This window comes from Streptomyces sp. NPDC058796 (assembly GCF_042745235.1).
Lineage (GTDB): Bacteria > Actinomycetota > Actinomycetes > Streptomycetales > Streptomycetaceae > Streptomyces.
This window is the reverse complement of record NZ_JBHYOP010000004.1, coordinates 392578-448257: the sequence shown is the minus strand read 5'-3', so window position 1 is coordinate 448257 and position 55680 is coordinate 392578. Positions and strand designations below refer to the sequence as shown.

General features: G+C 73.2%; 51 protein-coding genes, 2 tRNA genes and 1 pseudogene (1 of these 54 only partly in view). 25 read left to right on the top strand and 29 right to left on the bottom strand.

Going from position 1 to position 55680, the window contains the following annotated elements:
* From ACFW47_RS13905 to ACFW47_RS13895, 3 genes are all read left to right on the top strand, one after another.
* Nucleotides 1-1824, top strand: partial view of a phosphotransferase family protein gene (locus tag ACFW47_RS13905; RefSeq protein ID WP_386280511.1) — the 3' portion only. It extends 402 nt beyond the left edge of the window; the window shows 1824 of its 2226 coding nt (coding positions 403-2226); its start codon lies off the left edge, out of view; its stop codon occupies nt 1822-1824.
* Between the two features lie 95 nt (nt 1825-1919).
* Nucleotides 1920-2525 carry a TetR/AcrR family transcriptional regulator gene (locus ACFW47_RS13900; protein ID WP_386280513.1) on the top strand — a complete coding sequence of 202 codons (606 nt, stop codon included), beginning with the start codon at nt 1920-1922 and terminating at the stop codon, nt 2523-2525.
* 59 nt (nt 2526-2584) lie between these two features.
* Entirely contained in the window at nt 2585-4642 is a 2058-nt protein-coding gene (locus tag ACFW47_RS13895; protein ID WP_386305907.1) for a HelD family protein, read from the top strand.
* Nucleotides 4643-4657: 15 nt separating this feature from the next.
* Here the strand turns inward: ACFW47_RS13895 and ACFW47_RS13890 are convergent, their stop codons facing one another.
* Nucleotides 4658-5548 (bottom strand): NAD(P)-dependent oxidoreductase, encoded by an 891-nt coding sequence (locus tag ACFW47_RS13890; protein WP_386305905.1) that lies wholly within the window; start codon nt 5546-5548, stop codon nt 4658-4660.
* 51 nt (nt 5549-5599) lie between these two features.
* On the opposite strand from ACFW47_RS13890, the gene ACFW47_RS13885 reads away from it, so the two are divergent.
* The 4 genes from ACFW47_RS13885 (at nt 5600) to ACFW47_RS13870 (ending at nt 7671) form a co-directional block, all read left to right on the top strand.
* A complete protein-coding gene (locus ACFW47_RS13885) occupies nt 5600-5959 on the top strand; it encodes a helix-turn-helix domain-containing protein (protein WP_217245320.1) in 360 nt (119 codons plus the stop codon).
* Between the two features lie 130 nt (nt 5960-6089).
* Nucleotides 6090-6563 (top strand): helix-turn-helix domain-containing protein, encoded by a 474-nt coding sequence (locus ACFW47_RS13880; RefSeq protein ID WP_386280520.1) that lies wholly within the window; start codon nt 6090-6092, stop codon nt 6561-6563.
* 69 nt (nt 6564-6632) lie between these two features.
* Nucleotides 6633-7238: a hypothetical protein gene (locus ACFW47_RS13875; RefSeq protein ID WP_386280522.1), complete on the top strand. Its 606-nt coding sequence runs from the start codon at nt 6633-6635 to the stop codon at nt 7236-7238.
* Nucleotides 7239-7335: 97 nt separating this feature from the next.
* Nucleotides 7336-7671, top strand: a complete 336-nt coding sequence (locus ACFW47_RS13870) for a DUF2516 family protein (RefSeq protein WP_198941427.1) — start codon at nt 7336-7338, stop codon at nt 7669-7671.
* Between the two features lie 27 nt (nt 7672-7698).
* On the opposite strand, the gene ACFW47_RS13865 is transcribed toward ACFW47_RS13870, so the two are convergent.
* The 3 genes from ACFW47_RS13865 to ACFW47_RS13855 form a co-directional block, all read right to left on the bottom strand.
* On the bottom strand, nt 7699-9159 hold the full coding sequence (locus ACFW47_RS13865) for a PP2C family protein-serine/threonine phosphatase (RefSeq protein ID WP_386280525.1): 1461 nt from the start codon (nt 9157-9159) through the stop codon (nt 7699-7701).
* Between the two features lie 259 nt (nt 9160-9418).
* Nucleotides 9419-10528 (bottom strand): NlpC/P60 family protein, encoded by a 1110-nt coding sequence (locus ACFW47_RS13860; RefSeq protein ID WP_386280527.1) that lies wholly within the window; start codon nt 10526-10528, stop codon nt 9419-9421.
* A 438-nt stretch (nt 10529-10966) separates the two neighbouring features.
* Entirely contained in the window at nt 10967-11785 is an 819-nt protein-coding gene (locus tag ACFW47_RS13855) for a class I SAM-dependent methyltransferase (RefSeq protein WP_386280529.1), read from the bottom strand.
* Nucleotides 11786-11998: 213 nt separating this feature from the next.
* On the opposite strand from ACFW47_RS13855, the gene mshA reads away from it, so the two are divergent.
* Both mshA and ACFW47_RS13845 read left to right on the top strand, forming a co-directional pair.
* Nucleotides 11999-13372, top strand: coding sequence for a D-inositol-3-phosphate glycosyltransferase (mshA, locus tag ACFW47_RS13850; RefSeq protein ID WP_386280531.1), 1374 nt, complete (start codon nt 11999-12001; stop codon nt 13370-13372).
* On the top strand, nt 13365-13868 hold the full coding sequence (locus tag ACFW47_RS13845) for a YbjN domain-containing protein (RefSeq protein WP_100047561.1): 504 nt from the start codon (nt 13365-13367) through the stop codon (nt 13866-13868). Before mshA ends, ACFW47_RS13845 begins: the two co-directional genes overlap by 8 nt.
* A gap of 7 nt (nt 13869-13875) precedes the next feature.
* Here the strand turns inward: ACFW47_RS13845 and ACFW47_RS13840 are convergent, their stop codons facing one another.
* On the bottom strand, nt 13876-14688 hold the full coding sequence (locus ACFW47_RS13840) for an AraC family transcriptional regulator (RefSeq protein ID WP_386305904.1): 813 nt from the start codon (nt 14686-14688) through the stop codon (nt 13876-13878).
* Between ACFW47_RS13840 and ACFW47_RS13835 the strand changes: the two genes are divergently transcribed.
* On the top strand, nt 14687-15154 hold the full coding sequence (locus ACFW47_RS13835; RefSeq protein ID WP_386280538.1) for a DUF2000 family protein: 468 nt from the start codon (nt 14687-14689) through the stop codon (nt 15152-15154). The genes ACFW47_RS13840 and ACFW47_RS13835 overlap by 2 nt on opposite strands.
* A 15-nt stretch (nt 15155-15169) precedes the next feature.
* Here the strand turns inward: ACFW47_RS13835 and ACFW47_RS13830 are convergent, their stop codons facing one another.
* Nucleotides 15170-16453, bottom strand: a complete 1284-nt coding sequence (locus ACFW47_RS13830; protein WP_386305902.1) for an MDR family MFS transporter — start codon at nt 16451-16453, stop codon at nt 15170-15172.
* A gap of 188 nt (nt 16454-16641) precedes the next feature.
* Here ACFW47_RS13830 and ACFW47_RS13825 point away from each other — a divergent pair, with 188 nt between their 5' ends.
* Together ACFW47_RS13825 and ACFW47_RS13820 are read left to right on the top strand one after the other, a co-directional pair.
* Nucleotides 16642-17403 carry a phosphoglyceromutase gene (locus tag ACFW47_RS13825; protein ID WP_386280542.1) on the top strand — a complete coding sequence of 254 codons (762 nt, stop codon included), beginning with the start codon at nt 16642-16644 and terminating at the stop codon, nt 17401-17403.
* A 171-nt stretch (nt 17404-17574) separates the two neighbouring features.
* A complete protein-coding gene (locus ACFW47_RS13820) occupies nt 17575-17952 on the top strand; it encodes a nuclear transport factor 2 family protein (RefSeq protein ID WP_386280543.1) in 378 nt (125 codons plus the stop codon).
* A gap of 160 nt (nt 17953-18112) precedes the next feature.
* On the opposite strand, the gene ACFW47_RS13815 is transcribed toward ACFW47_RS13820, so the two are convergent.
* A complete protein-coding gene (locus ACFW47_RS13815) occupies nt 18113-18655 on the bottom strand; it encodes a DinB family protein (RefSeq protein ID WP_386280545.1) in 543 nt (180 codons plus the stop codon).
* 145 nt (nt 18656-18800) lie between these two features.
* Here ACFW47_RS13815 and ACFW47_RS13810 point away from each other — a divergent pair.
* Nucleotides 18801-18875: transfer RNA gene (locus ACFW47_RS13810), tRNA-Trp, on the top strand.
* A 14-nt stretch (nt 18876-18889) separates the two neighbouring features.
* On the opposite strand, the gene ACFW47_RS13805 is transcribed toward ACFW47_RS13810, so the two are convergent.
* The 5 genes from ACFW47_RS13805 to phoU form a co-directional block, all read right to left on the bottom strand.
* The gene (locus ACFW47_RS13805; RefSeq protein ID WP_386280546.1) at nt 18890-19759 is read right to left on the bottom strand and encodes a GyrI-like domain-containing protein; all 870 of its coding nucleotides are present in this window, start codon (nt 19757-19759) and stop codon (nt 18890-18892) included.
* Between the two features lie 120 nt (nt 19760-19879).
* Nucleotides 19880-20263, bottom strand: coding sequence for an SCO4225 family membrane protein (locus ACFW47_RS13800; protein ID WP_386305900.1), 384 nt, complete (start codon nt 20261-20263; stop codon nt 19880-19882).
* A gap of 124 nt (nt 20264-20387) precedes the next feature.
* Entirely contained in the window at nt 20388-20636 is a 249-nt protein-coding gene (locus tag ACFW47_RS13795; protein WP_386280550.1) for an SCO4226 family nickel-binding protein, read from the bottom strand.
* A 115-nt stretch (nt 20637-20751) separates the two neighbouring features.
* On the bottom strand, nt 20752-20928 hold the full coding sequence (locus ACFW47_RS13790; protein ID WP_386280552.1) for a hypothetical protein: 177 nt from the start codon (nt 20926-20928) through the stop codon (nt 20752-20754).
* Nucleotides 20929-21039: 111 nt separating this feature from the next.
* On the bottom strand, nt 21040-21729 hold the full coding sequence (gene phoU, locus ACFW47_RS13785; protein ID WP_386280554.1) for a phosphate signaling complex protein PhoU: 690 nt from the start codon (nt 21727-21729) through the stop codon (nt 21040-21042).
* Between the two features lie 222 nt (nt 21730-21951).
* Between phoU and ACFW47_RS13780 the strand changes: the two genes are divergently transcribed.
* Both ACFW47_RS13780 and ACFW47_RS13775 read left to right on the top strand, forming a co-directional pair.
* Nucleotides 21952-23223, top strand: coding sequence for a sensor histidine kinase (locus ACFW47_RS13780; RefSeq protein WP_386280556.1), 1272 nt, complete (start codon nt 21952-21954; stop codon nt 23221-23223).
* On the top strand, nt 23220-23900 hold the full coding sequence (locus tag ACFW47_RS13775) for a response regulator transcription factor (RefSeq protein WP_043381903.1): 681 nt from the start codon (nt 23220-23222) through the stop codon (nt 23898-23900). The genes ACFW47_RS13780 and ACFW47_RS13775 overlap by 4 nt, the downstream gene beginning before the upstream one ends.
* A 95-nt stretch (nt 23901-23995) precedes the next feature.
* Here ACFW47_RS13775 and ACFW47_RS13770 read toward each other — a convergent pair whose 3' ends face one another.
* Complete coding sequence (locus ACFW47_RS13770; RefSeq protein ID WP_386280559.1) at nt 23996-24700, bottom strand: DUF461 domain-containing protein; 705 nt, start codon at nt 24698-24700, stop codon at nt 23996-23998.
* Between the two features lie 642 nt (nt 24701-25342).
* Between ACFW47_RS13770 and ACFW47_RS13765 the strand changes: the two genes are divergently transcribed.
* The 6 genes from ACFW47_RS13765 (at nt 25343) to ACFW47_RS13740 (ending at nt 31984) form a co-directional block, all read left to right on the top strand.
* Nucleotides 25343-25825, top strand: coding sequence for a CarD family transcriptional regulator (locus ACFW47_RS13765; protein ID WP_003953493.1), 483 nt, complete (start codon nt 25343-25345; stop codon nt 25823-25825).
* 282 nt (nt 25826-26107) lie between these two features.
* On the top strand, nt 26108-26896 hold the full coding sequence (gene ispD / locus ACFW47_RS13760) for a 2-C-methyl-D-erythritol 4-phosphate cytidylyltransferase (RefSeq protein WP_386305898.1): 789 nt from the start codon (nt 26108-26110) through the stop codon (nt 26894-26896).
* A complete protein-coding gene (gene ispF, locus ACFW47_RS13755) occupies nt 26886-27407 on the top strand; it encodes a 2-C-methyl-D-erythritol 2,4-cyclodiphosphate synthase (protein ID WP_386305897.1) in 522 nt (173 codons plus the stop codon). The genes ispD and ispF overlap by 11 nt, the downstream gene beginning before the upstream one ends.
* Nucleotides 27408-27632: 225 nt before the next feature.
* Entirely contained in the window at nt 27633-29033 is a 1401-nt protein-coding gene (cysS, locus tag ACFW47_RS13750; protein WP_386280566.1) for a cysteine--tRNA ligase, read from the top strand.
* Between the two features lie 132 nt (nt 29034-29165).
* The gene (gene rlmB / locus ACFW47_RS13745; RefSeq protein ID WP_217251474.1) at nt 29166-30107 is read left to right on the top strand and encodes a 23S rRNA (guanosine(2251)-2'-O)-methyltransferase RlmB; all 942 of its coding nucleotides are present in this window, start codon (nt 29166-29168) and stop codon (nt 30105-30107) included.
* 125 nt (nt 30108-30232) lie between these two features.
* Nucleotides 30233-31984 carry a DoxX family protein gene (locus ACFW47_RS13740; RefSeq protein ID WP_386305896.1) on the top strand — a complete coding sequence of 584 codons (1752 nt, stop codon included), beginning with the start codon at nt 30233-30235 and terminating at the stop codon, nt 31982-31984.
* Between the two features lie 98 nt (nt 31985-32082).
* Here ACFW47_RS13740 and ACFW47_RS13735 read toward each other — a convergent pair whose 3' ends face one another.
* The 3 genes from ACFW47_RS13735 to msiK all read right to left on the bottom strand — a co-directional run bounded on the left by ACFW47_RS13735 (nt 32083) and on the right by msiK (nt 34707).
* Entirely contained in the window at nt 32083-32820 is a 738-nt protein-coding gene (locus ACFW47_RS13735; protein WP_386305894.1) for an NDP-sugar synthase, read from the bottom strand.
* 66 nt (nt 32821-32886) lie between these two features.
* The gene (locus tag ACFW47_RS13730) at nt 32887-33357 is read right to left on the bottom strand and encodes a hypothetical protein (RefSeq protein ID WP_386280573.1); all 471 of its coding nucleotides are present in this window, start codon (nt 33355-33357) and stop codon (nt 32887-32889) included.
* Nucleotides 33358-33570: 213 nt separating this feature from the next.
* Entirely contained in the window at nt 33571-34707 is a 1137-nt protein-coding gene (msiK, locus tag ACFW47_RS13725) for a diacetylchitobiose ABC transporter ATP-binding protein MsiK (protein WP_386280575.1), read from the bottom strand.
* A 217-nt stretch (nt 34708-34924) separates the two neighbouring features.
* On the opposite strand from msiK, the gene ACFW47_RS13720 reads away from it, so the two are divergent.
* Nucleotides 34925-34998: transfer RNA gene (locus ACFW47_RS13720), tRNA-Thr, on the top strand.
* 71 nt (nt 34999-35069) lie between these two features.
* Here the strand turns inward: ACFW47_RS13720 and ACFW47_RS13715 are convergent.
* The 13 genes from ACFW47_RS13715 to ACFW47_RS13655 form a co-directional block, all read right to left on the bottom strand.
* Nucleotides 35070-36719, bottom strand: a complete 1650-nt coding sequence (locus ACFW47_RS13715; RefSeq protein WP_386280577.1) for an alpha/beta hydrolase — start codon at nt 36717-36719, stop codon at nt 35070-35072.
* Nucleotides 36720-36822: 103 nt separating this feature from the next.
* The gene (locus tag ACFW47_RS13710; protein WP_386305892.1) at nt 36823-38772 is read right to left on the bottom strand and encodes an NADase-type glycan-binding domain-containing protein; all 1950 of its coding nucleotides are present in this window, start codon (nt 38770-38772) and stop codon (nt 36823-36825) included.
* Nucleotides 38769-39278 (bottom strand): phage tail protein, encoded by a 510-nt coding sequence (locus tag ACFW47_RS13705; protein WP_386281242.1) that lies wholly within the window; start codon nt 39276-39278, stop codon nt 38769-38771. The genes ACFW47_RS13710 and ACFW47_RS13705 overlap by 4 nt, the downstream gene beginning before the upstream one ends.
* A gap of 59 nt (nt 39279-39337) precedes the next feature.
* The gene (locus ACFW47_RS13700) at nt 39338-41296 is read right to left on the bottom strand and encodes a putative baseplate assembly protein (protein WP_386280579.1); all 1959 of its coding nucleotides are present in this window, start codon (nt 41294-41296) and stop codon (nt 39338-39340) included.
* Complete coding sequence (locus ACFW47_RS13695; RefSeq protein ID WP_272586278.1) at nt 41296-41784, bottom strand: GPW/gp25 family protein; 489 nt, start codon at nt 41782-41784, stop codon at nt 41296-41298. Before ACFW47_RS13695 ends, ACFW47_RS13700 begins: the two co-directional genes overlap by 1 nt.
* Before the next feature lie 46 nt (nt 41785-41830).
* Nucleotides 41831-43756 (bottom strand): VgrG-related protein, encoded by a 1926-nt coding sequence (locus ACFW47_RS13690; protein ID WP_386280583.1) that lies wholly within the window; start codon nt 43754-43756, stop codon nt 41831-41833.
* Complete coding sequence (locus tag ACFW47_RS13685) at nt 43756-44478, bottom strand: LysM peptidoglycan-binding domain-containing protein (protein ID WP_073729683.1); 723 nt, start codon at nt 44476-44478, stop codon at nt 43756-43758. Before ACFW47_RS13685 ends, ACFW47_RS13690 begins: the two co-directional genes overlap by 1 nt.
* A 39-nt stretch (nt 44479-44517) precedes the next feature.
* Complete coding sequence (locus ACFW47_RS13680) at nt 44518-44940, bottom strand: phage tail protein (protein WP_073729682.1); 423 nt, start codon at nt 44938-44940, stop codon at nt 44518-44520.
* A 54-nt stretch (nt 44941-44994) separates the two neighbouring features.
* Entirely contained in the window at nt 44995-46497 is a 1503-nt protein-coding gene (locus ACFW47_RS13675; RefSeq protein ID WP_386305890.1) for a hypothetical protein, read from the bottom strand.
* A 2106-nt stretch (nt 46498-48603) separates the two neighbouring features.
* Nucleotides 48604-48762 carry a DUF6760 family protein gene (locus ACFW47_RS13670; RefSeq protein ID WP_198941426.1) on the bottom strand — a complete coding sequence of 53 codons (159 nt, stop codon included), beginning with the start codon at nt 48760-48762 and terminating at the stop codon, nt 48604-48606.
* On the bottom strand, nt 48759-49256 hold the full coding sequence (locus ACFW47_RS13665) for a hypothetical protein (RefSeq protein ID WP_386280588.1): 498 nt from the start codon (nt 49254-49256) through the stop codon (nt 48759-48761). The genes ACFW47_RS13670 and ACFW47_RS13665 overlap by 4 nt, the downstream gene beginning before the upstream one ends.
* Complete coding sequence (locus ACFW47_RS13660) at nt 49256-49699, bottom strand: phage tail protein (protein WP_073729680.1); 444 nt, start codon at nt 49697-49699, stop codon at nt 49256-49258. Before ACFW47_RS13660 ends, ACFW47_RS13665 begins: the two co-directional genes overlap by 1 nt.
* Before the next feature lie 62 nt (nt 49700-49761).
* Entirely contained in the window at nt 49762-51369 is a 1608-nt protein-coding gene (locus ACFW47_RS13655) for a phage tail sheath subtilisin-like domain-containing protein (protein WP_386305889.1), read from the bottom strand.
* A 265-nt stretch (nt 51370-51634) separates the two neighbouring features.
* Between ACFW47_RS13655 and ACFW47_RS13650 the strand changes: the two genes are divergently transcribed.
* The 3 genes and pseudogenes from ACFW47_RS13650 to ACFW47_RS13640 all read left to right on the top strand — a co-directional run.
* Nucleotides 51635-53446: a hypothetical protein gene (locus tag ACFW47_RS13650; RefSeq protein WP_386305887.1), complete on the top strand. Its 1812-nt coding sequence runs from the start codon at nt 51635-51637 to the stop codon at nt 53444-53446.
* A 148-nt stretch (nt 53447-53594) separates the two neighbouring features.
* Nucleotides 53595-55043, top strand: coding sequence for a DUF4157 domain-containing protein (locus ACFW47_RS13645; RefSeq protein WP_386280595.1), 1449 nt, complete (start codon nt 53595-53597; stop codon nt 55041-55043).
* A gap of 88 nt (nt 55044-55131) precedes the next feature.
* Nucleotides 55132-55680 (top strand): annotated as a pseudogene (locus ACFW47_RS13640) (hydrogenase expression protein); the annotation flags it as partial.

Sequence of the window (55680 nt, the reverse complement as noted above, 5' to 3'; positions counted from 1 at the left end):
GCGCTCACGGGGCTGCTCGCCGACATGACGCAGGTACGCCGCCACCACCTGCCACCGCTGCCCGCCTCCTGGCCGCGTTCCAGCCGGGACAGCGGCGCCTTCCTGCGGGCCCTGGCCTTCGCCGCCGAGGAGCAGATCAGGCAGCGGAACTGGGGCGAGTTCGGCGGCCTGTTCGCGATGCTGGGCATCCCCGAGGACGCTCTGCTGAGGTTCGCCGAACGGGTGCCCACACTCGTCAGCCGTCCGTTCAGCCTGCTCCACACGGACCTGCACCGTGACAACGTCATCGTGTCCTACGGCGGGGACCCGCCGCTGGTCTGCGTCGACTGGGAGCTGGCGAGTTACGGCGACCCCGTGCACGATCTCGCCACCCACCTGGTGCGCATGCGCTACCCGGACCACCAGTGGCCGGAGGTCGTCGAGGCCTGGCGGAAGGTGATGGGGCGGCGGCGCGGCAAGGCCGTGAACGGGCTGGACCGGGACCTGAAGCACTACGTCGCCTTCGAGCACGCCCAGTCCGTCTACCCGGACGTCATGCGTGCCGCCAAGTCGCTCGGCGCCTCCTTCGAGCAGCGGGACCTGGACGCCGCGACGCGTCAGGTGCGCCGGGCGCTGGTGGCGGCGGAGGAACCGTTGCGCCTCCAGAGCGTGCCGGACGAGCGGGCCATCGAGCGGATTCTCTACCGCTGGAACGAGTCCAACGGCGGCCGGCCGAGCCGGGAGCGGGCCCTGTTCCGGATCGGGTGGCAGCGGGATCCACGGTTCCGCCTCCCCCGTGACTTCCCCGCGTGGGCGGTCGGCCGCGCCCTGCTGGAGGAGGGGGCGGCTTCGGCGGACCGGGTGCTCAAGGGGACGGCCCACCTGAACACGGTCGTGGAGGTCCCGGGCGTCGGCTTCCCCGTCATGGTGCGGCGCAAGGCGAGCACCACCGACGTCCGGGAGCGCCGGTTCCTGAGCGAGCACGCCGTGCTGACGGCGATCGAGCGGTCCGCGGTGCGTGTGCGGGCACCCAGGGTGCTGGCCCTGGGCACCAGCGGGCTCGGCGAACAGTTCACCGTCCACTCCTACGAAGGGCCGGCGGACGGGTTCCGGCCCCCGGAGCACCCCGCGTACGGACTGCGCCCGTACGAGGCCGACGACCTCGTGGACCAGCTGGGCGAGCTGACCGGCGTCGAGTGCGTCGCCCTCGACCCGCTGGGCGGGGAGGCCTTCCACCCCTGGCTGCGGGGCGAACTGGTCCGGCTGGTGAGCGAGCTGCCCAGGGCCACGATGGCCCTCGCCCGGGAACTGGGACTGCCGGACAGCGTCCGGCTGGCCGAGATCCTCGCCCGCCACACCCTGACACCCCGCCGTTCCGTCCTGCTGCACGGTGACCTGAATCCCTGGAACCTGGTGCGCCGTCCGGACGGGGGTCTGACGCTGATCGACTGGGAGATGGCCATGGTGGGCGATCCCCTGTACGACCTCGTCCGCCACATGCACCTCACACCGACGCGGCCGGAGATCCGCGACCGCATGTTCCGCCGGTGGGAACGCTCGCTCCCGCCCGACTGCACCAAGGACTGGCAGCGGGACTGGCGTGTGTACCGGTGGATCGAGACCGTCCGTTCCGCCTATGTCGACCTCGACCGCCTGGTGACCGGCGCCGGCCTCGACGCGCCCAACGTCAAGCGTGCCGTCCAGACCTACGCGATGACCCTGGCCGAGGCCACGGCGGCCCTGGGCCTGCCCGACAAGTCCATGGCCAACCCGTATCTCGCCCGGGCGCTGCCACAAGGGGACCGCGGTGGGCCACGGGGGGCGCGGCTGGTGGCGGACGTCTGAGCGGCCACCGGCGGCAACGGTATGGCGTCGCCGCCCCCCGGCGCGCGCTGCCCGCCGCCCGAGTCGCCGCCCGGCGCCCGGCGTAGGGTCGTCGCATGGTGGAGACCGGTCTGCGGGAGCGCAAGAGGCAGCGGACGATCCAGGTGCTGTCGGACACCGCCGTCCGGCTCTTCGTGGAGAAGGGCTTCGACGCGGTGTCCGTCGCGGAGGTCGCCGCCGCGGCCGAGGTGTCCAAGCCGACGCTCTTCCGGTACTTCCCGGCCAAGGAGGACCTGGTCCTGCACCGCATCGCCGACCACGAGGGCGAGGCGGCGCGGGTGGTGGCGCAGGGGCCCACACCGCTGGCGGCGCTGCGCCGGCACTTCCTTGCGGGGCTGGAGCGGTGCGACCCGGTGACCGGCCTCAACGACGATCCCGGCGTACTCGCCTTCCACACGCTGCTGTACGGGACGCCCGCGCTCGTCGCCCGGATGCACACGCACCTGGAGCGGTCGGAGGCGGCGCTGGGCCAGGCCCTGGGCGGGGACCTGGACGCCAGGCTCGCGGCCGGGCAGATCATCGCCGTACAGCGGGTGCTCGCGCTGGAGAACTGGCGGCGGATCGCGGCCGGGGAACGGGTGGCCGCAGTGCGCGGGGACGCGGTGGCGGCGGCGGAGCGGGCGTTCGGAGCGCTGGCGGCCGGGCTGCCGCGGATCGCCTGAGCCGCGTGAGTCAGAGTAAATTATTTAACTGAGTCTCGATTTTGGGTACGCTCGATGGAATGAGCTCACCCGACCCCGCCCTGCGGCACACCCTCGCCCGCGAACGCGCCCACCACGATCACTGCCGCACCGCCCTCGCCGCCATGGTCGACGGCGCCCGGGAACACGTCGTCACCGGCGAGGACGTCTCCGCCTCCGGCGCCGACGCCGAAGTGCTCGGGTACCGGTTGCGCAGCCGGGCCGAGGAACTGCGCGCACTGCCCGAGGGGCCGCTGTTCTTCGGGAGGCTGGACTTCGCCGGGACGGACGCGGCGGGCGATCACGCGGGGCAGACGTATCACCTGGGCCGGCTGCGGATCACCGAGGACCCCGCCGCCCCGCCCCTCGTCGTCGACTGGCGCGCCCCCGTGTCCCGTGCCTTCTACCAGGCCACCGCCACCGACCCGCGCGGCGTCGCCGTCCGCCGGCGCTTCGGCTGGGCGCCCGGCAGCCGCGGGGACTCGGCCGACCTCACCGGGCTGGAGGACGAACGCCTCGGCCGGGGCGAGTCCCGCGCGAGCGACATCGTCGCCCGGGAGATCGAACGGCCCCGCGTCGGACCCATGAGGGACATCGCCGCCACCATCCAGCCCGAGCAGGACGACCTCGTCCGCGCCGACCTCACCGCCACGGTCTGCGTCCAGGGCGCCCCGGGCACCGGGAAGACCGCCGTCGGCCTCCACCGGGCCGCCTACCTGCTCTACACCCACCCGCGGCGCATCGCCCGCGGCGGCCTGCTGATCCTGGGTCCCAACCCCACCTTCCTCGCCTACATCGCGGAGGTGCTGCCCGCCCTCGGCGAGACCGGCGTACGGCAGTCCACCCTCGCCCGGGAGATCGCCCGGCACCCGGTCACCGCCACCGACGACGAGCGGGCCGCCGCCGTGAAGCACGACGCCCGGACGGCCGAGGTGCTGCGCCGCGCCCTGTACGCGCGCGTGGCCGCCGGCGCCGCCGGCTCCCTCGTCGTGCCGGACGGTTCCTACCGCTGGCGTGTCCCGGCCGACGAGCTGACCCGGATCGTGGCGGACGTACGGGAGGAGGAGCCGCCGTACACCGTGGGACGGGAGCGGGTGCGGGCCCGGATCGTGCGGTACGTCCAGCAGCAGGCCGAGCGGCGGAGCGGGCCGCGGACGGCCGCCTGGACGCGCCGGGTCGAACGCGCCCGGCCCGTCACCGCGTACCTCGACGCGGCCTGGCCCCGGGTGCGTCCCGAGGAGGTCGTCGCGGGGCTCTTCGGCGATCCGGACGCGCTGGCGCGGGCCGCCGAGGGGCTGCTGGACGACGCGGAGCAGAAGGCGCTGCTGTGGACGGCGGCCGGTGCGCGGCGCTCGTGGCGGTCGGCCCGCTGGTCCGCCGCCGACCTGGTCCTCCTCGACGAGGTTGCGGGTCTCCTCGAACACCCCGAGGGCTACGGGCACATCGTCGTCGACGAGGCCCAGGACCTCTCCCCGATGGAGTACCGGGCCATCGCCCGCCGGGCCGCCTTCGGCTCGCTGACCGTCCTCGGTGACCTGGCCCAGGGCACCACGCCGTGGGCCGCCCGGTCGTGGCGGACGGCCCTCGCGCACCTCGGCCGCCCGGACGCCCCGGTGACGCCGCTGACCACCGGCTTCCGGGTGCCGCGGGCGGTCGTGGGCCTCGCCAACCGGCTGCTGGCACGGCTCGGCGTGGACGTGCCCGAGGCCCGCTCGCTGCGCGCGGACGGGGAGCTGGCGGTCCGCCCCGTCGCCCCCGGCCGGGTCGTGGACGCGACCGTCGACGCCGTACGGGCCGCCCTCACCCGGGACGGCTCCGTCGGGGTCGTCGCCGACGACGCGGACGTGCCCGGACTGCGGGCCGCCCTCGACGCGGCCGGCATCCCGGCCGGGGGGCCACAAGAGCTGGGCGCCCGGGTGACCGTGGCGCCGGCGAGCGTCGTCAAAGGGCTGGAGTACGACCACGTCGTCGCCGTCGAACCGGCGGCGATCGCGCAGGCGGAGGGCACCGGCGGGCGGGGCCTGCACCGGCTGTACGTGGTGCTCACCCGCGCGGTGTCCCGGCTTGACGTGGTGCACGCGCGGCCGCTGCCCTTCTGACGGCTGCCGCCCGGGTCAGCGCCCGGTGATCACGTCGGTGACACGGGTGTACCCGTCCGTGCCGTGCCCGCGCGCGATGACCCGCCGGGCCTGCCCCTCGACGACCCGCATCAGGCTCGCGTCGATGCCGTGCGCCTCGGAGGCGTGGACGACGTGGGCCATGGTCGAGGCGGCCGAGGTGATCGGGTTCAGCTCGCCCGAGTACGTGCCGGCGTCGGTGTCGGCGGCGAACTCGGTGAACAGCGGCGGCAGGATCGCGGCGATGCCCTGCGCGAACGGCGCGAGTTCCGCGCCGGTGACGCCCTCCGCCCGGGCCACGGCGAGCGCGTGCGTGTAACCGGCCATCGCCGTCCAGAAGATGTCGAGCAGCGCGATGTCGTACGCCGCGGCCCTCCCGGCGTCCGCGCCGAGGTGGGTGTGCGTGCCGCCGAGCGCCGTCAGCACCGGCCGGTGCTCCTGGTACAGCTCCTCGGGTCCGCTGTGCAGGAACACCGCGTCGTCCGTGCCGATGGTCGGGGTCGGGGTCATGATCGCGCCGTCCAGGTAGCGGACGCCGTGACGATCGGCCCACTCGGCCGTGTCCCGGGCCCGTCCGGGGGTGTCGGCGCTCAGGTTCACGACCGTGCGGCCCTTGAGGGCGGCGGTGACGGCGTCCTGGCGCAGTACGGCGTCGGAGGCGTCGTAGTTCACCACGCAGACGACGGTCAGCGGGGCGGCGGCGACCGCCTCCTCGGCGGAGGACGCCGGAATCGCGCCCTTGGCGACCAGGTCGGTGTCCCGGCCGGGCGTGCGGTTCCAGACGGTGGTGCGCAGCCCGGCGGCCAGGAAGGCGGCGGCCAGCGCCCGGCCCATCGGGCCCAGGCCGAGGACGGTGACGTCAGAGGGCTGGTGGGTCTGTGCGGACATGCTTGAACTCCCGTAACGTGACGAACGATTGCTGATGAATGGGGGCACGACATGGCACACCGGCGCCACGATCCGAACGTCTGCGGAGTGACCGCCGCGATCGCCGTGATCGAGGGCAAGTGGAAGACCACGCTGCTGTGGCTGCTGGAGTCAGGGCCGCACCGGCCGGCCGAACTGCGCCGGAAGGCGCCGGGCCTCACCGAGAAGGTGCTGACTCAGGCGTTGCGCGAGATGGAGGCGGACGGCGTGGTGCACCGCGAGGTGTACGACGTGCTGCCGCCCAAGACCGAGTACTCCCTGACCGCGTTCGGCCGCGATCTCGCCGAGGCCCTCTCCCCCCTCTCCGACTGGGGCCACCGCCGCCTGGACCGGCTGGCGGAACCGGAGGCCGCCGTCCGCGCGGCCTCCTGACGCCCGCCCTGTCTGCCGCTTCAGTCTCGAACGGGCGAGGCGCGTTGCCCAGTACGCACAAAAAAGTGGGTACGGGCACTATTGCAAGCGGATGCTTGCAATAGTTAGCAGGCTGGTGCATGGTGGAGGCATGGCCTCGCTCAACGTCGGCAATCTCGGCAACCTCGGTGAGTACCTGCGCGAGCAGCGGCGCAACGCGCAGCTCTCGCTGCGGCAGCTCGCCGACGCCGCGGGCGTGTCCAACCCGTATCTGAGCCAGATCGAGCGCGGGCTGCGCAAGCCGAGCGCGGAGGTGCTCCAGCAGGTCGCCAAGGCGCTGCGGATCTCCGCCGAGACGCTCTACGTACGGGCCGGGATCCTCGACGCGGAGCGCGGCCGGGATGACGTGGAGACGCGTGCCGTCCTCCTCGCCGACCCCTCGCTGAACGAGCGGCAGAAGCAGGTGCTGCTCCAGATCTACGAGTCCTTCCGCAAGGAGAACGGGTTCGGGACCGACGGGGAGCAAGAGGTGCCGGCCCAGGAGTCGGCGGCGGGCGACGCCGCCGAAGGCGCGGACTCCATACCGGGTCCCGGCGCCCGTACGGCCGGCGGCAGCGAGCAGTAGCCGGTGGCCGGCCGGGCGCGGGACCACCACAAAACCCTCAGTCGAACGCAATTCCGGAGGACCATCACCATGGCCATCACCGACGACCTGCGCAAGACCTTCAGCGACCCCACCCCGCTCTACTTCGCCGCGGGCACCGCGGACCTGGCCTTCCAGCAGGCCAAGAAGGTGCCGGTGCTGGTGGAGCAGCTGCGCGCCGAGGCCCCGGCGCGGATCGAGGCCGTGCGCAACACCGACCCGAAGGCCGTCCAGGAGAAGGCGACGGCCCGCGTCAAGGAGACCCAGGGCACCCTCCAGGCCAAGGCCAACGAGCTCTTCGGCTCCCTCGACGCCGACTTCAAGAAGCTCGGCGAGAACGCGCAGGACCTCGCGCTGCGCTCGGTCGGCGTCGCCGCCGAGTACGCCGTCAAGGCGCGGGAGGCCTACGAGAAGGTCGCCGAGCGCGGCGAGCAGGCGGTGCGCACCTGGCGCGGCCAGGCCGCCGACGGCATCGAGGACGTCGCCGAGGGCGTCGAGGAGTTCGCGGTGGCCGTCGAGCCGGCCAAGCCCGCCAAGTCCGAGCCGGTCGAGGTCACCGAGGACAAGTCCGCCGCGGCGAAGAAGACCCCGGCGCCGCGCAAGGCCCCGGCGAAGAAGAGCGCCGCCGCCAAGAAGACGGCGCCGCCCGCGAAGTAGCCGGCTCCGGGCCGGGCACCTCTGGGGTGTCCGGCCCGTTCAACGGGTACGGTGACCGCGTAAGGACGATCCGACTCGGGTGGTGGACGTTGTGCTGATGCAGGGGTTCGCAGGCTTCATGTGGCTGCTGAGCATCGCCCTGATCCTTTTCAGCGGCTTCGCGTTGATCGACGCCGCCACGCGCCGTGAGGACGCCTACCGCGCGGCCGACAAGAAGACCAAGCCGTTCTGGCTGATCATCCTCGGGCTCGCCTTCGTGGTGAACCTGGTCTTCAACATCCTGTCGTTCCTGCCGATCATCGGGCTCATCGCGACGATCGTGTACATGGTCGACGTCCGGCCCGCGCTGCGCGGCCTGCCGGGCGGCGGGCGCAGCACCCGCCGCGGCTCCAGCAGCGACGGCCCGTACGGTCCGTACAACGGCGGGCGCTGAGCCGCACCGGTGCTCGGACCGGGCGGCTCAGGGCGTCCGGTCCAGCAGGACCACGGCCACGTCGTCGGCCAGTTCGCCGCCGTTCAGCTCGCGGACCTCGTTGACGGTCGCCCGCAGCAACTGCTCGCCCTGCAGGCCCTCGGCGAACTGCCGGCGCACCATCTCCACCATGCCGTCCTGGCCGAGCCGCTCCCGGCCCTCGCCCACGTGGCCCTCGATCAGGCCGTCGGTGTAGAGCATCAGGCTCCACTCGGCGCCCAGCTCCACCTGCATGCGCGGCCAGCGGGCGCCCGGCAGCAGGCCCAGGGCCGGGCCGTTGTTGTCGTAGGGCAGCAGCCTCGCGGGCGTGCCCGGACCGGCGATCAGCGGCGCCGGGTGCCCGGCCAGGCACAGGCCGGCGCGGCGCCCGTCCGGGGCGATGTCCACGGCGCACAGGGTCGCGAAGATCTCGTCGTGCGCGCGCTCGTGCTCCAGCACCTGCTGCAGCGTGCCCAGCAGCTGGTCGCCGCAGAGCCCCGCCAGGGTCAGCGCGCGCCACGCGATCCGCAGCTCCACGCCGAGCGCCGCCTCGTCCGGGCCGTGCCCGCAGACGTCGCCGATCATGGCGTGCACGGTGCCGTCCGGGGTGCGGACGACGTCGTAGAAGTCGCCGCCGAGCAGGGCGCGGGAGCGGCCCGGGCGGTAGCGGGCGGCGAAGCGCAGCGGGGAGCCCTCCAGGAGCGGTGTCGGCAGCAGGCCGCGCTCCAGGCGGCGGTTCTCCTGGGCGCGCAGCCGGCCCTCGGCCAGGCGCCGCTCCGCCGAGTCGGACCGCTTGCGCTCGACGGCGTAGCGGATCGCGCGGCTCAGCAGGCGGCCGTCGAGTTCGTCGCGGAACAGGTAGTCCTGGGCGCCGACGGCCACGGCCTCCGCGCCGCGCTCGGCGTCGCTGGAGGAGGTGAGCACGAGCACGGCGTGCCGGGGCGCGAGCTCCAGCACGTGCCTCAGCACCGCCAGCTCGTCGTGGCCGTCCGCGTCCCCGTCCCCGCCGTCGTCGGCGCCGGTGCGGGCCGGGGCGGGGGACGGCAGGGCGAGGTCCAGCAGGATGCAGTGGACGTCGTCGGTGAGCAGCCGGCCGGCCTCGGTGAGGTTGCGGGCCGTGCGGATGCGGATCGGCTTGCCGGCCTGGTCGAGCAGGTCGGGCACGATCGGTGAGCCGCCCGGATCGTCCTCGATCAGCAGCACCGTCAGGTTCGTGGGGACGGCACCCTCACGCTGGTCCGTGACACGGCCGGGGGTCCGGTCCGTGGTCCGGGTCGGGGTGTTCTCGCGGTTCTCCGTGGTCTTCTCGCGCTTCTGGGTGGGGTTCTCCGGCCGGCCGGAGAGGTTCTCGGCCGGGGCTGTCCCGGGCGGGGCCTGTTCCGTGGAAGGGCCGCGGTCCTGGGACGCGGCGGGCGCCTGACCACACTCCACGGCCGGGATCGCCCTTGGCCGCGGTACGGGTACGGGCATCTTCTTGGTTCCTTCCCTCCCCCCGAGGGCATGGCGGGGCGAGGGACCTCGACCCACCGACGGGGACCATAGCGGGTGACGCCGCCGCTGCGGAATGGTCCAGAACACGCCGGACGGTCGTCGGCCACTGTCATATGCCGCGTTATGCACCGCAGTTGGACACGTCGACCGGGGGTCCGGGATGACGAACGTCACGCGCGGCGGGGCGCCGGGCGTGGACTGGGTCACGTGGCCCGGTTCACGTTCCCGGCGCGAGGGGTCACTCCGGGGCGGAGGCGCCCGTGTCGGGCCGTACCACCCCGAGGATGGGCATCGTGCCCGCCCCGGCGATCGTGATCGAGCGCCCCGGGCGCGGTGCGTGAACGACGGAGCCGTCGCCGACGTACATGCCGACATGGCTGGCGTCGTCGAAGTAGATGATCAGGTCGCCGGGGCGCATGTCCTCGATGTCCACCCGCTGGAGCTGCTTCCACTGCTGCTGCGAGGTGCGCGGAATCGCCGTGCCGGCCGCCACCCAGGCCTGTGAGGTCAGACCGGAGCAGTCGTAGGCCTTCGGGCCCTCGGCGCCCCACTGGTACGGCTTTCCGACCTGGGCGGTGGCGTACTCGACGGCCTTGCGGCCCTGCTCGGTCGCCTCGCTGTCGAGGTCCTTCAGGATGCCGGAGCCGAGCCAGGCGGTCTGGGCCCTCTCCTGGGCCTCGCGCTCCAGCCGGGCCAGGCGCTCCTTCTCCTCCTGCTCCAGCTCGGACTCCAGCTCCTCGGCCGCCTTGATCTGCTTCTCGATCTTCTTCTGGGCGGTGGCCTTGGCCTTGCGGTTCGCCTCCAGCTTGTCGAACTGTGCCGAGGCGTCGGCCGCGTAGGCCTTCAGGTCCTGCTGGGTGCGGGTCATCTCGCCGAGCAGGCCCTTGGTGGCGCGCTGGCCCTGGACGACCCGGCCGGTGCCGTCGAGGAAGCCCTCGGGGTCGTCGCTCAGCATCAGTTTGGCCTCGTCGGGCAGGCCGCCGGTGCGGTACTGGGAGCGGGCCGCCGCGCCCGCGCGGTCCTTGAGGCCGTCCAGCTTCTCCTGGCCCTCGACGATCTTCTTGGCCAGCTCGACGATCTCGGCCGACTGCTTGTCCGCCTTCTCCTCGGCCGCGTTGTACTCCTCCGTGGCCGAGGCCGCCGCGCGGTAGAGCTTGTCGAGCTTCTTGCGCACGGCCTCCAGGTCCTTGCCGGGGGTGGCGGCAGGGGCGGAGGGGGAGGCGCCGGGCGTACCGGGCGACGGTGAGGGACCCGGGTCCGCGAACGCCGTGCCCGGTGCCGCCAGCACGGTGACCGCGCAGACCACAGTCACGGCAGCGGTCGTCCAGCCATGCTTCCCCGTGCGCATACCTCGCCCCCAAGCTGATTAACCGTCAGTAACATACGTCGCCTGGGGGATCGTGCCATGCCGGCGCGGAAAGCGACAGAGGTCGTGCTTCCCTCCTGCATCCCCCCTTCTGCCGCGCCGTACGACGATTCCCCCGCTGTGTGACGAACGCCGCACGGAGATCGTTCCCGCTTGCCCGGCCGGGGACGGGGGTGCCCCGGCCGGGGTGTGATGCTGCCCGGTCGGTGGGCCGCTGGGTCAGGTGTGGGGCCGGCCGGTCAGGCGTGACGGGGCTCGGTCCGTGTGATGTCGCCCGCCCGGGCGTGGTGCCCCCCCGGCGGGCGGCGTGTGTGGAGCCCCGGCCTGTGGGGAGCCGCCAGGTCTTCGCGGGTCTGGCCGGCCTGCGTGGAGTCGTCCGGTCGGGCGTGCGGCCGCCCGGTACGGGTGGGGCCGCCGCCGTCAGCCGCGCGGCGCCAGCGCTTCCCACCGCACCGTCACCTCGCCCTGGCGCCACCGCCCCGGCCCGTCCGTCACCGGCCAGTCGGCCGCCAGGTCCCGCACCGCCCGCATCCAGCGCTGGCGGGCACCGTAGGAGGCGTAGGGCGCGGCGGCGGCCCAGGCGCGGTCGAAGTCGCGCAGGAAGGCGTGCACGGGCTCGCCGGGGACGTTGCGGTGGATCAGCGCCTTCGGCAGCCGTTCCGCCAGGTCGGAAGGGCGGTCCAGAGAGCCCAGCCGGGTGGCGAGGGTGACCGTGCGCGGACCCTCGGGCCCGAGCGCCACCCACACGTGCCGGCGCCCGATCTCGTCGCACGTCCCCTCGACCAGGAGCCCCCCGCGCGAGTGCTCCGAGGCCGGCGCGAGCCGCGCGCACAGCCGCCGCCAGACCGCGGCCACCTCACCCTCGTCGTACTGCCGCAGCACGTTCGCCGCGCGGATGAGCGAAGGCCGCAGGGAGACGGGGACCTCGAAGCCGCCGTGCCGGAAGTCGAGGCCCTCGCGCGCGTACGGCTGGGCGGCCGCCACCCGCGCCGGGTCGATCTCGACGCCCACCACGCGCGCCTGCGGCGCGACCGTGCGCAGGCGGTGCAGCAGCTCGACGGCCGTCCAGGGGGCCGCGCCGTACCCGAGGTCCACGGCGAGGGGCGCGGCGGCGCGGCGCAGTTCGGCTCCGTGGACGGCGGCGATCCAGCGGTCCATCCGGCGCAGCCGGTTCGGGTTCGTCGTCCCGCGGGTGACCGTGCCCACGGGGGCCGTGCGGGCGGTGGTGCGGGAGGGCATGCGTACGAGGGTATGCGGCCGGGGCCGTCCGTCCGGACGCGTCCGCCCCTGCGGGGGTGACGCAACCGCACCTCGAACGGTTGATCGACTGCCGGTAATGATTCGGCAAAGGCGGGGAAACCGGAAATGGAGTGCCCCCGTCCGGTGTTCCCACCTCTCGGAGGGCGGCGCGTGTCCTCCGACCGGCATGCCCGCAGCGAGGAGGAATGGCTCGTGAGCCAGTACGTCACCAGGCTCGGGCGTCGCTCACCGGCGGCCTCCCCGCGGCTGAGGCTGCACCGCAGGCCCCGACGCGTCGCCATGCTCTCCGTGCACACCTCACCGCTCCACCAGCCCGGCACCGGCGACGCCGGCGGCATGAACGTGTACATCGTCGAACTCGCACAGCGCCTCGCCGCGATCAACATCGAGGTCGAGATCTTCACCCGCGCGACGGCCGGCGGGCTCCCGCCCTCCGTCCAGCTCGCGCCCGGCGTACTCGTCCGCCACGTCGACGCCGGCCCCTACGAGGGCCTGGCCAAGGAGGACCTCCCGGCCCAGCTGTGCGCCTTCACGCACGGCGTGATGCAGGCCTGGGCCGGCCACCGCCCCGGCTACTACGACCTGGTCCACTCCCACTACTGGCTCTCCGGCCACGTCGGCTGGCTCGCCGCCCAGCGCTGGGGCGCTCCCCTCGTGCACGCCATGCACACCATGGCCAAGGTCAAGAACGCCAACCTGGCCGACGGCGACACCCCCGAGCCCGCCGCCCGCGTCATCGGCGAGACCCAGATCGTCGCCGCCTCCGACCGGCTGATCGCCAACACCGCCGAGGAGGCCGACGAGCTGGTCCGCCACTACGCCGCCGACCCGGCCAAGGTCGCCGTCGTCCACCCCGGCGTGAACCTCGACCGCTTCCGCCCCTTCCCCAAGGGCGCCGAGCCGGGCCCCGGCGAGAGGACCGACGCCCGTGCCGCCGCCCGCGCCCGCCTCGGCCTGCCCCAGGACGCCCTGATCCCGCTCTTCGCCGGCCGCATACAGCCGCTGAAGGCCCCCGACATCCTGCTCCGCGCGGTCGCCGTCCTCCTCGACGAACGCCCCGAGCTGCGCTCCCGCATCCTCGTCCCCGTCGTCGGCGGCCCCAGCGGCAGCGGCCTCGCCAAGCCGGAGGGCCTGCAGAAACTCGCCGCGCGGCTCGGCATCGCCGACGTCGTGTGCTTCCGCCCTCCCGTCGGCCAGGAACAGCTCGCCGACTGGTTCCGGGCCGCGTCGGTCCTCGTCATGCCCTCCTACAGCGAGTCCTTCGGCCTGGTCGCCATAGAGGCCCAGGCGGCCGGCACCCCCGTCCTCGCCGCCGCGGTCGGCGGGCTCCCGGTCGCCGTGCGCGACGGACACACCGGCCGCCTCGTCGAGGGCCACGACCCCGCCGCGTACGCGCGCGTGCTGCGCGATTTCGCCGACAACCCGGAGCTGGTGCCCCGGATGGGCGACGCCGCCGCCCGGCACGCCCAGTCCTTCGGCTGGGACAGCGCCGCCGCCGCGACCGCCGACGTCTACACGGCCGCGATCCACGCCCACCGCCGTCGCGTACCCTCCCACCATGGCTGAGGCAGCGCAGAAGGCAGCACAGGTTGTCGAGGACGCCCTGAAGGACGCCGAGCTGGAGTGGGAGAGCCCCGAGCCCGGCAACTACGTCGTGAAGCTCCCGGGCACCCGCAAGCTCTCCACGACGGTCTCCCTCCTCGTCGGCCGGCACTCCCTCTCCCTCAACGCCTTCGTCGTCCGCCACCCCGACGAGAACGAACCGGCCGTCCACCGCTGGCTCCTGGAACGCAACCTCAAGCTGTACGGCGTCAGTTACGCGGTCGACCGCCTCGGCGACGTCTACGTCACCGCGAAGCTCCCCCTGGCAGCCGTCACCCCCGACGAGATCGACCGCCTCCTCGGCCAGGTCCTGGAGGCCGCCGACGGCGCCTTCAACACCCTGCTGGAGCTGGGCTTCGCCACCGCCATCCGCAAGGAGTACGAGTGGCGCACCGCGCGCGGGGAGTCGACGCGGAACCTGGAGGCGTTCCAGCGCCTGATCGAGCGCACGGAGGACTGACGCCCGGTCAGCCCCGGGTGCGGCCGGTCCGGTACCGCCCCGGCGTGACCCCCACCAGCCGCTTGAAGTGCCGGGTCAGGTGGGCCTGGTCGTAGAAGCCGGTCGCGCCGGCCACCTCCGCCGGAGCGTGCCCCGCGAGCAGCAGCCGCCGCGCCCGCTCCACGCGCCGGGACATCAGGTACTGGTGCGGTGCGATGCCGTAGGCGCCGCTGAACGCCCGTACGAGGTGGGCGGGATGAGCGGGCACGAGCGCGGTGGCCTCGTCGAGGGTGACGCCCTGGACGACCCGTTCGTCCAGCAACTCCCGCAGCCGGCGCGCCAGCACGGGATCACGGCGCGCCGCGTCCCGGGGCTCCCGGGGCCGCAGGTGGGCGTGCAGCCGCTCCCCGATCAACGTCAGCCGGCTCTCCGCCTCCAGCTCCTCCCCGGGCAGCGCGAGCGCCGCGTGCAGCTGCCCGACCCGCCGCCGCAGCACGGGGTCCCGCAGGTCGGGACCGTCGACCGCCGGCCCGATCAGCTCCTCGCCCAGCCGGGAGGCGTCCAGGTACAGCACGCGCTTGCGGAAGCCGTCCGGGGTGGCGGGGGAGCCGTTGTGCGGCACGTGCGGCGGCAGCAGCGACACCGTGTCGTGCGGGGTGCCGTGCTCGTGCCGGTCCAGGTCGTACCGTACGGCCCCGTCGTCGACGATGAGCAGCGTCCAGGCGTCGTGGACGTGCATCGGGTAGGCGTACTCGGTGTAGTGGGCGTGGAAGACCTCGACGACGCCCGGGACGCGGGGTCGCCAGGCGGAGACGGTGCGCGTCCGCTGGTCGGCGGCCATGCAAAGAACGTACAAGACCCGCCCGTGCCCGGCCCGGCAGTCTCACCGTATGAACACGCGTTTCGACACCAAGATCGCCGTACTGCTGCGCGAGGACCTGGAGACCTGGCAGCGCCTCAACGTCACCGCCTTCCTGGTCAGCGGCCTGGGCACGAACGCCCCCGAAGTCGTCGGCGAGCCGTACGAGGACGCCGACGCGGTCGGCTACCTGCCGATGTTCCGCCAGCCGGTGCTGGTCTTCGAGGGCACCAAGGAGACGCTGACGACCGCCCACGCGCGTGTCCTCTCCCGCGCCCTGCCCCGCGCCGTGTTCACGTCCGACCTCTTCACCACGGGCAACGACCGCGACAACCGGGCGGCGGTACGGGCCGTGCCGACGGCGGAACTGGACCTGGTGGGCCTCGCGGTGTACGGCCCGAGGAACGCGGTGGACAAGGTGCTGAAGGGGGCGCGGATGCACCCGTGAGCGGGGCGGTGGCGGTCAGGCGCCGGTGACCTCGGCGGCCTTCGCCGGCGCGGGCGTGCCGGGGACCGGCTCCGTGACGGCGGCGTCCTCCCGTGGCAGTCCCCGCATGAGCCCCCAGTACCCGGCCGCCGCCGCCGTCCCGACGACGGCGCACACGCCCCAGAGCCATTCGGCGCCCCAGCGGTCGATGACGAACCCGGACATCAGTGGGGCGACGAGGGAGGCGACCGCCCAGGACATGGTGTACATCCCCTGGTACCGCCCGCGCCCGTGCACGGGCGACAGCCGCACGACGAGCCCGGTCTGGGTCGGCGCGTTGACGATCTCGGCCAGCGTCCACACGCACACGGTCAGCGCGAAGACCGCGACGGACCCGGCGAAGGCGGTGAGCCCGAAGCCGTACCCGGCCAGCAGTGCCGAGCCGACGAGCAGCAGCCGCGGATCACGGTGCTCGATGAACCGCGTGACCGGGATCTGGAGCACGACGATCAGCACCCCGTTGACGGCGATCGCCATGCCGAAGTCGGCGGGCGTGAACCCCGCCTCGCCCATGGCCACCGGCAGCCCCACGTACGCCTGCTGGAAGATCAGGGCGATGAGGAAGGACAGCCCGACGACCCCCATGTACCGCCCGTCACGCAACACGGTCCCGAGCGATACGGGAGCCTCCGTGGCACCGGCGGCCCCGCTGCCGTCGCCCCCCTCCGGCCGCGACTCGGGCAGCTTCACGAAGACGAGCACGGCGCACACCAGCGTCATCCCGGCCTCGATCAGGAAGCCGGCGAGGTAGCTGGCCTCGGCGATGAACCCGGCCGCCATGGAGGAGATGGCGAAACCGAGGTTGATGGCCCAGTAGTTGAGCGAGAAGGCGCGGATACGGTCCTCGGGCCGCACGATGTCCGCCATCATCGCCTGCACGGCCGGCCGGGAGGCGTTGCTCGCCATGCCGACCAGGAAGGCGACGCCCGCGATGGCGACCGGGTCCCGCACGAAGCCGAGCAGTGCGACGGACAGCGCGGTGGAGACCTGCGCGACGAGCAGCGTGGGCCGCCGCCCGAGCCGGTCGGCCATCACCCCGCCGCCCAGCGAGGAGACGACCCCGCCGAGCCCGTGCAGCGCGGCGACCAGTCCGGCGTACGAGGCGGAGTACCCGCGGTCGATGGTCAGGTACAGCGCCATGAAGGTGGCGACGAAGGCCCCGAGCCGATTGACCAGGGTGCTGGTCCACAGCCACCAGAACTCGCGGGGGAGCCCGGAGACGGACTCCCGCACGGCACGCCTGACACCGGTGACGGACATGGGACCCCCGAGAAGACTGTGAGCGGCGAAGACTGTAAGCGGCTGGGCTGGGAAGCACGTCTTACGTGACGCACGAACAACCTACGAACGCGTCGGTACGGGAGCCACTCGATTAACACTTCCCGTCAACCGTCCGCGCTTCGGGCGCCCCGCGCGGCCGGTGCGGGGGTTCGATTAGGCTCGGAAGCATGGCCGACGCACCGTACAAGCTGATCCTCCTCCGCCACGGCGAGAGCGAGTGGAACGAGAAGAACCTGTTCACCGGCTGGGTGGACGTCAACCTCACCCCCAAGGGCGAGAAGGAGGCGACGCGCGGCGGCGAGCTGCTCAAGGACGCCGGCCTGCTGCCCGACGTGGTCCACACGTCCGTCCAGAAGCGCGCGATCCGCACGGCCCAGCTCGCCCTGGAGGCCGCCGACCGCCACTGGATCCCCGTCCACCGCCACTGGCGCCTGAACGAGCGCCACTACGGCGCCCTCCAGGGCAAGGACAAGGCCCAGACCCTCGCCGAGTTCGGCGAGGAGCAGTTCATGCTGTGGCGCCGCTCCTACGACACCCCGCCGCCGCCGCTGGACCGCGACGCCGAGTACTCCCAGTTCTCCGACGCCCGCTACGCGACCCTCCCGCCGGAGCTGCGCCCGCAGACGGAGTGCCTGAAGGACGTAGTCGGCCGCATGCTGCCGTACTGGTTCGACAGCATCGTCCCCGACCTCCTCACCGGCCGCACGGTCCTGGTCGCCGCCCACGGCAACAGCCTGCGCGCCCTCGTGAAGCACCTCGACGGCATCTCCGACGCCGACATCGCGGGCCTGAACATCCCGACGGGCATCCCGCTGACGTACGAACTGGACGCCGAGTTCAAGCCGCTGAACCCGGGCGGGACGTACCTGGACCCGGACGCGGCCGCGGCGGCGATCGAGGCTGTGAAGAACCAGGGCAAGAAGAAGTAGCCCGCACCGACGCCGGCAAGCCCCCGCCCCGCGGTTTTCTCCGCTGGGCGGGGGCTTTCGCGTGGGGGCGGGCGCTCGAGCGTCACGGTGGGGGCCGGGATCGCCGTCCCCGAGGAAGCGGCGCCCGCATCTTCCTCCGGGCGCACGCGAAACGGCTGGTATTACTGGGGCATGCAGGAAGACATTGCACGCTCCGCGATCGACACGTTCATCTCCGCGTTCAACGCTTCGGACGACAGCCATGTGACTGCCCTGCTCTCCCAGGCTCTGACCTCAGACGTGGTCTTCTGGGGGCCGTTGGGCCGCAGTGAAGGGATCGCGGCGGTCGAGCGGTTCGTGCTGGACATCCGGCGCCACCCGGCGGGGACCGGCACGATGGTGCGCTGCTCGGCGGTGGACATGCCTGACGAGTGGGCCCGGTACCAGTGGGTCTTCACCACGCCGGACGGAGGCCCCCGCCTGGCGGGAACGGACGTCGTCCATCTGCGGCGGAGCCTCATCGACCAGGTCATCGTCTTCGCGGGGGAGATCGAACCGTCCGCCTCCTGAGTCGTCCTTTTGAGGGGGCGTCCGCCCGGCGAATGTCCTTCTCGCCGCGCCGGGCCGCCGGTTGGCTCCCGGGTTGTTCTCTGCGGAGCTGGACACCTCTGAAGCCGACCACGCCCCTCACCCGCACGTCCCGCGCAGGTGAGGGGCGTATCGCCGGGCGTCAGCCCATGCTCTTCGCGCCGTCCAGGGACTCGCGGATGATGTCGGCGTGGCCCGCGTGCTGGGCGGTCTCGGCGATGATGTGCATCAGCACCCGGCGGGCCGACCACTGCGTGTCGGCCTCGAACCACGGGGCCTTCGGCAGTGGCCACGCGGCGTCGAGGTCGGGGAGGGTGGCGACCAGGTCGTCGGTGCGGCGGGCCACCTCGGCGTAGGCGGCCAGTACGCCGTCGAGGGTCTCACCGGGCAACATGCGGAACTCGTCGGTCCGCTTGGCCATGTCGGCCTCGGTCATGGTCGTGAAGTCGCCCATCGCCGACGGGCCCTCGAGGATGAAGTCGACCCAGCCCCGCTCGGTCGAGGCCACGTGCTTGATCAGACCGCCCAGGCACAGCTCGCCGGCGGTGGTCCGCAGGCCGGCCTGCTCGTCGGTGAGGTCTCGGGTGGTGAAGCGCAGGAAGTGCCGCTGCTTGGCCAGCATTTCCAGCAGGTCGGCGCGCTCACCGGTGGCCGTGTCGCGGGTGGTCTGCTCGTTGGAGGTCATGGTGTCCGCCTTCCGGGGTTCCTGCTCCGTCGGTGTGGGAAGACGCTATGAGCGATTGAGGTCAGATCGTGTCCTACTACGCGCGGATCAGCCGCGAATTCCACGCGACCGCCCCGCCCTCAGCCGTTACGATCGCGGCCGGGGGCGGGACGTAGCGCAGTGGTCGACGCGAGCGGTCTCCAGAACCGCGAGGACGCCGGTTCGAATCCGGTCGTCCCGCCCCCCTCGGGGAACTTACGCGGGCTCCACCGGGAGCCACAGTTCGCAGGTCGCCGTCGAGAAGTCCTCCGCGCGGTCGAGGACGGCGACGATCGAGGGACCCGGGCGCAGGCGCCACGGATTGGACGGGAACCACTCCGAGGCGGTGGTCGCCCAGGTCGTCTGGAGGGTTGCCGGGTACGGGCCCGAGCTGCGGAAGACCGCCCACCGGCCGGCCGGGACCTCGATGGCGTCGAGGTCGTCGGGGGCCGGGGTGTCCCCGGTGACGGCGACCCCGTGCAGGTACGTCAGCTCGCTGCCCTCCGGGCTGTCGGGCTCCAGGTCGTCGCAGATCTGGAGCAGACCCGCCGGGTCGGTGTCGCTGAGGGATTTCAGACGGGCGTGCTCCTGCTCGGGCAGTGCGGCGATGTGCTGCTGGATGTGCGGGTTGACTCCCTCGTGGATCAGCGGGACGCGGGCGGCGTGGCCGATCAGGCGGAACGCGGGGCGGTCGGCGAAGCGGGTGTCCATGGGGGTGCTCCCTTCGACGGTCAGGCGGAACCTGAGCTGCGGTTGTGTCTGAAGGGGGCCTCCGTCACGGCGTACGTCACGCGGGGCGGCGCCGTGGACCGACCGGAACGCACGTCCGAACGCCTCGGTGGAGCCGTACCCGTGCCGGACGGCGATGCTCAGCAGGTCGTCCTCACCGCGTACGACGTCGGCGGCGGCGACCGTCATGCGGCGCCGGCGCACGTACTCCGACAGCGGCATGTCCGCCAGCGACGAGAACATCCGGCGCAGGTGGTACTCGGTGGTGCCGAGCGTTCCGGCCAGTGCGGGGACGTCGAGTTCCTCGGTGAGGTGTTCCTCGACGAGGTCGACGAGGTGGTTGAGTGCCGAGATCACGAGGCCTCCTTCCGACATCCACCGTGGCAGGGGGCGGGGGTGCGCCTCCCGATCGTTGTGGTCCGGTTCGGTCGGGTGCGGGAGGGCGCGGGATCAGGCGGCTGTACCGGTTGTCGCGGCTCACCTCGCCGTCGTCAGCCGCCCCCGGCGCCGCCCCCGGCGCCGGTCCCGCAGGCCCTCCCACGCCGCCCCCAGCGCCAGCGACTGGACCAGGGCCGACAGCACGATGCCGCCGATGAAGAACCACGTCGGGGCCTCGCCGCCCCAGAGTGACTCGCCGAGCCAGGCCACGAAGCCGAAGGCCGGGAAGGTGAAGAGGGCCGGCCAGATCCAGATGAGGGAGGCGTCGGGGCTGGTGGCGAAGAGGGGCGTCAGCGCCGCAACCGCCATCGCGCCGCCGACCGCGGTGAGGTAGGTCGCCGAGACGCGGTTGGCGACCGTCAGGCGGGTCAGGCGGGTGAGGTTGGTGAGGGTGCGTATGCGGGTGGTGCGGGTGGTGTTCATCGGGTTTCGGTCTCCCCGGAGGTCGCTTTCCGGCTGGGTGTTCCCGGCCTGAATCTGCGTGTCCAGGGTCGGACGGGATCGGCCTCCGGGGCCTGAGTACCCGTACTCAAAGAGGAGACCAGACCTAGACCGTCAGCGGGACCTCGTGGATCTCGTCCGCCTTGTGCCCCGCGCGTTCGTGGACGCGCTGGACCGCGTCGGCCGACGGGCCCTCGGAGAGGCAGTAGACCGTGCCGGAGCCGGGGTCCGCCCATGCCCGCTCGAAGTGGACGTTCTCGTCCTTCTCCAGGGCGAGGTCCGCCTGGTGGGCACGGTGGAGCTGGTCCGCGGTGATGCCGTGCATGCCGTGGTGCACGTCCATGAAGTGGGCCATGGCGGCGCACCTCCTTCGGGAGCGTCTTCCTGCTCCTTCCAGAGTGCGCGCGCACGGCGGCCGGGGCGAACCGGCCGCCGTGCCCGTCGCGTGCTCCGACGCCGCTGCCGCGCCGTCAGCCGCACTGACAGGGACTGCCCGACTGACAGCCGCAGCCGCAGCCCGACCCGCAGCCGCAGGCGGCCAGCAGGGGCAGGGCGCGCGGCTCCGGGGGCTGCTCGGTGGGGCGTTGCCGGGTGGGGTCGGGGTGCTTCGTGCCTTGGGCGCCGGGCGTGCTGGGGGAATCGGGCATGGTTCCTCCTGGAGGCTGGTGTGCCTCGGTCCATTGCACGCCCGGGGTGGCAGTCGCATCAACGGCGCATTGGGGTGACCTCGCGCGCCCCCGGCACGAACACCGGTGGGCTCACGCGCCCTCGGCCTGGGTCGTCGGCTGGATGTCCGGCTGGAGCTCGTCCGCGTGCTCACCGGTGACCAGGTAGACGACCCGCTTGGCGACGGCCACGGCGTGGTCGGCGTAGCGCTCGTAGTAGCGGCCGAGGAGAGTGACGTCCACGGCCGTCTCGATGCCGTGCTTCCAGCGGTCGTCCATCAGGTGCTGGAAGAGGGTGCGGTGGAGGAGGTCCATCGCGTCGTCGTCCTGCTCCAGCTGGAGCGCCAGGTCGACGTCCTTCGTGATGATCACCTCGGCCGCCTTCGCCATCAGGCGCTGCGCGAGCTGGCCCATCTCCAGGATGGTCGCGTGCAGGTCGTGCGGCACCGCGCGCGCCGGGTAGCGCAGCCGGGCCAGCTTGGCGACGTGCTGGGCCAGGTCGCCCGAGCGCTCCAGGTCGGCCGACATCCTCAGCGAGGTGACGACTATCCGCAGGTCGGTGGCGACCGGCTGCTGCCGGGCCAGCAGGGTTATCGCCCGGGCCTCCAGCTCGTGCTGGAGCTCGTCGACCTTCTGGTCGCCCTCGATGACCGCCTCGGCCAGCTTCAGGTCGGAGTCGAGGATCGCGGTCGTGGCGCGTCCGATCGCCGACCCGACCAGCCGGGCCATCTCCACCAGACTGTCGCCGATCGAGTCAAGTTCCTCGTGGTACGCGTCCCGCATCAGGGTTCCCTCTCGTACGTCCGTATAGGGGGCTCGCTCCGGCTCGCACCGGCTCGGACCCCTTGCCGTGCCCCCACGCTTACACGTTCCCGCCTGTACGCGTCCGTTTCCGGCACCACAAGTGAATCGCCCCTGGCTCCAAGGTGAACTCTGGGCGACGAGTGTTCGAGGTCGCAGTCGGATGGCTGGGGCGGGGCCGTTCGCCGTGCCTAACCTGGAGGCATGGACGTGAACGCGGCGGTCGCCGCAGCGGCTGCGATCGCCGGAGTGCTCACCGGCGTCATCGCCATGCTGGCGTTCCGCTGGAGCGAGCGGGAGCAGAAGCGCCCCACGCGCACCTCGCTCCACACGGACCCCGTGCTGCCGCCGGGTGTGGACACCGTCCTGTCGGTGCTCCGGTCCTCCGCGGTCGTCCTCGACGAGGCCGACGCGGTGGTCAAGGCCAGCTCGGCGGCGTACGCCCTCGGACTGGTCCGGGGCGGCAAGCTCGCCGTCGAGCCGATGCTGCAGATGGCCAGGGACACCAGGCGGGACGGGGAGATACGGCAGGTCGAGCTGGACCTGCCGAGGCGCGGCAACGGGCGGGGTGAGGCCCTGGCCGTCTCCGCGCGCGTCGCGCCGCTCGGGTCGCGGCTGGTGCTGCTGCTGGTCGAGGACCTCACCGAGGCCCGTCGCATCGAGGCCGTACGCCGCGACTTCGTCGCCAATGTGAGCCATGAGCTGAAGACGCCGGTCGGGGCGCTCTCGCTGCTGTCAGAGGCCGTCATGGACGCCTCCGACGATCCGGAGGCCGTGGAGCGGTTCGCCGGGCGGATGCAGATCGAGGCCACCCGGCTCACCAACCTGGTGCAGGAGCTCATCGACCTGTCCCGGGTGCAGAACGACGACCCCCTCGACGACGCCGAGCCCGTCCGGGTGGACGAGCTGGTCGCCGAGGCCATCGACCGGTGCCGGCAGGCGGCCGGCACGAAGCAGATCACCATGGCCGCCGGAGGTACGGCGGATCTGCACGTGCGCGGCAATCGCGGCCAGCTCGCCGCGGCGCTCGGCAACCTCGTCGAGAACGCCGTCAACTACTCGCCCGCCCGCACCCGCGTCGGCATAGCCGCCCGCCGCGTGGGCGCGCCCGGCGGCGACCTGATCGAGATCGCCGTCACCGACCAGGGGATCGGCATCTCCGAGAAGGACAAGGAGCGCGTCTTCGAGCGCTTCTACCGCGTGGACCCGGCCCGCTCCCGGGCCACCGGAGGCACCGGTCTGGGTCTCGCGATCGTCAAGCACGTGGTCGCCTCGCACGGCGGGGAGGTCACGGTGTGGAGCGCCGAAGGCCAGGGCTCCACCTTCACGCTGCGGCTGCCGGAGTCGGGCCCCGCCCGCGGCCGCGCGCCGCGGCGCCCCGACCGCGCCGGACTCAGTGCCGAGACCGAGCGGTCCCCCTCATCCCCCCATACTTCCCCGTACGAAACGCTTCCCGCCCCGGAGGTCCTTCCGTGACCCGTGTGCTCGTCGTCGAGGACGAGGAGTCCTTTTCCGACGTCCTGTCGTACATGCTCCGCAAGGAGGGCTTCGAGGTCGCCGTCGCGACCACCGGCCCCGACGGACTCGACGAGTTCGAGCGCAACGGCGCCGACCTCGTCCTCCTCGACCTGATGCTGCCCGGCCTGCCGGGCACCGAGGTCTGCCGCCAGCTGCGCGGCCGATCGAACGTCCCCGTGATCATGGTGACGGCCAAGGACAGCGAGATCGACAAGGTCGTCGGGCTGGAAATAGGGGCCGACGACTACGTCACCAAGCCCTTCTCCTCCCGCGAGCTGGTCGCCCGCATCCGGGCCGTACTGCGCCGGCGCGGTGAGCCGGAGGAGGTCGCCCCGGCCGCCCTGGAGGCCGGTCCCGTCCGCATGGACGTCGACCGGCACGTGGTGACCGTGGGCGGCACCAAGGTCGACCTGCCGCTGAAGGAGTTCGACCTGCTGGAGATGCTGCTGCGCAACGCCGGCCGCGTGCTGACCCGCATGCAGCTCATCGACCGGGTGTGGGGCGCCGACTACGTCGGTGACACCAAGACCCTCGACGTCCACGTCAAGCGGCTGCGCGCCAAGATCGAGCCCGACCCGGGCGCGCCGCGGTACCTGGTGACGGTGCGGGGGCTCGGGTACAAGTTCGAGCCGTAGAGCGGCCGGCGCGTCGGCGCCTGCGGCGGGTACGGAAAAGGGCGGGGCCTCCGGAGAGGTCCCGCCCTTCTTCGTTGCTTCGTCCGGTACGGGGCTCAGTGGCCGGCTTCGGTGCCGGTGCCCTGGGTGGTGCCGTCCGCGGCCGCTCCGGTCTCGCCCGCCTCGCCGGACGGCTCGCCGGTGGCGCCGTCGGTGCCGGTGGCCGACTCGTCGTCGGACGGGGCGCCCGACTCCTCCTGCGAGGGCTTCGCCGACGCGCCGGGCGCCGCCGGGACGTCGCTCGGGCCCCACCCGGAGAAGTAGCTCTCGGCGGGGACGACGAAGGCCTCCAGGCTCACCTCACCGGTCTTGCTGAAGGTGAAGGTGATCTTCTGCGCGTTGCCGTCCTGGATGGCCTCGCGGCTGCTGGGCAGGACGGCGGAGGCGTTGCCCTCGCCGCCGAGGACCAGGGAGCCGCCCGCCGGGACGGTCAGGCCGCCGTCGCCGCCCTTCTCGCCCTTGGCGGGCTTCAGCTCGGCGGACTTGCCGGTGCCGTCCACGGTGATGGACTCGAGGGTCTGGTCCGTCCTGCCGTTGTTGAAGAAGGTGGCGGAGACCACGGCCGGGCCGGTCGACTCCAGGTCGGGCTGCGTGATGACGACGGCGTTCTGGATCTGGATGTCACCGACCGTCGTCGCGGCGTTGTCCGGCTTGATGTTCAGCGTCTCGGCGTTGTGACCGGCAGCGCACGCGGCGAGCGAGGCGATCGAGAACGCGATGGCGGCGGCGGCGAGGGCGCCGCGTCGAAGGCTGCTGCTCACGGCGGCGGCAACTCCTTGGACTCGAGCGAGGCGGCGGCAACGGATAAAGCCGCCCTAAGTGACTGTCAGCGGCCTTAGGCTACCGAGCCGTTCCCGGGCCGCCGCACCCGACCCTCCCCGAAGGTGATCTGCTTCGCCCGGCAGGCGGCCGTACGGGTGGCGCGGCTGCCTTGCCGGCGGACCGCTTCGGACAGGGTTTTGCGGCCCGCGCTCGTCCGCCATTCACATAAGAAGCCTCCGCCATACCGGTCACCGATCGGTGCGCGAATTTTCCGTGAAGGAATGCGCGGAGGGGCAGGAAATTGATCATCCGAGGGCCGGCCGGGGTGGCTCGTGATCAATTCCGGAATCGGCCGGAACCCCGTCCCGGTCACCGAACGGAGTAGCGGAAGTCGCACGCGTTGAACCGGACATATGGGGCTGTTCGGGCAGGTGGGAGGGCCTCCGGATGTGTGTGACGTGCGCGTTTCGCCCGGCCTGAAGAGCCGCTCCGACCTGCGAATACTTTCTTCCGCTCGCCCGGCGCAGCACGTTCATGTTGCTGTTGTCAAGCCCCGAGATATGCCCTGACCTGCGAAAACGCCATTCAGAAGACGCCGTATCCGTGTTACCCTGGATAGCCACGGAAGGGGTACCTGTCACATGACGTTCAAGGTTGGCGACACCGTGGTCTATCCCCATCACGGGGCCGCGCTGATCGAGGCTATCGAAACTCGCCAGATCAAAGGCGTGGACAAGACCTACTTGGTGCTGAAGGTCGCCCAGGGCGATCTGACGGTACGTGTGCCAGCGGACAATGCGGAGTTCGTCGGCGTGCGTGATGTGGTCGGTCAGGACGGACTGGACCGGGTCTTCGAGGTGCTGCGCGCGCCGTACGCCGAGGAGCCCACGAACTGGTCGCGTCGTTACAAGGCAAACCTGGAGAAGCTCGCCTCCGGCGACGTCATCAAGGTCGCGGAAGTCGTGCGCGACCTGTGGCGCCGGGAGCGCGAGCGCGGACTCTCCGCCGGTGAGAAGCGCATGCTCGCCAAGGCCCGCCAGATCCTGGTGAGCGAGCTCGCTCTTGCGGAGAACACCAACGAGGACAAGGCGGAGGCCCTGCTCGACGAGGTGCTCGCCTCCTGACGCGCCTCCCGGGGCGGGACGCGGGTAGGCGTCCGCCCGGATCAGCGCACTGAAATGCCGCGGTGCCCGATGACATCTTTGCTGTCGCCGGGCGCTGCGGCATGTTCGTACCCGGACGTCGTCCTCGTACGATCAACCCGGGGGACCCGTCCCCCGGTCCTGGCGTGCCGGGCCCGGGCTGCTGGCTCGACCAGGGTCACGGAAGGGTCCGGTCAAGGCGTCGCGCCCGGCACGGTGAGGCCATACCCAACTAGGTCGAGCACACAAACCTGACAGGAACCGATGTCTGACGAATCGCGTCCCTCGCCCGCCGAGATGTCCACCGAGACGGCCGCCGGCACCCGTGCGAACATCCGGACCGCGGCCGTCATTCCGGCCGCCGGCCGGGGCGTACGGCTCGGGCCCGGCGCCCCGAAGGCCCTGCGCGCGCTGGGCGGGACGCCCATGCTCATCCACGCGGTGCGGGCGATGGCGGCCTCCCGCCGGGTCTCCCTCGTCGTGGTCGTCGCCCCGCCCGACGGCGCGGCCGAGGTCAAGAGCCTGCTCGACGCCCACGCGCTGCCCGAGTGGACGGACTTCCTCGTCGTGCCCGGGGGCGGGTCGCGGCAGGAGTCCGTACGGCTCGGACTGGACGCGCTGCCGGACGAGTACGACGTCGTCCTCGTGCACGACGCGGCCCGGCCGCTGGTGCCGGTGGACACGGTGGACACCGTGATCGAGGCCGTACGGGAGGGCGCGCCGGCCGTGGTGCCGGCCCTGCCGCTCGCCGACACGGTCAAGCAGGTCGAGCCGGCCGCGGTGCCGGGTGAGCCGGAGCCGGTGGTGGCGACGCCGGAGCGGGCGCGGCTGCGTGCGGTGCAGACGCCGCAGGGGTTCGACCGGGGGACGCTGGTGCGGGCCCACGGGACCGTGACCGACAACGTCACGGACGACGCGAGCATGGTCGAGCAGCTCGGGCTGACCGTGGTGGTCGTGCCGGGGCACGAGGAGGCGTTCAAGGTGACGCGGCCTCTCGACCTGGTGCTCGCGGAGGCGGTGCTGGCCCGCAGGAGGCTGAACGATGGGTTCTGAGGGTGCTGAGGGTTCTGTGACGGACGGGTTCGTGGTGCTGCCGCAGGTGGGGATCGGGACGGACATCCACGCCTTCGAGGACGGGCGCGAGCTGTGGTGCGCCGGGTTGAAGTGGGACGGCGAGGGGGCCGGGCTGGCCGGGCACTCCGACGCGGACGTCGTGGCGCACGCGGCGTGCAACGCGTTGTTCTCGGCGGCGGGGCTCGGGGACCTCGGGCAGCACTTCGGTACCGGGCGGCCGGAGTGGTCCGGGGCGTCGGGGGTGACGCTGCTGACGGAGGCGGCGCGGATCGTGCGGGCGGCGGGGTTCCGGATCGGGAACGTCGCGGTGCAGGTGGTCGGGCCGAGGCCGAAGATCGGAAAGCGGCGGGACGAGGCGGAGGCGGTTCTGTCCGGGGCGGTGGGGGCGCCGGTGTCCGTGTCGGGCGCGACGACGGACGGGCTGGGGTTTCCGGGGCGGGGGGAAGGGCTGATGGCGGTGGCTACGGCGTTGGTGGTGCGGGCGGGTTGAGCGGGGGGTGAGCTGACCCGGCGTTGTGCCGGTGCCGGTGCCGGGCGGGCCGTTTCGGGGCTCCGCCCCGCACCCCGCCAGGGGCTCCGCCCCTGGACCCCGGCCTGTGCCCACCCGACCACCCGACTCGGTCGGCCGATGGGCGGGCGTCGCCGCCGGGCCCGGTCCGGGGACAAGAGTGGCCGCGTGCCCGTGGCACCGCCCCGCGCCCACTACCCTGGAGGGGTGACTATTCGCCTGTACGACACCAGCGCCCGGCAGATCCGTGACTTCGCCCCCCTCACGCCGGGCTGCGTCTCGATCTACCTCTGCGGTGCCACCGTCCAGGCCGCCCCGCACATCGGGCACATCCGTTCCGGGCTGAACTTCGACATCATGCGCCGCTGGTTCGCGTACCGCGGCTACGACGTCACGTTCATCCGCAACGTCACCGACATCGACGACAAGATCATCAGGAAGGCCGCGGACCAGCACCGCCCCTGGTGGTCCATCGGGTACGAGAACGAGCGGGCGTTCAACGACGCCTACGACGCCCTCGGCTGCCTGCCGCCGACGTACGAGCCCCGCGCCACCGGGCACATCACCGAGATGGTCGAGATGATGCGCGGCCTCATCGAGCGCGGGCACGCCTACGAGGCCGAGGGCAACGTCTACTTCGACGTGCGGTCCCTGCCCGGGTACCTGTCGCTGTCCAACCAGGACCTCGACGAGCTGCGCCAGCCCTCCGGAGAGGGCGAGACCGGCAAGCGGGACCCGCGGGACTTCGCCATGTGGAAGGCGGCGAAGCCGGGGGAGCCGAGCTGGGAGACGCCGTGGGGGCGGGGGCGGCCGGGGTGGCACCTGGAGTGCTCGGCCATGGCGCACAAGTACCTGGGCGAGGAGTTCGACATCCACGGGGGCGGGATCGACCTGATCTTCCCGCACCACGAGAACGAGATCGCCCAGGCCAAGGGCTTCGGCGACGCGTTCGCCCGCTACTGGGTGCACAACGCCTGGGTCACCATGAGCGGCGAGAAGATGTCGAAGTCGCTCGGCAACAGCGTGCTCGTGAGCGAGATGGTGAAGACGTGGCGGCCGGTCGTGCTGCGGTACTACCTGGGCACGCCGCACTACCGCTCCACCATCGAGTACAGCGAGGAGTCCCTGCGCGAGGCCGAGTCGGCGTACGCGCGGATCGAGGGCTTCGTGCAGCGCGTCACCGAGCTGGCCGGCCACGCCGTCGAGCCCGCCGCCGAGGTGCCGCCCGCCTTCGCCGAGGCGATGGACGACGACCTCGGCGTCCCGGGGGCGCTCGCGGTCGTGCACACCACCGTCCGGCAGGGCAACAGCGCGCTGGCCGCCGACGACAAGGAGGCCGCCGTCGAGCGGCTCGCCGAGGTGCGGGCCATGCTCGGGGTGCTGGGCCTGGACCCGCTGGCCCCGCACTGGGCGGGGGAGCAGGAGCAGGGCGAGGACCTGCGGCACGTCGTCGACAGTCTCGTACGGCTCGTGCTCGACCAGCGGGAGTCCGCGCGGGCCCGCAAGGACTGGGCCACGGCGGACGCCATCCGCGACGAGCTGGGACGGTCCGGTCTGGTCATCGAGGACGGCCCGCAGGGCCCCCGCTGGAGCCTCGGCTCCCGCTGACCGGCCGGGCGCCGGAGTCCGCAACCGTAGATCGATTGTGCCGCCCGGCCCTCCGGGCGGCACACTGCATGAGAACGCAACAAGACACCGAGCTTCACGCACACTCCCGTAGAGAGCGGAGACAGGTAACTCATGGCCGCGAACAACCGCCGCATGTCCGGCAAGAAGGGCGCGCAGGTCGGCAGCGGCGGCAAGCGGCGCCGGGGCCTGGAAGGCAAAGGGCCGACGCCTCCCGCCGAGATGCGCAAGGGGCACGCCAAGCAGCGTGCCGCCAACGCCAAGGCGCGCCGCGCCACCGGGCGCACCCAGCAGCGGCGCGGCGGCGGGCGGTCCACGTCCGAGCTGGTCGTCGGCCGCAACCCGGTCTTCGAGGCGCTGCGCGACGGCGTGCCCGCCTCGACGCTCTACGTCCAGCAGTTCATCGACAACGACGAGCGGGTGCGCGAGGCGCTCCAGCTCGCGGCCGAGCGCGGCGGCATCAACCTCATGGAGGCGCCGCGTCCCGAGCTGGACCGGATGACCAACGGGCTCAACCACCAGGGCCTGGTCCTCCAGGTCCCGCCGTACGAGTACGCGCACCCCGAGGACCTGGTCGCCGCCGCCCACGACGAGGGAGCGGACCCGCTGATCGTCGCCCTCGACGGCGTGACCGACCCGCGCAACCTCGGCGCCGTCGTCCGCTCCGTCTCCGCCTTCGGCGGCCACGGCGTGGTCGTGCCCGAGCGGCGCGCGGCCGGCATGACGGCGGGCGCCTGGAAGACGTCCGCCGGCACGGCCGCCCGTACGCCGGTGGCCCGGGCCACCAACCTCACCCGGGCGCTGGAGCAGTACCAGAAGGCCGGGATCACGGTCGTCGGCCTCGCCGCCGACGGCGAGGCCGAACTCGGCGAACTGGAGGCCCTGGACGGCCCCCTGGTCGTCGTGGTCGGCAGCGAGGGCAAGGGCCTGTCCCGGCTCGTCGGGGAGACCTGTGACGTCCGGGTGCGGATTCCGATGCCGGGCGGGGCGGAGTCGCTGAACGCCGGTGTGGCGGCGGGGATCGTGCTGTACGAGGCGGCGCGGCGCAGGCGCTGATCCGGGAACGGGGTTTCGACTCCGTCACCCACACGGGGTGTTCCGGGCTGTCCGGGCGGGCTTGACGCGGTCCGGACAGTTCGGCGCGGTCAAGGCAGTGTCCTAACGACACATCACTCGGTTAGATGAGTGTGGACACCAGAACACCCCGCACACCCACGGGGGACCGCTCGTCGGGATACGACGACGCTCCCGCGCTGAGCATGGTGAAGGTGCCGAGCGATCCGGCCCAGGTCATCGTCAATCACGCGAGCTTCCGCGTGCAGCTCGGTGCCTCCGCCGGGCGGACCCGGTCCCCGCGGATCGCGCGGCACTTGAGCGCCACCCAGGACACCGCCCGCATGCCCGGCCTCACGGGCACCGCTCCGGCAGCCGCCCGCCGCCGCGCCGTCGTCTGGAGCGGGCGTTCCGACCCGGACGACACCGGCGCCCACCGGCTGCTCCAGGCGGTGCGGGCCGGAGCCGGCCGCCACACCGAGGACCCGGCCGCCGACACCTCCGCCGACGCCGGAGCGACCCAGGTCATCCCCCGCGTCGACATCGACGGCGGCGCCCCGGGCCACGACGGCTACGAGGACTACGACGGTTACGGCGACGGGCCCGCCACCCAGCCCCTCGAGGCCCCCCTCGTCGGCGCCCAGCGCGGCCCCGTCCCCGAGGGCACCCGGCTGCTGCCGGCCATGCGCACCGTCGGCAGCGCCTACGACGAACCCGCCTACCCCGGCGAGGACTTCACCACCGGACCCGGCCAGTACGACGACGGCTACGGCGACGGCTACGACGAGGGCACGGAAGAGCCCGAGCCGCGCACCCGGCGGCACGCCGACGACGACGCGCGGCACGCCTACTTCCCCGGCCGCCGCATGAACCTCGGCGTCGTGCTGCTCCCGCTGCGCGTCTTCCTCGGCTTCATCTCCATCTACGCCGGCATGGGCAAGCTCTGCGACCCCGTCTACTTCGACGGCGGCGAGCGCGGCTCCATGGTCAAGTGGCTCAACACCCTGCATCCCTGGGACGTCGCCGAGCCGCTGCGCCAGTTCGCCCTCGCTCACCCCGTCGGCGCCGGGCTCGTGATCGCCTTCCTCCAGGTGCTCGTGGGCGTCCTGACCGTCCTGGGCTGCTGGCAGCGCGTCGCCGCAGTCATCGGCGCCGGCCTGTCCGCCGCGCTCCTGGTCACCGTCAGCTGGAAGAGCGTCCCCGTCTACGACGCGCCCGACATCATCTACCTCGCCGCCTGGTCCCCGCTGATCATCGCCGGCGCGCCCGTCTACTCCGTGGACGGCAGGCTGGCCGGCAACGCCTGGCGGCGCCTGGGCCCCCGCGCCGACATCTGGGACCTGCGCCGCTACGTCCTGCGCCGCGGCGCCCTCGTCACCTTCCTCGTCGCCGGTGTCACCCTCCTGGTCGGCTCGCTGCTCGGCGGTGCCGTCCGGGACGCCGACCGAGTGGTCGTCCCCGGGCCCGGCGAGGCCCCGCGCAACGAACTGCCCGGCTCCCCGCTCCCGCAGGAGCCCGGCACCCGCGAGCCGAAGACCTCCCCGGAGGCCTCCGCCTCGCCCACCCGTGGCGCCACCGGTGACGCGGCCACCCCGTCCGAGAACGCCGCGGCCACCTCCGGAGCCACCCGGGACAGCGGCAGCGCGACGGCCGGCACCACGCCCAGCCAGACCCAGGGCACGACGGGCCAGGCCCCGCCGCGGCAGTCCTCCCCGGCCGGCGAGGCACCGAGCACCACGGCGGGACCGACCGCGGGCGGCACCACCACCGGCGGCGGCGGATCGAGCGGCGGCAGCGGCGGTGGTGACAGCGACGACGGCGGCTCCTCCTCCACCGGAGAGCCGGGGGGCAGCCGCCTGGTGGGCGGCCTCCTGGGCTAGCCGCCTCCCACAGAGCGGCCCACGCGGCCGTACGTACGCCGAAGGGCCCCGCACACGCCACGTGCGGGGCCCTTCGGCGTACCGGCTCGCCCGGGTGTTCAGCGGCCGCTCAGGGCCGCCAGTTCCCGGGCCGCCTCCGTCAGGTCCTTCGCGGTGTCGATGGCACGCCAGTAGGAGCCCTGCGGGATCGGGAAACCGGCCAGCCGGCGTTCGCGGGCCAGCCTCGGGAACGTCGTCCGTTCGTGGTCACCGCGCTCCGGCAGCATCGCCGCGAAGGCGGAGGAGAAGACGTACACACCGGCGTTGATCTCGAAGGTCGACGGCGGTGCCTCGATGAAGTCGGTGATGTGGCCGAAGCCGTCCGTCTGCACGGCGCCCCACGGCAGGCGCGGGCGAGCCAGGGCGAGGGTCGCGACGGCGTCCCGCTCGGCGTGGAAGTCGGCCATGTCGCGCAGCGAGAAACGGGTCCAGATGTCGCCGTTCGTGGCGTACCAGGGCCGGTCCGGGTGGGGCAGGTGCGCGGCGGCGTACTTGAGGCCGCCGCCGCGGCCCAGCGGCTCGGTCTCGACGACGGTCGTGACGGAGAGCGGCAGGTCGGCGCCCTCCAGCCACTTCTGCAGCACCTCGGCCAGGTGACCGCAGGAGACCACGACGTCCGTCACGCCCTCCTCGGCGAGCCAGGCGAGCTGGTGGCCGATGATCGGGGTGCCCGTGCCCGGGATCTCCACCATCGGCTTGGGTCGGTCGTCGGTGTAGGGGCGCAGCCGGGAACCCTGCCCGCCGGCCAGGACGACGGCTTGAACGGGGCGGCGGGACGCGGCGTTCGGATCGGTCATGGCCCGAACTGTACGCGGCGCCCCGCGGGCCCGGGCGGGCTCCTCAGCTCATCGTCCCGTCGGCCCTCAGCTGTGCGCGGCCAGCACGCCCGAGGCGAAGGCGGTGTCGCAGACGGGGCGCGCGTACGACTGGGCGCGCGTCGGGCCGTACACCTTGACCGCGGCGCGGCCGAGGGCGCGGGCGATGGAGGCGCAGTGCCCGGCGAGCGACGGGCGCTCGTTCACGGCCTGCTGGAGGTGGGTGAGGGCCACGCCCGGGTCCTCCTCCTGCAGTTCGGTCAGCAGCCGGTCGCGCAGCACCTCGTGCGGGGCGCGCTTGGCGGCCTTGGCGGAGGAGGCCTTGGCGCTGGAGGCTTCCGACGCGGCGAGCACCGAGTCGGCGGTGTCCCCCGACCAGTTGACCCGGGTGACCGCGAGGGTCCCGGAGAGCACCAGGACGACGGGCAGGACGAAGGCGAGAGAGCGGCCGATCCGGTGGGCGGGGCCCCGGCCGCGTCGCGTCTGTCGGGTGGTGGAGTGCTTCACGGAGTGCTTCACGCGAGTGAGGGTAGCGCCCGGTAATGATTTGGCGACATTTAGTCACCTTTTCGGGGGATGAAGAGCGGCACCGAAATGGGTAAGGGGTTGACGCACACTGCTCGAAACGTCCGTTGTGCCGGGGTATTTGTCGACAACGGGAAGAGCCCCGCAGCAGGCCGCGGGGCTCTTTTCGTCAACGCGGGTGAATTTCACCCGGCCGCGTGGTTTCCGTCAGTCGGAGAGGCGCTCACCCGTGGAGGACGAGAAGACGTGGCTCTCGCCCGGCCGGGGCACGACGTGGACGGTCGCGCCCTTCTCCGGCACCGCGCGGCTGCTGACGCGGACCACGAGGTCCTTCGTCTCGCCGCCGACCTCGACCGTGCCGTAGATGTAGCCGTCGGCGCCGGTCTCCTCGACGACGTTGACCGAGACCGCGAGGCCCGCCGGGGCGTCCTCGGAGTCCTTCGACAGGGTCTTGGACACCCCGCCGTTCAGCTCCACCACGTCGAAGTGCTCGGGGCGGACGCCGACGGTGACCGTGCGGTCGCCCTTGTCGGCGGCGGCCGCCAGGGCCTCGCGGCTGACCGGCACCACGCTGTTGCCGAACTTCACGCCGCCGTCGGTGATCGGGACCTCGATCAGGTTCATCGCGGGGGAGCCGATGAAGCCGGCCACGAAGAGGTTGGCGGGCTTGTCGTACATGTTGCGCGGCGAGTCGACCTGCTGGAGCAGACCGTCCTTGAGCACCGCCACGCGGTCGCCCATCGTCATGGCCTCGACCTGGTCGTGGGTGACGTAGACGGTGGTGATGCCCAGGCGGCGCTGGAGCGAGGCGATCTGCGTACGCGTGGAGACGCGGAGCTTGGCGTCCAGGTTGGACAGCGGCTCGTCCATGAGGAACACCTGCGGCTCGCGCACGATCGCGCGGCCCATCGCCACACGCTGGCGCTGACCGCCGGAGAGCGCCTTCGGCTTGCGGTCCAGGTACTCGCTGAGGTCGAGGATCTTCGCGGCCTCCTCGACCTTCTGCCGGATCTCCGCCTTGTTGACGCCGGCGATCTTGAGCGCGAAGCCCATGTTGTCGGCGACCGTCATGTGCGGGTAGAGCGCGTAGTTCTGGAACACCATGGCGATGTCCCGGTCCTTCGGCGGCAGGTGCGTGACGTCGCGGTCGCCGATGCGGATGGCGCCGCCGTTCACGTCCTCGAGCCCCGCGAGCATGCGGAGCGAGGTGGACTTCCCACAACCGGACGGGCCGACCAGGACGAGGAACTCGCCGTCCTCGATCGCGATGTCGAGACCGTCGACGGCGGGCTTGGTGGAACCCGGGTAGATGCGGGTCGCCTTGTCGAACGTAACAGTGGCCATGGTGATGGGCCCCCTTCTACCGGCAGGAACGTGCCGGACGATCCGTTGTAGGAAGGTGGTGTGGTGTAGTCCACACGAGTGAACTGGCACAGGACGGTACCTGTCGTTCACCTGATCTGTCAGTACCTGCGGGGCTGTGAACTTCGCCGAAATTTTCGAATCACATCGTTCACCGGCTCTGTGTACAGTGGAGCGTCCGCGCGCGCCGCCGCGCGACGCCTCCTTAGCTCAGCTGGTCAGAGCGCCGCTCTTGTAAAGCGAAGGTCGTCGGTTCGAATCCGACAGGGGGCTCGGAACGAGAGCGAAGGCCCGCCGTCCAGTGGACGGCGGGCCTTCGGGCGATCGCGGGCCGGATGCCGGTGCTACTTGCCTTCCGGCAGGGGCTCCGGTTCGCAGACCGCGCCGGGCTTCGGGAGTTCGCCGCCGAGCAGGTACGCGTGGACGGCGTCGCGCACGCACGGGTTGCCGGAGTCGAAGGCGCCGTGGCCCTCGCCGCGGTAGGTGAGCTCGAAGCCGACGCCCTTGCCGAGTGCCTCGGCCATGCGGGCGGCGCCCTGGTAGGGCGTGGCGGGGTCGCCGGTGTTGCCGACCAGCATGATCGGTGCCGCTCCCGGTGCGCTCACCTCGGGGTGGCGGGCCTCGCCGGGGACCGGCCAGCCCGCGCAGGAGAGCGCGCTCCACGCCAGACCGGGACCGAACAGGGGTGACGCCTCGACGAACTCGGGCATCCTCCGCCCGACGTCGGCGACGGTGTAGCGGTCGCTGGAGTCGTCGCAGGTGATGGCCCTGAAGGCGTCGTTCTCGTTGCTCTCGTCCGTGGGGTCGTCCTCGGTGCCGCCGTCGCCGTCGCCGCCGGCGCCGTGCTGTCCGAGCGTCTCCGCCAGATCCGCCAGGACGTCGCCGTCGCCGCCGGTCACCGCCTCCAGGCCGACCAGGAGCGCGGGCCAGAAGGACTGGCTGTAGAGCGAACCGGTGATGGCGGCGAGCACCTCGTCGCCGTCGAGTTCGCCGTCCGAGGTGGCCAGCGGAGTCTCGTCCAGGTCCGCATGGAGGTCCACGGCGGCGTCCACGATCGCCTCGACGTCCTCGCCGATGGTGCAGCGCTGCTCGACGCACCACTCGGCGAAGTGCTCGAAGGCGAGCTGGAACCCGGCGGCCTGTCCGAGGGCCCCCTCCATCGTGTCCTGGGTCGGGTCGACGACGCCGTCCAGCACGGCCCGGCCGACGCGCCCGGGGAACAGGTGGGCGTACACACCGCCGAGTTGGGTGCCGTACGAGATCCCGAAGTAGTGCAGCTTGTCGTCGCCGAGGACCTGTCGCATCAGCTCCAGGTCGCGGGCGGCCTCGGTGGTGCCGACGTACGGGAGGACGTCGCCGGAGTTCTTCTCGCACGCGGCGGCCACCAGCTTGTTGAACTCGACCAGCGCGTCGGTCTCGTCGCCGCCGTCGTCGGGCGTCTCGTCGACCCGCTCCTCGGCCTCCTCGGCGGCCTCGGGGTCCAGGCAGCGCACGCCGCGGCTGTTGCCGACGCCGCGCGGGTCGAAGCTCACCAGGTCGTAACGGGAGCGGAGCTTCTCGTAGTCGGGGGCGAGGGCGGGCAGGGTGGTGACGCCGGAGCCTCCCGGGCCGCCGAAGTTGAAGAGCAGCGAACCGATCCGGTCGTCGGCGTCGCCGCTGGAGCGGGCCCGGATCAGTTCGATGCCGATGGCGTCTTCGGCCGGCTTCTCCCAGTCCAGGGGGGCCTGCATGGTGGCGCACTGCCAGCGGGTGCCGTCCGGGAGCGGGGCGGGGGCCTCACCGCCGCCCTGGATGGGGGTCGGTGCGGGGCAGTCCCGCCAGTCCAGGGTCTGCTGCCGGAAGCGGTTCTCGTCCTGTCGGTCGCTCGCCGCTGTCGCGCCGTCGGCTTCCTGCCCGCCGTCCCGTGCCGTCGGCGCGCAGGCCGCCAGGGAACAGCAGAGCAGGGTCGCGGTGGACAGCAGGGCAGCGGTGGATATCACTCGTGCTGTGGGCATGGGCCCAGGCTCTGGCCGGCCGGCCGCGGGCGCGCGGCACGGCGGCCATTCGGCGCAAGCGGCCCCCCGCCCGGTGTGGCGCGGGGGCGGGGGGCCGGGCGGGTCAGGCGCGGTTCGCGCTGGACGGGCCGAAGAACTCGATCTCCGCGATGGCGACCTGCTTGTCGGCGGAGGCCGCGTGTGCCGACTCGATGGTGAAGCGGACCTTGGTGACCTCACCGACGCGGAAGGGACGGCGCTGGCCGCCGGCGCCCTGGTCCAGGGTGAGGTCGCGGGTCGTGGTGCTGCCGTCCTTCTTGGTGATGGTCGCCTCGACACGGTGCGGCAGGGCGGACTTGTTGAGCTGGTCGGGCTTGGTGGAGGTGCCCGGGGTGATGATCAGGTCCAGCAGCCGGGTCGGCTCGGTGAAACTGACCTCGACCCACTGGCCCTGGCCGGACTGCGAGATGCCCGGGCCCCACCAGGTGTTGCTGCGCTTGTCGATGAGGAGCTCCGGCTCGTGGCCGGTGAAGGAGCGGGAGGCCGTGATCCGGTCCGGGGAGACCGGGGCGCGCTTGGCGAAGTGGTCGCGGGTGGCCTGGACGCCGTCGGGGATGTAGACGAAGCCGAGGACCACCAGGGTGACCACGACGGCCAGGGTGATCCAGGTGCCGATGCGGTCGAACACGCGGCGCAGGCGCGGCCGGTCGCCCGCCCAGGGGGTCTCGTCGCGCCGCCCGCCGAAGAGCCGGCGCCACCACGGGGCGGGGCGCGGTTCGCCCTCGCCGGTACGGTCCAGTGGCATCGCGCAGCGCGCGCAGTAGTGGCGGTCGGGCCGGTTGGGCGTCGAACACCACGGGCAGGGCGGGCCGTTGGCGATGTCCGGCTGGTGGCCGGGGGTGCGCACCTGGGGCCGGTCGGCGTCGGGGCGGCCGGGCAGCACCGGGGCGACCGCGGGGGGCGGGGCGGGAGCGGGCGTCTCCGGGTCGGCGACGGGGACGAGGAGGGAGCGCGCGCGGTGGTTCATGGTGTCGCTGAGGGAGTTGTTCGGGGTGTTCGCGGCGTCGGCGGGCCCGGGGGGTATGGGGGTGGTGGGGGCGGTTTCCTCCGAGTCGGGGGCCGGAGCGGAGGACGCGGGGGCGGGGCGCGCCGGGCCGGTGGGGTGTGTGTCGGCCGTGGCGGACGGGGGTGTGGTCCCGGGAGATTCGGGGGCCGCGTGAGCCGTGGCGGCGCCGGTCGACCAGGCGGGGGCGCTGGGCCGGGTGGTCCCGGAAGGGGGCGGGGTGGTCGTGGCCCCGGGCTGTGCGGTCCCGGAGGGGGCGGGTGCCCCGGCCGAGGGGACCGTGCCGGCTGCTGCGGCCGGCCAGGCGGCTTCCGGGGTCCCGGTGGTGCTGGTGGGCGCGGTGGCCGTTCCCGCGGTTCCTGCCGCCACCCTCGCGGTCCTGGCGGCCCGAGCCGCCCTCGCCGCGCGAGCGGCGCTCACGGTGTCGGGGGCGGCGGGCGCCGTGGTGCTCGCTGCCGGTGCCGTGGTGCCGGCCGGTGAGGCGGTGCTCGTGGCCGCGCCGTTGACGGGGGCCTCCGCGCCGGGGCGCGTGTCCGCGGTGCGGTGGGGCCCGGTGGTGTCGGCGGCTCCCGTGCCCGGAGCCGGGGGCGACTGTGGGGGTGTCCCCGTCCCCGCCCCCGGGGGCGTTCCCGTGCCGGGGGCCGCTCCCGCGCCCGTCGTGGGCTGAGCCCCCGGGTCCGGGGCCGTCCCCCCTCCCGTGTCCCGAGCCGTGCCCGCGTCCGACCCCGTCGCTTGCGCGTCCCGGTGTCCGGGAGCGGCACCGGCGTCCGGTCCGTCCCCGGCGGACGGCCGGCCCGCGAGGCCGGAGCGGGCCGGGGGCACCCCCGTGCCGCCGGGGCCGGGGCGGTCGAAGGCGTCCCAGCCGGGGTCCTGGTCGGACGGTGCGGAGGCGGGCCGGGCGGCGCGGGCGGGACCGGCCTGCTCCCAGCGGAGTACGGCGCCGCACGCGTCGCAGAAGGACTGGCCCGGTTCCGCGCGCGTTCCGCACTCGGCGCAGTTCTGCGTGGTCATCTCTCCGGGGTCCTTTCGGAGGCGGTCACTTCGACCGTGTAGGGCATGTGGGCGGGGCGGGCCGCGGCGACGAGGGCGTCCAGGCGGTGCCGGTCGGCCGGGGTCGGGTCGGGCAGCCGCAGGGCGACGTGCAGGTGCGGGCGCGGGGTGCCGGGGAAGGGGCCCAGGGGGCGGGCGTTCCACTCGGCGCCGCCGCTCTCGCTGATGTCCGGCTCGGCGCCGAACGCGAGCCGCACGGCTTCCGCCAGCCCCTGCCGGGTGCCGCGCACGCGATGCAGGCGGGCGGCGGCGGCGACGGCCGCGCGCAGCCGGGGCTCGGGTTCGGTGCCGTCGGTCTCGGCGCCGACCCAGGTGCCGAGCCACTGGGCGAAGTCGACCGGGGTGAGGGCGGGGTCGAAGTAGGTGTCCAGGCAGTCGAGGACGTTGAGGATGGGCGCGAGGACGTCGTCGAGGCCGCCGACGAACCGCTGGGCGAGGTCGTCGTCGGCGAAGACGGCGGGCAGCATCGTGCCCAGCGGCAGGGAGGAGCCGAGACCGTCGACGGAGCCCCGGTAGGGCGTCGTCGTCACGTGCCGTCCCCGATCACGCGGACCCGGTGGTCGAAGGAGAAGACCAGCGAGGGCGGTTGGAGGTCGATGCGGTCGGTGGGGTCGCCGCGCTTGCCGGTGAGGGGGTCGGCGGGGTGCAGGACGACCTCGTCGACGAGTTCCACGCCGGGGACGCGCTGCAGGACCGCGAAGACCTCGCCGGTCTGAACGGGGCGGCCGAAGGGCCAGCCCTTGCCGTCGGCGCCGCCGGTGAGCGGGTCGAGGTGGCGGTAGAGCGCGTCGTGGGCCTGGCGGCGCACCCGGTCGGTGTCGGTGCCGCGGAAGGCGTGGACGGTGGCGACGACGGTGACGCCCTGGTAGTAGGGCGGGCCGACGGCGAGGCGGGTGCCGATCAGGCGGCGTTCGTCGAGGTGGCGGGTGATGCGGGCCAGCAGGGCGTCGCCGGGGACGAGTTGCTCGAAGCGGAGGCGCCCGCCGGGGTCGGGTACGGCCTGGGGGACGACCAGGACGCGGACCGCGTAGGCGCCGTGCTCGCCCTCCTCGCCCTCCAGGCAGGTGATGCGGGCGGTCTCCGGGGCGGCACGGCGGGCCAGTTCCTCGTAGTCCCGCAGGGTGACGGCGCGTTCCTGGGCGCGGAGGGTGATCGGCGCCCTCAGTTTCGCCTCCTCGACGGTCTCGCCGTCGACCCCGCCGCGCGCGGCCTCGCGGTTGACGACCTCGGAGACGTACGGGATGGAGGTGCGCAGCACCTGTACGGCGCCGCGCGCCACGTTGCCGGCCCGTCCTCCGCCGGTGCGGTAGCGGCGGGCGCGGATGACGGCGCCCTTGGGGGCGACGGTGCCGTACTGGCGCAGGGTGCCGTCGGGTTCGCGTACGGCGGGGCCGAAGGCGATCTCGCCGGTGGCGGCGTCGAGGGTGATGTGGTGGTCGTCGGGGCGGGAGGCCGCGAAGTGCGGGACGACCCGCCAGTCCTGCCAGCCGTCGTCGGCGGCGGTCTGGAGGAGGACGGGCGGGTCGTCGGCGACGACGGGGGCGTGGGCGAGCCGCAGCCGCTGGCCGGGCAGGCCGGTGGACTCGCCGAGTGCCTCGTCGTGGACGGTCTCGGCGTGCACGGCCCGGGTGGTGCCGCCGATGGTGTAGGCCTCGGCGGAACGGATGGTGGGGGACGTGGTGTAGAACGGCTGGCCGGGCAGCGGGTCGGTGACCCGGCAGCGTATCCAGCCCGCCTCGTGGCCGCCGTTGCGGGACAGGACGTGCCCGCCGGGTATGTGGAGCACGATGTCGCCGGGGCGGTTGAGGCCGCCGGTGCCGTCCTGGTCGACCTCGCAGGACTGCCAGCCGTCCTCCGTCCACGCCTCCCAGACCAGCGGCGGCTGGCGGGGGTCGACGCCGACGCCGTCGACGCGGCTGTCGAGTTCGAGGGCGAGGGCGCAGTCGGGGGTGGCGGCGGTCAGGCCGATGAGCATGCAGTCGCCGGGCTGCGGGGCCTCGGCGAAGCACATGAGGTCCTTGCCCTCGGCCAGGTCCGTGGTGCGGTCGGTGACGGGCTCGCCGCGGTGCTGCACCACGAGCCGGCCGAGCGCGCACGGTACGACGACCAGGTCGCGTTCGGTGGCGAAGACGACGGCGTCGTCGCGTTCGGTGCGCAGGGTGGCGACCTCGGCGCCGGACGGGACGAGGACCGCGTCCTCCTGCGGCGCGGACAGCCAGAAGGTGACGTCCGTACGGGCCGCGGAGGGCGGGAAGAGGGTGATGCCGACCAGGTCGAGGAAGGCCAGGTGGTTCTTCTCGGGGACCCGGTTGAGGCGGTAGACGATCTGGTCGGCCATGTGCGCGACCGTCTCGACGAGGGTGACGCCGGGGTCGGAGACGTTGTGGTCGGTCCATTCCGGGGCGCGCTGCTGGATGTAGCGCTTGGCGTCGTCGACGAACTGCTGGAAGCGGCGGTCGTCGAGGTTGGGGGAGGGCAGGGACATCAGCGGTCGCTTTCGGGAGAGCCCGGGAGGCCGGCGGGACCACCGGGACCGGCGGTACCGCCCGGCCCCGCGGAGCCGCCGGGCAGGTCCGGCTCGTCGTGGGAGGGGATGACGTAGAACGGGAAGACGAGGCTGCGCGGGTTGTTGGTGCCGCGGATCGAGTAGCGGACGTCGATGTAGAGGACGCTCTGGTCGGTGCCCGTGCTGACGTCGACCTCGTGGACCTCGATGCGCGGTTCCCAGCGGTCCAGGCTGACGTACACCTCGTGCTGGATGCGGCCCGCGGTCTGCTCGTTGACCGGGGCGAAGACCAGGTCGTGGATGGCGCAGCCGAACTCGGGGCGCATCGGCCGCTCGCCGGGCGCGGTGGCGAGGACCAGCCGGATGGCCTCCTCGACCTCGCGCTCGCCGCTGACCAGGGCGATGCCGCCGGTGGGTCCGATGCGCATGGGGAACGCCCAGCCGGAGCCGACGAACTGTTCGGCCATCAGTGGGCCACCTGCCTTCTGCTTCCTGTGCCTGGTCCTGTGCCTGTCATGCGGGGAGCGGGTATTTCACGGTGTTGACGAACACGGCGCCGAGGAGGTCGACCTTGATGCCCTTGATGTTCACGTTGGCCACGGCGTTGACCGAGACCATCCCGGTGGCGTTGATCGACGTCATGCCGCTCGACGAGAGGTTCATGGCGCCGCCCATCGCGTTGACGTTGACCGCGCCGCCCAGCGAGGTGAGGCTGACCAGGGCCTTGCCCTTCAGGGTGAGCGGGCCGCCGCTGTCGATCATCACCGAGCGCCGCCCGCGCAGGGTGAGGCTGGTGCCCGCCTCCACCGACACCGAGCGGCTGCCGGTGATGGTGACCGAGCCCTTGCTGTCGACGGTGATCTCGGTCTGGGTGCGGTCGAGGTTGATGATCAGCTTGTCGTTGCCGCTGGCGATCCGCACGCCCTGCTTGCGCCCGCCGGTCCGCTGGCTGAGCAGGTCGACGCGGTTGCCCTGGCGGTCGGACAGGGTGTGCCGGGCGGCCTGCTTCTTCAGTCCGTCGTGCAGCGGCACGTCGGAGACCTTCGTCGGCAGGTCCCGCCCGTTGTAGAGCCCGCCGATCACGAACGGGTGGTCCAGCGCCCCCCGGTCGAAGCCGACCAGCACCTCGTCGCCGACGTCCATGGGGAAGACCCCGCCGCCGCCCTTGCCGCCCAGCTGCACGCTGCGTGCCCAGTCGCTGACGTAGGTGTCGTCCAGCCACGGGAACTGGAGCTTGACCCTGCCCTGCTTCAGCGGGTCCTGTACGTCGGTGACGACGGCGTTGGCGACGCTGGGCAGCCGCGCCGCGCTCGCGGCGTCCACACCCCCGCCTCCGCCGCCCGAGGCCAGCCCGTACAGGGAACGCCACTGGCGTCCGCTGACGGTGATCCACGACTCGTAGTGCTTGCCGTCGCCGAAGACGTGGCGCACGGAGGTGACCGTGTACTTGCCCTCGAAGGGCTTGCCGACGTCCGAGAGCGCCACGGGGACGCCGGGCCGGAGGTCGGGGTTGCCGTAGACGGCGACCTCCAGCTCGGCGAAGGAGGAGGTGACGTCGGCGGCGAGGGCCTTGGCCGCGTGCCGGACCTCGTCCTGCCTGTCGTAGGGGCTGGCGGTCTCGACGAGCTTGGCGGGCTTGAACTTCCCGGCCGCCTGGCCGGGCGTCGTGCCGATGCTGAAGCCCGGGTCGGTCGTGGCGGGCGCGACCTCGGTGATCTTCTTCTTGGTGGTGACGTTCCAGCCGCGCGACTCGACCTTGCCCACCTGGTCGGCGGCGGTGACGGCGGCCCGCAGCCGCAGGATGTCGTGGCCGGCCTGGAGGACGAAGGTGCTCTTGTCGCCGTCCGTCCTCGGCGAGGGCGCCCCCGCCGACGGCTTCGGCGTGACGAAGCGGAACTTCCCCTTGGCGTCCAGGGACATGACCATGTTGTTCTCGTCGGCGAGCCGGGACAGGAAGTCCCAGTCGGTCACGTTGGACTGGCTGATGAACCCGTACATGCCCTTCGTCGGCTGGATGCGGCCGATGGACACACCGTCCATCGCGGCGAGCTTGCGGGCGATGTCGGACGCCTTCTGATTGCGGTAGGCGGCCACCCGGCGCTGGCGCATCATGCGGTGCCCGTAGTCGTACCCGCGGATGACGGTGAAGCTGCCGGTGCCGTCGTAGTCGGCCTCCAGGCCGGTCACCTCACCGGTCAGCAACGGGTTGCCGATGCCCTGTCCGTCGGCGATCGGCGTAATGACGATCTTGGTGCCGAACTGCACGTTCAGTTTCCCGAGGACCAGCCGGTAGGGGTCGCGGAAGGTGAGGCGGAAGGCGGCGGGCACACCGACACCCTGGTCGACCCAGCCCTCCACGAGCATGGGCGCGATGTCGGACGGCAGTTTCGCTCCGCCGACCTTGATCTCGACGATGCTGGAGAACGCGGGACGCACCATCAGTGCGGCACCTCCTCGGTGGCGGGCAGCATCAGTTCGGTGCCGGTCGGCAGGTGGGACGGGTCGTCGATGCCGTTGGCCTCGGCGATCGCCCGCCACGCGCCCGCACTGCCGTACTCGCTCCACGCCAGCGACTGCAGCGAGTCCCCGGCGACGACGCGGTGCACGCGCTGGGCGGTGAGCGCGCCGGAGGTCGGGTTCTGTCCCTGGGTCGGGCCGGGGATCTCCACCAGCGACACCTGGCACGTGGCACGGATGGGAACGCCGGTGGTCCCGAAGAGGGTGTACTGCGCCTCGATCGAGGAGACGTACGCCGTGAACCGGGCCGTGGAGAAGGAGCCCCACTCGAAGACCACCCAGGGCGGCGAGGGCTGCTTGGCGGCGATGCTCTTCGCGGTCACCTCGCAGCACAGCAGCAGTGACTCGACTTTCTTCATCACGGTGTTGCCGTTGGGCTTCATCGACGAGTCCAGGAAGATCTCCAGCGTCATCTCCCGCGGGTCGGCACCCATGAACTCCGGTTTCGAACCGTCCCGCACGGCCATCGTCGGCGTGGCCTTCCACTGGGCGCGCTGGGTGAGGGACAGCTGCGCCGGGTTGAACTCGAAGGCGAACCTGCGCATCAGCGCGCCGGGTGTGGTGGTCGTGCCGGTGGGCGGTTCGTGGATGGCGAGGTTGGCGCGTACGAGGCTCTTGCCGGCGCCCTTGCCGCTCTTTGCCATGGCTCTCTTCCCTTTCTGTCCCTCTGCTGCGGGGCGCCGTCAGTCCGTGAACCCGTGGTGGGCGATCTCCAGGACCTCCGTGGCCACGGCCGGGCTGGCCGGGTCGAGGCTGGGGCCCTGCCAGCTGACGGGCAGCACCTCGATGAGCCCCCAGCGAGCGACCAGCGACCCGTCCGCACGCAGCGCCGAGATCTGGGCGGTGGGCCGCTTGATGCCGGTCTGCACGGAGGAGATCCACTTGGCGACCTTGGCCGTGTCCGGGGTCAGGGGGCGGGTCAGCCGGATGTTGGAGTAGGAGACGCGGGTGGGCAGTTGCCACACGAACCCGTTGTTGCCGCCCTCCTGGCGCTGTTCGATCTCCACGTGGGACGACAGCCCTTCGCACCCGTTGAAGTAACCGAGGCTCTCGCCGTCGATGGTGAGGGTGAACCAGATCGTGGAGCCCGGGTCCTGGCGGGGCATCGGAGGTGGCCTTTCTGTCGGGTGGTACGTCGGTCGCGAGGGGGCGGCCGCCGGTCAGGCGCGGGGGTCGCGGAGTCTGCCGACGCGTTCGCGGTCCATGCGCAGTTCGGTGCGGACCAGGCGGGTGACGCGGCCGATGATGCGGTGCACCAGCTCGTCGAGCTGGAAGTCGGTGAGCTCGCGCGGGTCGAAACCGCCCGCGGGTACCGCCGCGTACGCGGGCGGAGGGTCCGTCTCCGGGCCGGGCGCGTGGGACGGGTGACCACCGGGCGGGGCCGTGGCCGCGCTGTACGAGGGGGGCGGCTCGTAAGGCGGGGGCGGGGGTGGGGCCGGGGCGTTCGCTGGTGAGTGCGGGCCCGGCTGCGCGGGCGACTGCCGGGACGAGGGCGCCCGGAAACGTCCCAGGGTGTCGGCGACGGTGGCCGACGCGGCGGCGGCGAGGGCGCCGATGCTACGGCCGGGCGCGCGCTGGACGGGGAGCGCGGCGGTGGTGGCCGCGGGGGTCGTGGGGGCCGTGGTGGGGTGCAGCGCGGGAGGCGGTGCCGTCCGGGGCGGCGTGAGGGACGCGACGGGCAGCGCGGTACGGGCGGCGGTGGCGTCGGGCGGGGCGGGGCGGCGCAGGGGGACGGGCTTGGCGGATGCGCGCTGGACGGGGGGCGTCGGGGCGCCAGGGGCGGTGGGTGGCGTGTGTGCGGTGGTCCGCTGGGCCGGGGGAGCAGGGACGGTCGCGCTGCGGGGCGCGCCGGGGGCGGAGGCCGGGGGTTCGGACGTGGCGGGGGTGGTGGTGGCGCGCTGGACCGGCGGGTGGGTGGGGGTGCCGGGTGTGTGGGGGGCCGGTGCCGGTGCCGGGGGCGCGGGGGTGGGGGCGGCCGCGGTGGTGGCTCGCTGGACCGGCGTCGCGGCGGGGCGGGCCGGGGCGGCGAGCGGCCTGCTGCCGGCGGGTGCGGTGGTGAGGGGAGCGCCGAGGGGGGAGCGCCGGCGGTCGGCGGGGAGGGGGGTCGGGGCGACGGCCGGACGCGCGGGGGCGACGGGCTCCGGGCTCGGGTCCGGGGCCGGGCGTACGTCGGCGGGCCTGGAGGTGGGGGCGCCGAGGCCGGGGCGGGGCGTCGGGACGTCGGGGCGGGCGGGGAGTACGGCGTGGGCGTCGGCGGGGTGTCCGGTGGCGGCCGTCCCGGTCACTGGGCGGGCGACGGGAACCGGCGTGGCGCCGGCGGCGGGGGAGTGGTCCGTGGAGCGCTGCACCGGGGGTGCTGCGGAGAAGCCGGTGGGCGGTCGCAGTGCCGTGGTGCGGGGCGTCGCCGTCTGCCGGGGTGCAGGGGCCTGGTCGGGAGCCGAGGGGCGCGATGCGTCCGGGCGGCCGGGTGCCGACGTGCGCCGCTGGACGGCGGGCGTGGTGCCGGGCGCGTCGAGGGGACGGTCCGTCGGGGAAGGGCCTGAGGACGGCTGCGGCCCGGTCGTGCCGTGGACGGTGCGCGGCGGGGTGGGCGTGCTGGTGGCGGGGCGATGCCCCTTGCCGGCGGGCAGGGACGGGCCCGCTGCCGGGGTGCCGTGGGACACGGCTCGCTGGACCGGAGGGAGGGGGGTGCCGGGTGCCGCGCCGGTCGTCGTGCTTCCGGCTTCGTGAAGGGGGACGCCGGCGCGCGGACCGGGTGCCGCGGCCGGGCGGTCGGTGCGGGGTGCGGACCGCTGTACCGGGGTGCTCGTCGCGGGGGCGCCGTCCGGGGCTGCCGTTGCCCGGCCCGTGGTCGCGGAGGGTCGGGTGTGCGGGTGCGCTTCCCGTGCGGCTGGGCTGCCGGCGGTCGTACTGCCGCCGAGGCCGGGGCTCGTGCCGGGGGCGGCCTGGGCGGCGCGGGTGGTGGCCGTCGGTGCGGAGCCCTGTGGGGGCTCGGGGCGCTGGGCCGGTGGGGTGGGCTTTGTGCCGCCGGGGATGGACGTGGACCGGTTGTCAGCGGGATTCGTCCCCGGGGGCGTGCGTGGGACGGAGACCGCCGGCGCGGGGGTGGCGGACGCGGACCGCTGGACGGGGAGGCCGGTCGTGGTGCCGTCCGGGCCGACCGGTGCGGCGCTGCGTCCGGGTGCGGCCGGTTGCACCGGGGCGCCGGGTGCCGCCGTACCGGTGCTCGGTGTGGTCGGGTTGCGGTCGCCCGTGGTGCTGGGGCGGGGGTCGGGTGTTGCTCGCTGTACCGGTGTGGGGGCGCTTGGTGTGGTCGGGGGGCGGTTGCCGGGGGGCGTGGGTCGTGTCGGCGTACTGGTGGCTGGTGCGGTCGTGTTCCGGGGGTCGGGGGTCGTGCGCTGGACCGGCGTGCTGGGGGTGGGGGTGGTCGGGTCGCGGTCGCCCGTGGTGCTCGTGCCGGAGTCGGAGGGCGCGGACTGTGCCGGCGTACCGGCGACTGGTGCGGTCGTGCCCAGGGTGTCGGACGTACCCGGGCCGGAGTCGGGCGTCGCTCGCTGTACCGGCGTACCGGAGACGGCAGTGTTCGCCGCCCGGTCGCCGGGCGCGTTGGTGCGCGAGGCCGGGGTGTCGCCGGAGTCGGGCGTCACCTCCCGTCGGTTCACGGCACGCTGGACCGGCGTCCCGGATGCCGGGGCGCTGTGCCGGCCGCCGGACCCGGTGCCGGAATCTGACCGGGAACCGGAACCGGAACCGGAACCGGAACCGGGCCGGGACGCGGCGCCCGGCGTCGGGGCGTCGCCCGCCGGCCCGCCCGGGGAAGCGGCCGTCGCCCCGGGCGCGGAGGAGCCCGTCGGCCTTGCGGGCGAAGGGCTGGGTGCGTGCGCCGCGCGCTGGACGGGCGCACCGGCCGACGCGGCCGACGCGGCCGAACGGACGCCGGACGGGTCCGAACGGGACACGGAACGGGCGACCGGGGCGGCGCCGGGATCTCCTCGGTCGCCGTCCGCCGACGACGGCGTTGGACTCGGGGAGTCGGGCGCGGCGTCGGCCGTCCGGCGGCTCGCGGGCAGGGCCCGGCGCTGCACGGCCGCCGGAACGGACGGCGCCTTGGTGAGGGAGTCCCGCCCCCGGGACGCGGCGGGCGGCACGGGTGCCGCCCGGAGGCCGCGGGCCGGCGTCACGGAGGTCGCCGGCCCCGCGGAGCGCGACCGTTGGACCGGCGGGAGCGGTGCCGGGGACGACGGGGTCCGCGCACGCCCCACGGGAGCCGGAGCCGACGGCGCGGACGCGACCGGCCCTGGGACGGGACCCGGAGCCGCACCCGTACCCGCCCCCGGCGCCGACGCCCGCAGCGGCGCCACCGGCATTCGCTGCACCGGCGGTTCACCGCCCGGGGACGCCGACGGCAGGCGCCGCGAGGGACGTTCGGGTGCCGGCTCGGCGAACGCTCCCGAGAGCAGGCCGTGGCCGGCCGCCGGGTCGAGGACCGCGGGGGACGGCGCGCCGCTCAACGACGGGTTCTGCCAGGTCGGCAGCCGCCCGCCGAACCCGGAGTCCGCGACGCCGGTCCGTGCGCCGCCCGACGCCCGCTGGATCGGCGGCAGGGACGTCCACGCCGCGACGGCCGCGGGCGGCGCGGCCGCGCCCGACGCGTCCGCCCTGCCCCCCGTACTCGCGTGCTCTGCGGGGCTCCCCACGGAGTCCGCCCCGCCGTCACCCGCGCGGGCGGCGCCCTCGCGTCCCCGCAGCCGGTCCAGGAATCCCACCGATCAGCCCTCCGCCGCGCCGCGCGTCACGAGGGACGCGATCTGCTCCGTGTACCGGCGCCGGTCCCGGTGCTCCAGGTCCAGGATCGCGTCCAGGCCCCAGTGGAAGTGGTAGGCGACGTACGCGATCTCCTCGTGCAGCCGGTCGGTCGCGTACGTCACGATTCCCCCAGGCGGCTCCCGCCGAGTTCCACCTCGAAGGGTTCCGAGCAGTGCGGGCACTGCACGGCCGCACGGGTGTGCCCCTCCGCGTTGATCTGGCGGTAGAAGTCCTGGAGGAACGCCAGGTCGGAGGCGAACATGTTCTCCACGATCCCGTCGTGCACCATCGTCAGCGTGCCGAGCCGGGTGATGACCCGGCCCAGCAGCACCACCGACAGGTACGCCGGGTTCTCCTGCACGCGCACGTCACGCAGCGGGACCAGTTCGTCCCGGGCCGTCGACAGGCGCATCACACCGTCCCGGTGCAGCGTGCCCGACTCGTCGACGTAGCCGCGCGGCAGCTCGAAGGGGAACTCGGTGACCAGTTCCCGGCGGGGCGCCGGGTCGGCCGGCGCCTGAGGCGGCGCGACGGCGGGAGCCGACCGGGGGAAGTCCGCTCCCGCCGCCGCGGTCTGGGGTGGAGCGGCGGGTGCCTTGGCAGCCGTACGCCGCATTACTCGATGACCAGTTCTTCGAACACGATGGTGACGGTCTCGGTCAGGGCCGCCGCCTCGCCCGCCTTCACCGTGCTCGTGTCGATCTTGCTGCACCAGGCGTTGCGCAGGTTGTACCGCTTCACCGGGTTGTCCTGGAAGTCCATCATGATGATCGACGCGTTCTTGCGGGCCGTGCTCATCTGGCCGCGGATCGAGTCGTTGATCCACTGGGTGAACGACGCCGACTGGGTCATGCCGCGTACGACGGTGCACTGGCCGTTCTTCTGCACGCCCGGCAGCAGCGCCACCTCGGCCCGGCCCATCGAGCTGTTCTGCTGGTAGGTGATGACGTCCTGTTCGAGGGTGAGGCCGCTGACCTCGGCGAGGTACTCGACCATCACACCGTCGATCTGGAGGCCGAAGTTGTGTGAAGTGAGGGCGTCACCCGGCTGGAGACTCATGTGTTCGCTGTCCTTCTAGGAATGGGGGAGGGGAGGCGTGGGGGACGGGTCGGGCGCGGCGCCTACTCCTCCAGCTCCCCGCTGCCGCTGGAGAACTGCGCCAGCCGGAAGATCACGAACTCGGCGGGCTTGACCGGCGCGATGCCGATCTCGCAGATGACCCGGCCGAGGTCCACGGACTCCGGCGGGTTGGTCTCCTCGTCGCACTTGACGTAGTACGCCTGCTCGGGGCTCTGGCCGAACAGGGCGCCGTTGCGCCACTCGTTGACCAGGAACGCGGAGACGTTGCGGCGGATGCGGGCCCAGAGATTGTGGTCGTTCGGCTCGAAGACCACCCACTGGGTGCCGATCAGGATCGACTCCTCCAGGTAGTTGAAGTACCGGCGGATGTTCAGGTAGCGCCACGCCGGGTCGGAGGAGAGGGTGCGGGCGCCCCACACGCGGATGCCGCGGCCCGGGAAGGCGCGGATGCAGTTGACGCCGATCGGGTTGAGGAGGTCCTGCTCGCCGCGGGTGATCTGGAGTTCGAGGTCGACGGCGCCGCGGACGACCTCGTTGGCGGGGGCCTTGTGCACGCCGCGCTCGGAGTCGTTGCGGGCCCAGATGCCGGCGACATGACCACTCGGCGGGACCAGGCGGGACTGGCCCGACGCCGGGTCGAAGGTCTTGATCCAGGGGTAGTACAGGGCGGCGTACTTGGAGTCGTAGCCGGCCGTCTCCTGGCGCCAGACGCGTATCTGGCGGGCGTTCAGGCCGGGCGGCGGGTCGATGACGGCGACGCGGTCGCCCATCAGCTCGCAGTGGGCGATCAGGCCGAGCTGGACGGCCTTGACGGCCTCCAGGTCGATCGCGCCCCGCTGGTAGGCGGCCATCAGGTCGGGCACGGCGACCATGGAGATCTCGTCGACGGCCTCCAGACCACCGAAGCCGGTGCGGTCGGCGGAGTCGCCGAGGTACTGCGCCGGGCCGGGGTGCGCGACCTCGCCCGTGGCGGGCGGGGCGGCCTTCTCCACCGGGGCGGCGGGCGGCGTGGGCAGCGTCAGGGTCTGGTTGTCCGGGCGGGCCAGCTGCGCGGACGGCGCGGCCTCCGTCACGGTGATGAGCTTGGAGCGCTCCTTGACCTGGGTGACGACGTAGGCGCGGTTGCCCTTCTTGGCGCTCACGTCGAAGGTCTCGACGGGCTTGTCGCCGTCCTTGACGATCAGCTTGAACCGCTCGGCGGGGCCCTCGCCCTCGGGGTCGGCGACCTCGACGGACAGCGGACCGTTCTGTCCGGCGGCGGTGGCCGTCACGGCGAACGTGCCGAGCTGCCTGGGCTCGGCGGCGGGGAGCGCGGCCGGTGTGGCGGCACCCGTGACCGCGGCGGGAGCGGATGTCCCGTCGGAGCCGGTGGCGGCGTCCTGGGCGGAGCCGCCGACGCGCACGACGTAGGCGGCGCTGCCGCCGTTGTTGAAGAACCCGTAGACGGAGTGCGCGAGGTAGTACCCGTCGGTGAAGTCACCGAACGCCGCGACGTACTGGGTCCAGTTGGTGACCAGTGTGGGCTCGTTCAGCGGGCCGGTCGGCGCGAGCCCGACGAAGGCCGCGACCGAGGTGCCCACCCCCTCGATCGGGCGCGAGCCGCTGGCCACCTCCTCGACGTAGACGCCGGGCGACAGGTAGGACGGCATGCTCTGCTCTCCTCGGGGTACGAGACAGGACGCCCCTCACCCTCGCGCGCGCGTTCCCCCGCCGGAACGGCCTTCGGAGCCGGAGCGGGGGCACTCCCGTTGCCCCTCGCCGTGCCCGTTGGGGCAGACTCCCCGCCTTCTCCGGCCGACGGCCGCCCTCGGTGCCTCACCATCGTGTGTTGTCGGGCGTCGGTTCACCAGGACGTCGCCCGGTGGTCATGTGCCGTTCGGACCGGCGTGGCCAGATCCCCGAAGGGAGTTGTCCGTGCTGGACCGCTCGCGCGCGCCGCAGACACCTCGCACCGACGCTGCCGCCGTGGCCCGGCACGGCCCCCGGCGGCCCCGCACCCCGCTGGCTTCCTTGCAGGCCGGCGCCGGAAACAGGGCCGTGGCCGCGTTGCTGCAGCGCGCGGCCGACGCCCCCGCCCTGGAGGACACCGCGTTGGCGGAGCGGCGCCGGCGGGCGGAGCTGGTCGCCGCCGCGGCGGAGCGGAGGCGGCAGGGAGAAGCGACGGCCGCGGGGGAGGGGCCGGGGACGCCGGAGGAGGCGACCGCCGCGGAGGACCACGGCCGGGACGCTGAGACCGCGTTGACGGAGCGGCGCCGGCGGGCGGAGCTGGCCGCCGAGGCGGCGGAGCGGCGGCACCGGCCGGCGGAGGCGGACACCGGGCAGGAGCGGCAGGGGCGCAGAGCGCTTCGGGGTCTGTCCGGCGCCGGGGAGAAGCTCAGGGACATCAACGCGAAGGTCAGCCGGCTCTTCGGTACCTCCAAGGCCGACCGGGCCAAGAAGGCCGTCGACCCGCCCGACACGGTGGCCACCCGGGTCAACGCGCCGACGGAGGGCGGTGTGCGCACCCACGGGCAGGGCACGTCGAACGCCGGTCTGGTCGAGGCCAGTGCGATCCAGGGGCAGGTCGGCACCGGGATCAACGTCGTGACCGACTCCCTGGGGCTGTTCAACGACCTGCGTGCCCTGAAGGCCGGGTACGGGGGCCGCGCGGGGACGGGGCCGGACTCCCACAAGTCCAGGAAGGACTGGAAGGGGAAACGGCTCGGCGTGGCCCAGAACTCCGGCATGGTCGTCGGCGACGTCAGCGGCATGGCCAACGCCGCCGTGCGCAACGCCGGGGACCTGGGCGGGGCGCCCGCCCTCGGGATCACGACCGGCGGGGCCGGCGTCTTCTACTCCACGCTGATAGCCGTCCGGGAGGCCGCCGCGGTCTGGCGGACCTACCACAAGAACCGTGCCCTCAAGGAGGTGGTCGAGGCGCTTCCCGCCGGGGCGCCGGTGGAGGCGGCACGTCTCCAGGACGTACTCGACCGGTTGGGGCGGGCGCAGGAGCGGCTGGAGCGGGTCAGGGCCCTGCCGCCACGCCGGCTGTACGGCCTCGCCGCCGCGCGGGAGGCCGAGGTCGCGAAGTACGGGCAGCAGGTCGCCGTCCTCACCGAGCACTTGCGGGCCGACCTCGCCGACGTGGGCAGGTACGCGCGGCACAAGCAGCACACCAAGCTGGGCAAGCGCGTCACCAACCTGGGGGGAAACACGGTGCGTGCCGCCGGCGGCGGGCTGGCGATCGCGGCCGTCGCCGGGGCGGTCAGCGGTCCGGCGGCACCCGCCGTGGCGGGGACGGCGGCGGCCCTGCTGCTCGGCAACGCCGTCTACAAGGGGGTCAGGGCGGGCGGCAACCGGTACGTCGAGGCGCGGCACCCGGACAGGTTCGCCCGCCCCACCCGGGCCCAGGAGGAGACCGGCGCGGCGGAGCCCGGGGCACCGGCGGCCGGCGTCGGCCGGGGCGACGCGGTGCTGGAGTTCTTCAAGGTGACGAAGTCCGTGCAGCAGGGCGAGCGCCGGCACATGGCGCAGAAGCTCTACGCGCTCGCGGCCGGGCCGGCCGTTCACGTGGGCAAGAACGTTCCCGACGACGTCCGTGTCTCGGCGCGTGCGCTCCTGAAGGTGCTCAAGGCCGGCCCGTCCCAGCACAGCCGCACCGAGGAGGAGTGGGAAGCCTCGCTCAACGACCCCGCGGAGCAGAGCGCCTGGGAGAAGGAGATCTTCAACCAGCTCTCCTCGGCCTGAGGACCACCCGCGTCACCGGCCGGCGTGACTCCCCCTCACGTCCGGCCGGCAGCACCACTGCCCTCTTCGCTGCCCTCCCGGACCTGTCGGCGGACGGGGGCGGGAGGTAAGGCTGGTGGGGGACCGCCCGGTCAGTGTGAAGGGGAGCATGGTGCGCGCTCACGAGGAAGCCGTCGGCGACAAGGCCGCGAAGGCCGGTCGGACCCCGCGCCGGGCGGTGACCGCGCCCGTCGTCGGCGCGACGGGCGGACCGGTGACCCCCCGGACGGCCCTGGCGCTCCAGCGCTCCGTCGGCAACCGGGCCGTCTCGCGCCTCGTCGGCCAGGACCAGCACGTGCACGGCGCCGGCTGCGGGCACGGCGGGATCGAGGACGGCAGCCCGGCGGGCCAGCGGCGGCTCCTGGACGAGGCCATGGCCTCCCCGAGCCGTCCGCTCGGGGGGTCGCTGCTCTCCGAGGCGACGGCCTTCTACCGCAACGACCTCTCCGCCGCCCGCATCCACGACAACCCCACGGCCCAGCGCGCGACCGCGGCGCTGGGCGCGCAGGCCATGACGGTCGGCACGCACGTGTTCCTCGGGCCACAGGCCACCGGCCGCAAGGACCTCATCGGCCACGAGCTGGGCCACGTCGACAAGAACCTCCGGGGCCACCGCGAGACCGGCAACAGCAACGGCGCCGGAGTCACCGTGACCGACCCGGGCCAGGACTCCGAACGGGCGGCCGAGGCGGACGGCGCCGCCTTCGCGGCGGGGGCCGCGACCGCCCCGTCCGTGGTGGCGCAGCGGGCGGTCGCGGCCGGTTCGGACGAGCGGGACGAGGCCGTGCAGCGCAGCACGGGGCTGTGGGACGCCCCGGTGCAGCGAGCCGGGGACGAGGCGCTGCGTTCCGCCAAGACCCCGAGCGAGATGGTTGCCGCACTGGAGGCGTCGGGGCACTCCAAGGACGACGCCTGGGAGCTGATGCAGTACATGACCCAGCAGCAGTTCCCGCCCGGCGAGGGGCAGCAGGACTTCGACATGCTCTCCCACATCAAGGAGATCAAGAAGCACAGGATCTCCAGCGTCCTGAAGACCCAGTCGAAGAGTCTGCGCGACCAGAAGTGGACGATCCGCCACTACACGGGTACGGACCCGAACGTGAAGCCGTCCTTCCAGGAGGTCATGACGACGTACGACAACGCGGCCGCCGGACGGGCGGGCGCCAACACGAACGTGGCGGACTGGCGCTCGCTGGGCAACATCAAGTTCACGTTCTACCTGGTGGCCGTAGGCGGCAAAGTGCCGCCGCGACCCTGGCTCAACAACACCCACTGGTACGCCGAGTGGGACCTGGACAGCATCGCTGACTGCTGGGTCTCCGCGGACCTGCTGGAGCGGATGAACAAGAACATGGACGCCGACGGGGCGCGTGCGGCCCTGCGGGGAGCGAAGGCGTTCCGCGGCTCGGGTACCGAACTGAAGGAGCTGCTGGCCGCTTCGGTGTTCAACGCGGGCAATGATCCCGCCACCGCACTGGACGCCGCGATCGGCGGTGCCTTCGAGCTGAAGGTGCCGGGTGGTCTGGCCCTGCCGCAGAGTGGATGGCAGAAGAAGTAGCGGAGGGCACTGACGCCGGTCCCCCTGACCGCCGTCGCTGCCCGGAAGACTCCTGCGGCTTCCGCACCCGCCCTCTAGCGTGCGCCGCGTGAGCCTTTGGACTTCCCTGGAGCCCGCGTCCGTCACCGTCGATCCCGGCAGTAGTACGCGGGTGCGGCTGCGGGTGCGTAACACCGGCGATGTGGTGGACGAGTACCGGTTCGAGCCGGTGGGGGATGTGGCGCCCTGGACGGTGGTCGAGCCGCAGACGTTGCGGTTGTATCCCGGTACGACGGGGACGGTGGAGCTGACGTTTGCGCCGCCGCGTACGTCGGATGCGGTGGCGGGTCCGAATCCGTATGCGGTGCGGATCACGCCGACGGAGCATCCGGAGGCGGTGACGGTTCCGGAGGGGAATCTGACGGTCACGCCTTTCACGGAGGTGCGGGCGGAGTTGGTGCCGCCGACGGTGAAGGGGCGGTTTCGGGGGCGGCCGCGGCTGGCGGTGGACAACCTGGGCAATACGAAGGTGACGGCGTCGGTTTCGGGGAGTGATACCGGCGATCATCTGTCGTACGAGGTTCGTCCGGGGAATGTGCAGATCGAGCCGGGTCGTGCGGCGTTCGTGGAGACGACGTTGAAGCCGCGGCAGGTGATC

Coding starts and splice junctions, on each gene's coding strand:
- ACFW47_RS13900 (WP_386280513.1), top strand. CDS start 1,920: ATGGTGGAGACCGGTCTGCGGGAGCGCAAGAGGCAGCGGACGATCCAG.
- ACFW47_RS13895 (WP_386305907.1), top strand. CDS start 2,585: ATGAGCTCACCCGACCCCGCCCTGCGGCACACCCTCGCCCGCGAACGC.
- ACFW47_RS13890 (WP_386305905.1), bottom strand. CDS start 5,548: ATGTCCGCACAGACCCACCAGCCCTCTGACGTCACCGTCCTCGGCCTG.
- ACFW47_RS13885 (WP_217245320.1), top strand. CDS start 5,600: ATGGCACACCGGCGCCACGATCCGAACGTCTGCGGAGTGACCGCCGCG.
- ACFW47_RS13880 (WP_386280520.1), top strand. CDS start 6,090: ATGGCCTCGCTCAACGTCGGCAATCTCGGCAACCTCGGTGAGTACCTG.
- ACFW47_RS13875 (WP_386280522.1), top strand. CDS start 6,633: ATGGCCATCACCGACGACCTGCGCAAGACCTTCAGCGACCCCACCCCG.
- ACFW47_RS13870 (WP_198941427.1), top strand. CDS start 7,336: ATGCAGGGGTTCGCAGGCTTCATGTGGCTGCTGAGCATCGCCCTGATC.
- ACFW47_RS13865 (WP_386280525.1), bottom strand. CDS start 9,159: ATGCCCGTACCCGTACCGCGGCCAAGGGCGATCCCGGCCGTGGAGTGT.
- ACFW47_RS13860 (WP_386280527.1), bottom strand. CDS start 10,528: ATGCGCACGGGGAAGCATGGCTGGACGACCGCTGCCGTGACTGTGGTC.
- ACFW47_RS13855 (WP_386280529.1), bottom strand. CDS start 11,785: ATGCCCTCCCGCACCACCGCCCGCACGGCCCCCGTGGGCACGGTCACC.
- ACFW47_RS13845 (WP_100047561.1), top strand. CDS start 13,365: ATGGCTGAGGCAGCGCAGAAGGCAGCACAGGTTGTCGAGGACGCCCTG.
- ACFW47_RS13835 (WP_386280538.1), top strand. CDS start 14,687: ATGCAAAGAACGTACAAGACCCGCCCGTGCCCGGCCCGGCAGTCTCAC.
- ACFW47_RS13840 (WP_386305904.1), bottom strand. CDS start 14,688: ATGGCCGCCGACCAGCGGACGCGCACCGTCTCCGCCTGGCGACCCCGC.
- ACFW47_RS13830 (WP_386305902.1), bottom strand. CDS start 16,453: ATGTCCGTCACCGGTGTCAGGCGTGCCGTGCGGGAGTCCGTCTCCGGG.
- ACFW47_RS13825 (WP_386280542.1), top strand. CDS start 16,642: ATGGCCGACGCACCGTACAAGCTGATCCTCCTCCGCCACGGCGAGAGC.
- ACFW47_RS13820 (WP_386280543.1), top strand. CDS start 17,575: ATGCAGGAAGACATTGCACGCTCCGCGATCGACACGTTCATCTCCGCG.
- ACFW47_RS13815 (WP_386280545.1), bottom strand. CDS start 18,655: ATGACCTCCAACGAGCAGACCACCCGCGACACGGCCACCGGTGAGCGC.
- ACFW47_RS13800 (WP_386305900.1), bottom strand. CDS start 20,263: ATGAACACCACCCGCACCACCCGCATACGCACCCTCACCAACCTCACC.
- ACFW47_RS13795 (WP_386280550.1), bottom strand. CDS start 20,636: ATGGCCCACTTCATGGACGTGCACCACGGCATGCACGGCATCACCGCG.
- ACFW47_RS13790 (WP_386280552.1), bottom strand. CDS start 20,928: ATGCCCGATTCCCCCAGCACGCCCGGCGCCCAAGGCACGAAGCACCCC.
- phoU (WP_386280554.1), bottom strand. CDS start 21,729: ATGCGGGACGCGTACCACGAGGAACTTGACTCGATCGGCGACAGTCTG.
- ACFW47_RS13780 (WP_386280556.1), top strand. CDS start 21,952: ATGGACGTGAACGCGGCGGTCGCCGCAGCGGCTGCGATCGCCGGAGTG.
- ACFW47_RS13765 (WP_003953493.1), top strand. CDS start 25,343: ATGACGTTCAAGGTTGGCGACACCGTGGTCTATCCCCATCACGGGGCC.
- ispD (WP_386305898.1), top strand. CDS start 26,108: ATGTCTGACGAATCGCGTCCCTCGCCCGCCGAGATGTCCACCGAGACG.
- ispF (WP_386305897.1), top strand. CDS start 26,886: ATGGGTTCTGAGGGTGCTGAGGGTTCTGTGACGGACGGGTTCGTGGTG.
- rlmB (WP_217251474.1), top strand. CDS start 29,166: ATGGCCGCGAACAACCGCCGCATGTCCGGCAAGAAGGGCGCGCAGGTC.
- ACFW47_RS13740 (WP_386305896.1), top strand. CDS start 30,233: ATGAGTGTGGACACCAGAACACCCCGCACACCCACGGGGGACCGCTCG.
- ACFW47_RS13735 (WP_386305894.1), bottom strand. CDS start 32,820: ATGACCGATCCGAACGCCGCGTCCCGCCGCCCCGTTCAAGCCGTCGTC.
- msiK (WP_386280575.1), bottom strand. CDS start 34,707: ATGGCCACTGTTACGTTCGACAAGGCGACCCGCATCTACCCGGGTTCC.
- ACFW47_RS13715 (WP_386280577.1), bottom strand. CDS start 36,719: ATGCCCACAGCACGAGTGATATCCACCGCTGCCCTGCTGTCCACCGCG.
- ACFW47_RS13710 (WP_386305892.1), bottom strand. CDS start 38,772: ATGACCACGCAGAACTGCGCCGAGTGCGGAACGCGCGCGGAACCGGGC.
- ACFW47_RS13705 (WP_386281242.1), bottom strand. CDS start 39,278: ATGCTGCCCGCCGTCTTCGCCGACGACGACCTCGCCCAGCGGTTCGTC.
- ACFW47_RS13700 (WP_386280579.1), bottom strand. CDS start 41,296: ATGTCCCTGCCCTCCCCCAACCTCGACGACCGCCGCTTCCAGCAGTTC.
- ACFW47_RS13695 (WP_272586278.1), bottom strand. CDS start 41,784: ATGGCCGAACAGTTCGTCGGCTCCGGCTGGGCGTTCCCCATGCGCATC.
- ACFW47_RS13690 (WP_386280583.1), bottom strand. CDS start 43,756: ATGGTGCGTCCCGCGTTCTCCAGCATCGTCGAGATCAAGGTCGGCGGA.
- ACFW47_RS13685 (WP_073729683.1), bottom strand. CDS start 44,478: ATGGCAAAGAGCGGCAAGGGCGCCGGCAAGAGCCTCGTACGCGCCAAC.
- ACFW47_RS13680 (WP_073729682.1), bottom strand. CDS start 44,940: ATGCCCCGCCAGGACCCGGGCTCCACGATCTGGTTCACCCTCACCATC.
- ACFW47_RS13665 (WP_386280588.1), bottom strand. CDS start 49,256: ATGCGGCGTACGGCTGCCAAGGCACCCGCCGCTCCACCCCAGACCGCG.
- ACFW47_RS13660 (WP_073729680.1), bottom strand. CDS start 49,699: ATGAGTCTCCAGCCGGGTGACGCCCTCACTTCACACAACTTCGGCCTC.
- ACFW47_RS13655 (WP_386305889.1), bottom strand. CDS start 51,369: ATGCCGTCCTACCTGTCGCCCGGCGTCTACGTCGAGGAGGTGGCCAGC.
- ACFW47_RS13645 (WP_386280595.1), top strand. CDS start 53,595: ATGGTGCGCGCTCACGAGGAAGCCGTCGGCGACAAGGCCGCGAAGGCC.